The sequence below is a fragment of the Pseudomonas sp. 18173 genome (assembly GCF_050432945.1).
In the GTDB taxonomy this organism is placed as follows: domain Bacteria; phylum Pseudomonadota; class Gammaproteobacteria; order Pseudomonadales; family Pseudomonadaceae; genus Aquipseudomonas.
The window spans coordinates 344,062-387,193 of sequence record NZ_JBKFTN010000002.1 but is presented as its reverse complement, the minus strand read 5'-3'; the positions used below and the strand labels follow the sequence as shown (position 1 = coordinate 387,193).

The window sequence follows — 43,132 nt, the reverse complement described above, 5'->3', positions numbered from 1 at the left end:
GTGAGAGTAGGTCATCGTCAAGATTAAATTCCGAAACCCCTATCTGCGTATGCAGGTAGGGGTTTTGTTTTTGGCGCCCCCCCCTGTAGGAGCGAGCTTGCTCGCGAAAACCCCGAGCGCACCGCGGGGCTTCAGGTTTCCCGCGTCATCGTTAACGCCCATCGTCGGAACGCCGCCCGGAGCCAGCTCGCTCCTACAATGAAGCCAATCCTGACGATGACGCTGGCTGTCTGAAACATTGCGGTCTGCACGCAAGGTTGGAATCCACGAGCAAAGCAGCGCCATCGGCGTCGTGGCCCATCTCCGGAAGTGTTGGCATCCCTACACTCGCTAACTGTTAGCGTCATTCAGATACCCTGACGTCGATATCGTCGGGCAGATTGCATAGAAACCACCTATGAGCTGGATTGTTAAACCGTATTTCCTTAATCTTCGCCCCCTCGATACGCTGCACCCAATCTTTTACAGGACGGTCGGGTTCAAGCCTTCCCCAAGTGCTTTCAACCGTTCTTTTTTATTCCAGCCGGCAATCCGGCGTTCCGCGCCAGGTATTCCGGGCCGGTCAACAGGAGCAGGTCATGTCTGAAGTCCGTCATTCGCGTGTGATTATTCTCGGTTCCGGCCCTGCCGGTTACAGCGCCGCGGTCTATGCCGCCCGTGCCAACCTCAAGCCACTGCTGATCACCGGCATGCAGGCCGGCGGTCAACTGACCACCACCACCGAAGTCGATAACTGGCCGGGCGACGTCCACGGCCTGACCGGTCCGGCGCTGATGGAGCGGATGCGTGAGCACGCCGAGCGCTTTGAAACCGAGATCGTTTTCGATCACATCAATGCCGTGGACTTCGCCGCCAAGCCATACACCCTGACCGGCGACAGCGCGACTTACACCTGCGACGCCCTGATCATCGCCACCGGCGCCAGCGCTCGTTACCTGGGCCTGCCTTCGGAAGAAGCGTTCATGGGCAAAGGCGTTTCCGCCTGCGCAACCTGCGACGGTTTCTTCTATCGCAACAAGCCGGTTGCCGTGGTCGGTGGCGGCAACACCGCTGTCGAAGAAGCCCTGTACCTGGCCAACATCGCCAGCAAGGTCACCCTGATCCACCGTCGCGAAACTTTCCGCGCCGAGAAGATCCTGATCGACAAGCTGAACGCCCGCGTTGCCGAAGGCAAGATCGAGCTCAAGCTCAACGCAACCCTGGATGAAGTGCTGGGCGACAACATGGGCGTGACCGGTGCCCGCCTGAAGAACAACGACGGCAGCTTCGACGAAGTGAAAGTCGACGGTGTGTTCATCGCCATCGGCCACACGCCGAACACTTCGCTGTTCGAAGGCCAGCTGACCCTGAAAGACGGCTACCTGGTCGTGCAGGGCGGCCGTGACGGCAACGCCACTGCCACCAGCCTCGAAGGCATCTTCGCCGCCGGTGACGTGGCTGACCACGTTTACCGTCAGGCCATCACCTCGGCTGGTGCCGGTTGCATGGCGGCACTGGATGCCGAGCGTTATCTGGACAATCTGCAGAACGCTTGATTCTGTAGAAACGAAAAAACCGGCTTCGGCCGGTTTTTTTGTGCCTTCGGAAAATGCATATACCCCTGTAGGAGCGAGCACGCTCGCGATGGTCGTCAACGATAACGCGGGGAGCCTGACACCCCGCGGGGCTCTCAGGTTCTTCTCGAGCGTGCTCGCTCCTACAGTGGGCGCTGTGAATCAGGTCAATTTCTTCAGGCACGCTTCCAGGATATCCAGCCCTTCCTCCAGCACCGCCGCCTCGGTGGTCAGCGGCGCCAGCAGGCGAATGATGTGCCGTGATTTGCCGCTGGGCATCAGCAGCAGCCCGGCGTCCCGCGCCAGGGCCAGCAGTTGGGTCAGTTGTGCCGCTGCTGGCGAGCCGTCGGCGTTGATCAGCTCGATGCCGCGCATGGCGCCGACGCCGGTCAGGCGACCCAAGTACGGCGTCAGCCTGCTTGAGCGCCAGGCTTGGTAGCGGCCGACAATCGCCTCTTCCTGCTGCGTGCCCCAGGCATGCAGGTTGGCATCGGTCATTTCGTCCAGGGTCGCCAATGCCGCCGCACAGGCGATGGGGTTACCGGAATAGGTGCCTCCCAGGCCACCCTTGGGCAGGTTATCCAGTAGCGATTTACGCCCCACCACCGCGCCCAGCGGCACGCCGCCGGCGATGCTTTTTCCGAGCAGGATCAAGTCAGGCTCGATACCCAGTCGCGAGAAGGCAAAGCGCTGGCCGGTACGACCGAAACCGGACTGGATTTCATCGGCGATCAGCACAATGCCCTTGTCGTCGCAGAATTTGCGCAGCATCTGGGCGAACTCGGCCTCCATGGCCAGGAAACCTGCTTCACCCTGCACCGGCTCGACGATAAAGCAGGCAACGTCTTCGACATCGATCTCGACGCTGAACAACCGCTCCATGGCCTTTAGCGCGTCAGCGCAAGTCACGCCGTTGTCCCGACTGGGGAACGGCAGGTGATACACCGGCCCCGGCAGCACGCCGACTTTCTGTTTGTAGGGCGCGACTTTGCCATTGAGGTTGAGCGTGGCCAGCGTGCGGCCGTGAAATGCGCCGTCGAAGGCGATGACCGCGGTACGGCCGGTGGCACCGCGGACGATCTTCAGGGCGTTCTCCGCCGCTTCCGCGCCGCTGTTGGTGAGCATGCCGCTGACCGGGTATTCCACTGGCATGAACGCGCTGAGGCGATCCATCAGTTCGAGGTAAGGCACATGGGGGGCGGCGTTGAACGCATAGTGGGTCAGTCGGGTGGCTTGTTCGCGAATGGCCTCGACGATGCGCGGATGGCAATGACCGAGGTTCAGCACGCCGATGCCGCCGACAAAGTCGATGTAGCGTTTGCCATCGGTGTCCCAGACCTCGGCGTTTTTGCCGTGGCTGAGCGTGACGGGGTGAACGATGTTGATCGACTGGCTGATGGTTTCGCTGCGCATGAATGACCGGCTCGGAAGAAGGAGGACTTCTTTTTATCTAAGCCGCGAGCGGTGGTACGCGGCAAACGAAATAAAGTCGCCGGGTCAATCTTAAAAGTCGGGAACTGCGGTTAAACCTCTGCATCTCTACCCTGTGGGAGCGAGCCTGCTCGCGATGATCGTCAACGATAACGCTGGTTACCTGAAACCCCGCGGTGTTCTTGCGTCCATCGCGAGCAGGCTCGCTCCCACAGGGTTCAGGTTTGGAGTAGAGTTTGGTTCAGCGGCGGGTCAGCGGCTGCCGGGCGAATTTCACCCCCGCCAGACCATGGGCAATCAACGCGCGGATATTGCCGTGATCGCTGCCTTCCGGCGTCGCCAGCACCGAGCGGTAATGCTCACCGAACGCCAGCAGCGCTTCTTCATCGCTCAAGCCCTCAAGCAGCGCCAGACCCAGGGTCTTGCACGAGCCTTCGTTCTGCCCGGCTGCGTTTTCCACGCCGCCATTGTTGAAGGCCTGGGGCTGGTAGTCGTAACCGGCGGCGATGAAGGCCAGGGTGTCGGCAAAAACGTGTTCGCCGCTGTTGAGGCTGGCGCGCAGGGTGTTCAAATCACTCATTGGGTTTTCCTTTGGCGAACGCCGCCTGTTGTTCGGCGCTGGCTTCTTGCTGATATTGGGCTTTCCATTCGGCGTACGGCATGCCGTAAACCACTTCGCGGGCTTCGTCGAGGCTGACCTCGATCTGGCGTTCGTCAGCCGCGGCCTTGTACCACTTGGACAGGCAGTTGCGGCAGAAGCCGGAGAGGTTCATCAGGTCGATGTTCTGCACATCCTTGCGGCTGTCCAGGTGGGCCACCAGCCGGCGAAAGGCGGCGGCTTCGAGTTCCAGGCGTTGTTGGTCGTTCATGGTGGTCTCTGCGAGACAGCTTCAAGCGGCAAGCTTCAAGCTGCAGGTTGGATGGCGGTGGCTGCAAGTTTACAGCTTGGCGCTTGTGGCTTGAAGCTAGCGGCTCGCTGCAAGCGTAATCGACACCGACTCGGCGAATCGCAGCGCGTGGGGCTTGTCGACTTCCACCTCGGCGTAGAGCACCGATGCGTTGGCCATCACCAGGTCGAGAATTTCCTGGGTCAGGCGTTCGAGCAGCGCAAAGCGGTTGCCTTCCACGTGGGCGATGATCGCCTTGGTGATCGTGCGGTAGTTCAACGCGTGATCGATGTCGTTGTCCCGTACCGCTTCCTGGGCTGCGTACAGGATGGTGAGGTTGATCAGCACATCCTGCTTGTTGAGGATTTCATCCTCGTTGATGCCGATGAAGGTACGCAGGCACAGGTCTTTGACCCGAATGCGTGCCATGCCTGGCTGAAGTTGTGGCATTGCTACTTGCTCCGTCCAATCAATTGCAGGAACTCCTGGCGGGTGTTACTCGACTCGCGGAAGGCGCCGAGCATCACCGAGGTGTTCATGGTCGAGTTCTGTTTCTCGACGCCGCGCATCATCATGCACATGTGCTGCGCTTCGATGACCACTGCGACGCCTGCCGCGTCGGTCACCTGTTGCACGGCGTCGGCGATTTGCCGGGTAAGGTTTTCCTGGATTTGCAGGCGCCTGGCGAACATGTCCACCAGCCGTGCAATCTTCGACAGGCCCAGCACCTTGCCGGTCGGAATATAAGCCACATGCGCCTTGCCGATGAAGGGCAGCAGGTGGTGCTCACAAAGCGAGTACAGCTCGATGTTGTCGACGATCACCATTTCATCGTTGTCGGAGGCGAACAGCGCGCCGTTGACGATCTCTTCGACACTTTGCTCGTAACCATGGCAAAGGTACCGCATGGCTTTGGCCGCGCGCATCGGCGTATCGAGCAAGCCTTCGCGGTCGGGGTTTTCGCCGACGCCGATGAGGATCTCGCGATAGCTCTGGGACAGGTCGTTCTGGGGCAGGGATAACGTCATGGAAAATCCTCGCGGGACACTTATTTGATGTGCCTTCCGCCGTTGACGGTCAGGGTGGTGCCGGTGACATAAGGGTTGTCGAGCAGATAGCGCAGGCTCTGGTAGACCACTTCGCTGCCGGGCTCGATACCCAGTGCGGACTTGGCCAGCGCCTTGGCGCGATAGGCCGCGTCGTCCTCGGGGTTGAACAGTAGCAGGGCCGGCGCGATTCCGTTGACCTTGATGGCCGGCGCGTACCTGGCGGCGAAGGACAGGGTCAGGCTGTCGAGCCCGGCTTTGCTGGCGCAATAGCCGATGTGCTTGCTGCTGCCCCGGCGGGTCACGTCATCGCTGATGTGCACGATATCGGCGGGGCTCGAGCGTTGCAGCAGTTCGGCGCAATGCAGGTTGATCAGGTAAGGCGCCAGCATGTGCACGCTGAACATGCGGGTGAATGCCGCGGCGTCAGTGTCCGGTGTTTCAGCCAGCCACTCGGAGGCGTTGTGGACAATTGCCCGCAAGCTGTCGGTGTGGGTTTTCAACTCGCTGATGAAGGCGAGGATCCCGGACTCACTGGCGAAGTCCGCGTAGACCGCGGTGGCCCCCAGGTCGCGCAAGGCTTGTACGCCGGGACGCTCGCTGCGGTAGCTGAAGATCACGCGATGGCCGTCTTCCAGCAGTCGCCGGGCGCAGTGCAGGCCGACACGCTGGCCGGCGCCGGTAATGAGGACAGGGGCTGCGGAAGAAGTCATGAACGGCTCGCGTCGCGGTGAGAGCAAAACTATACCAGCGACACAAGCAGTCTACCTATTTGTGCGGCATCCTCTGTGGGAGCGAGCCTGCTCGCGAATGCGGTGGGTCAGTCAACAATGATGTCAAATGTTCTGGCGTCTTCGCGAGCAGGCTCGCTCCCACAGGGGGATCAGCGATTTTGGACGGTGGCTTCGGCGGGCAATGGCCGTGCTGGCGTGCTGTTCAGCCAATTGGCCAGCAAGCGGGTCGACAGCGGGATGAAGAAATACACCATCAACGGCGTCAGGCACAGGGTGCTGATGAACACGCGGGGCAGCAGCGCCATCTCGCTCAGCAGCGGCCCCAGCGCAAAGTTGAACAGCAGTGAAACCGGAAAGAACGCCAGCCAGATCGCCACGGCCTGTTTCCAGCGCGGCGGGCGTTGCCCGGTGGCACCGAACCAGCCCTCGATGCCGCTGACCCGATGTTCTGTCGGGTGGGCGAACAGGTCGCTGCCGCGTCCGAGCCAGGCGCTGCGCGAGGCGGAATGCTCCCAGACATGCAGGGTCTGCTCGTCGGCAAAGCGGAAGATAATCTGGAACTCGTCATCGCCGGGCGGCGGTGCGAGTACGCCGGAGCCGAGGTAGCCAGGAAAGTCGGTGGCCAGTTGTTCGCCTTCGCGTAACCAGGCGATCAGGTCTTGATAGCGACCGTTGGCAACACGACGCGCGACCATCAGCGTGACGGGAGGGGTAGACATTGTGTATCTCCATAATACATTCGCGTCGCTCCGGATAGGAACTTCGCCAGGCACAGCGCCGGGGTGGTGGGCTGTGACTCGGAACAAGCAAGGATTATTCCTGATTCGCCCAGCCGCGTCTGCGACGTTTTTCGCTGGTTCGCGGCATATGGTTTTTTTACGGAATCTTTACGGGGCAGGCGAGTTAGAATGAGGCTTGGACGATACAGGGATGTTGCAGCAGGATGCCCTTACTTACTGACGTTACTTCAGAAGCCACGCAGATTGCCCCTCTCGAACAGGAAGAGCTCTTTCCCATTCGCGAGGTGGCGCGCCTGACTGGTGTCAACCCGGTCACGCTGCGTGCATGGGAGCGTCGCTACGGGCTGGTCGTGCCAACACGCACTGAAAGTGGGCATCGCCTGTATTCGCTGACCGATATTGAGCGGGTTCGCAGTATCCTCGGCTGGATCGAGCGCGGTGTGGCCGTCAGCAAGATCGGCAGGATACTGGCCAGGACCGAGCCGCTCCGGGCGTTGTCGCACATCATCCCCGATAACCTGGTGCAAGCCGATTACGCGCAGTGGCAGCAGCAGGTTCTGGCTGCGGTCAACGGGTTTGACGACGTTCGACTGGAGCAGGTCTACGGGCAAATTTTTTCCAGCTACACCCTGCCGGTAGTGTTTCAGGACATTCTGATCCCCGTCTGGAAGCAATTGATGCAACGTCAGGACCAGTTCGGAGGAACCAGCGAGTGGCTGTTCCTGGATGGTTTTCTGCGCTCTCGGGTATTACAGCGTCTGTTGTTGCTGCGCGAAAAACAGCCGCGCCGCGTGGTCATCTGTGCTTTGGTTGGCCACTGCCGGGAACTGGAACTGTTGGTCGCCGCCCTGTTCCTGAGTTCCGGGCCAACGGCCGTTCGCGTGCTGAACATGGGCCAGCCGTTCGAGGAGCTGGCGTTGATGTGTGAAAGGATCAAGCCCTTGGCGCTGGTGCTGTTTTCCAATCATGTGCCGGCGCCCGAGTTGCCTCGGCGCTTGAGTCGCCTGGCCATGAGCCTGGATTGTCAGTTGTTGCTGGCCGGCGATGCTTCTGACCTGGCGCAGGAGAGTCTCGCCGGGTCATCGATCGGTTGCCTGGGCAATGAAGGGGAGGTCATGAGCCAGCGTCTGAAACAGTTCCTGGCGGGTAGCCTGGATACTTGAGGTTCAGAGATGCAGCGCTGGGTGAGTCAGGCGATGCTGTTGCAGGATGAACTGGCGCAGACGTTCGGTTTCGTCGGTATCGCTCTGGTTCAACTGATAGGCGTAGAAGCCCTGTTCGTTTTCTTTCTCGAAAGTGCCACGCAAGGCAATCCGCTCATAACCTGACGGGCTGAACCACAAGGCAAAATGCTTGGGCGGCTTGGTCTTGTTGCGAACCTCCAGCAAAACCCCTTTGCACGACACTTCGTGTACCCACAGGGTGCCAGGTTGGCCCTGGGCGTTTTCCAACGCTACCGGTTCGTCCAGCACCAGGCGCCAAGGCCGGACCATCGGCCCGTCCTCATAGATGCTCGGCACGCCGAGACGCAAATGCAGCGCATGGAACTCGTCTTCCACCAGGTGCAGGGGAAAGGTCATTTGCTGGTTTTCGAAGCTGGCCTGAATGGTGACCTGCTCATGGGCCGCGAGGCGGGTGAGCAGGTCACGGATTTGCGATCCACCATTGACGAGCAGGCTCGACGTCGCATCCCGCACATTGAGTTGCGGGTTGTGGTGCATGGTCTGGATGAAATCCAGCTCGTCCTGGGTCAGGAGTGCGTCACGTTGCATGGCCAGCTCGAAAGGTATAGTTACAAAGTCATTGGTGATTGTAGTAACTGACCATTAATTCTGGCTTTTGTTTTTGCCGTTCGTCGCCTTCAATGCAGCAAGCTCGGCCTGGACTTCAGCCAGCTGCGCCTCCAGCTGAATCACGCGCTGCTGCGCCTTGACCTGCAGGGTGACGTCTTTCTGTACACCGATAAAATAAACCTGTCCGTCATTCGAGTTTTTTACCGTCGAAAGGGACAGCTCATTCCAGAACGGTGTGCCGTCCTTGCGGTAATTGCGCAGGATTTCCCGACACGATCCTTCATTGTTCAACGCGTCACGAATCTTTGGCAGCGCATCCTGATCGCGGTCGCCCGACTGCAGGAAGCGGCAATCCTGGTAGAGGATTTCTTCGCTGGTGTAACCGGTCAGGCGCTCGAACGCCGGGTTGACGTAAATCAGGATCTTGTCCTGATCGCCTTCCTTTTCGGCAATCACGATTCCGTCGTTGGAGGCGTTGATGGCCAGTTGCAGCAGTTTTGCGTTGATCATCGGAGTATCCTTTCCTGATTGATTGTCTTTTGCATTCTAAAAGAACAATCACGACCGTGCTGTTAATATCCGGGTCTTTTACTCGAATTCAGGATCAGATTGATGAAAGTCGCCATCATTTCCGGCTCGGTGTACGGCACCGCTGAAGAAGTTGCCCGTCACGCCGCCAGCCTGTTGAAAGCTGCCGGTTTCGAAACCTGGCATAACCCCCGTGCGACCCTCGCCGATGTCCAGGCATTTGGCCCCGAAGCCTTTCTGGCGGTGACGTCGACCACCGGCATGGGCGAGTTGCCGGACAACCTGCAACCGCTGTACTCGACCATTCGTGACCAATTGCCAGCGGCCTGGCGCGGTTTGCCAGGCGCGGTGATCGGATTGGGCGATGCGAGTTATGGCGACACCTTTTGTGGCGGCGGCGAGCAGATGCGCGAATTGTTCGGTGAGCTGGGCATTCGCGAAATACTGCCGATGCTGCGCCTTGACGCCAGCGAAAGCGTGACCCCCGAAACGGACGCCGAGCCTTGGCTGGCGGAGCTGATCAGGGCCCTGCGCGACTGACATTTTCACGGCACCCAATACCGGTCAGGGTTCTGACAGTGCACTGAAAACTGCCTGTCAGACCCTTGCTGGCGCCGGTCATTTGACATGGATCCAAGGCAGCAAGGCGACTGACTCGCTGGGCCATCAAGCTGGCTGCCAATGCAACTACACGAGCCTCAAGGGCTGACTAGACTCGGTAATCATAGGAAACACTCCATAATAAAAACACCGAGGCTTTCTTGCCGTGACAGTCGCTCCCGCCCAATCGCCACACAGTGTCAAAGACCAGGTCAGTGCTGCCGAGTGGCAGACTCGTGTTGACCTGGCAGCCTGTTATCGCCTGGTCGCCCAGCATGGTTGGGATGACCTGATTTTCACCCATATCTCCGCCAAGGTGCCCGGCACCGAAGATTTCCTGATCAACCCGTTCGGGTTGATGTTTCATGAAATTACCGCGTCAAGTCTGGTCAAGGTGGATCAGGCCGGCAACAAGCTGATGGACAGTCCCTACGAGATCAATCCGGCGGGCTACACCATCCACAGCGCCGTGCATGAAGTCCGTCACGATGTCGTCTGTGTGCTCCACACCCACACGGCTTCGGGAGTTGCCGTGTCCGCACAGAAGCAGGGCGTTTTGCCGATCAGCCAACAGTCGCTGTTCGTGCTGTCCAGCCTGGCTTACCACGCCTACGAAGGCGTAGCGCTCAACCATGAAGAGAAAGTGCGACTACAGGCCGACCTCGGTGAAAACAATTTCCTGATGCTGCATAACCACGGTCTGCTGACCTGCGGCAGCACCATCGCCGATACGTTCCTGATGATGTTTACCTTTCAGCGTGCCTGCGACATTCAGGTCATGGCGCAAAACGGTGGTGCTGAACTGATCGCCATCGAACCGCAGATTCTGGCCGGCGCCAAGGCCATGATCGCGGGTGTCACCAGAAGTGCTCAAGGAATGGGCGGAGCGCTGGCCTGGCCGGCGCTGCTGCGCAAACTCGATAAACTGGACCCGGGTTATAAATACTAATGGCACTCGCCGAAATCCCCCTGTGTGTCTGGCGCAAACGCAGCCAGACGTTCGTATTCCGTGGCCAGAGCATCCGTTACTGGACAGCCGGGCAGGGTGAGCCGCTGTTGCTCATCCACGGTTTTCCGTCCGCCAGCTGGGACTGGCATTACCTGTGGCAGCCATTGGCCCAGCGTTTTCGCGTGATCGCTTGTGACATGCTGGGCTTCGGCGATTCGGCCAAACCGGCGAATCACGAATACAGCCTGCTGGAGCAGGCGGATCTGCAGCAGGCATTGCTTGAACACTTGAAGGTCGAACAGCCGGTGCACCTGTTCGCCCACGATTATGGCGACAGCGTGGCCCAGGAACTGCTGGCCCGGCATTATGAATCGCGCGTGGCGCTGGCCAGTTGCGTGTTTCTCAATGGCGGGTTGTTTCCGGAAACCCATCACCCGGTATTGATGCAAAAACTCTTGCTCAGCCCTCTGGGCTGGATGATTGGCCGCGCCTTCAGCCGCGATGGTCTGGTGAGAAGCTTCCGCCAGGTTTTCGGTCCGCAGACCCGGCCCAGTGAAAGCCAGATGGATGATTTCTGGAGCCTGATCGAGAGCCACCGGGGGCCACGGATCATGCACAAATTGATCGCCTACATCCCGGAGCGACGCGTCTGGCGCAACCGCTGGGTGAGCGCGATGCAGCGCGGTGAAGTGCCGCTACGCGTCATCGATGGCGGGGTCGATCCGGTTTCCGGCGAGCACATGGTCGAACGTTATCGGGAACTGATACCGGATGCGGACACGGTGGTGTTGCCCGACATTGGCCACTACCCACAGATCGAGGCGCCCTGCGAGGTGCTCAAGCATTACCTGGCGTTTCGCGATCAACTGCTCTTGCCGCCGCGCAAGGTGGCGTGTTCCTGACCCTTGAATTGAACTGTTGTGGCGAGGGGGGCATGTCTATTTCGACATCAATCATCCCCCAGCCTTATCGCGCACCATTCAGCCTCCCCCGTGTTCATTGTGACCCACTGCGCCGTGCCTGAAACTCGGACTCATTGTCCCTTGGCCTGCTGGAGTCCCCCCATGAATGAATCTGTGCGCTTCGAAGATAAAGTCGTGATCATCACCGGTGCCGGTGGTGGCCTGGGGCGGGCGCATGCACTGCTGTTCGCCAAACAGGGTGCCAGGGTACTGGTCAACGATCTCGGCGGCTCGGCCCAGGGCGAAGGCGCCAACGCTTCGGCCGCCGACCGCGTGGTCGCGCAAATTCGCGAAGCCGGCGGCACCGCCGTGGCCAACCACGACTCGGTCACCGACGGCGACAAACTGGTGCAAAACGCCCTGGATGTCTTCGGTCGCGTCGACGTGGTGGTCAACAACGCCGGGATCCTGCGTGACAAGACCTTCCACAAAATGGACGACGCCGACTGGGACCTGGTTTACCGCGTCCACGTCGAAGGCGCCTACAAAGTTACCCGCGCCGCCTGGCCGCACATGCGTGAACAGAATTACGGCCGGGTGATTTTCACCGCCTCGACTTCGGGCATCTATGGCAACTTCGGCCAGTCCAACTACGGCATGGCCAAGCTCGGCCTTTATGGGCTGACCCGCACCCTGGCCATCGAAGGCCGCAAGAACAACATCCTGGTCAACGCCATCGCCCCCACCGGCGGCACGCGCATGACCGAAGGCCTGATCCCGCCGCAAGTCTTCGAACAGCTCAAGCCGGAACTGGTCAGCCCGCTGGTGGTGTACCTGGCCAGCGAGAACTGCCAGGAAACTTCCGGCCTGTTCGAAGTCGGCGGCGGCTGGATGGGCAAGGTCCGCTGGGAACGCAGCCTCGGCGTCGGGTTCGATCCACGGGCGGGTTTCTCCCCGGAAGACGTGGCGGCGCACTGGCAGCAGATTTGCGATTTCGAAGGCGCGGCACATCCGAAGGACAACATCGAAGCGCTGAAGGAAATGATGGGGAATCTGCAGAAGTATTCGCTCTGAAAGTGCCAGCAAGGTCACATTGACTGACCTTGCCGGTTATTGCATCTATCGGTTGAAAAACCGTTTGCCAACGCTCAGGCGGGAAAGTATTTGAATACCAGGGCCTTCAGATTGGCGGCTGTTTGAGCGTCCATTTTTCCGTCGAAGTTTTCCGCACGAAAATGCATCTGGAATGCCCGCACCAACTGTTGAAAACCGCCTTCCGTTGACGCCTCCGAAATATCGTATCCATAGGTTTTGAACAAACCCAGCAATTCGCTTCGGGCCGGGATGCCCGATGTCCTGTATTGGCACAGATACTCGTCCCGAGTGCATTCATCGAACCAGGCGCCGACGCCTTTCAAGTGCAGCGCATGCCAGGGAAACATCGGCCCCGGATCACTTTTGCGGCCGATCGAAATATCAGAGTGACCCAGAACCTGCGTCGGCGTGATATCCGGGTAGCGCTTGAGGATGTTCAGCGCCAGTTGTTCAATCGCAGCAATCTGCTCGGGGTGATAGGGCGGGAAGGTGAATTCGCCTTTGTTGTCAGTCGCCAGGTTGACGACTTCAATGCCGATCGACGTGTCATTCAGATTGCTGCGGTTACCCCACTGACTGACGCCCGCGTGCCACGCGCGATTGGCTTCATCCACCAGATTGAAAACTTCCTGCCCGGTGTAACCGGCGTTCAGATAGCTGGGGTCGGTAATGTCTGGAACCAGATAGTGCGCGCTGACGTTTGGACCGGTCAGGGCATTGATCGAACTGGTGAAGTTGCCCGCCGTGTAGTGAAGGATCAGAAAGCGTACTCGACTGTTGACGCTTCTGATCGAACGATACTGGTTGTAATTGATGGGTTTCATGATTGCACTCGCAATAAGTAGGTTTGAAGTCGTTCGCCGACTTGCTGTTCAACTTAATGGCGTGAGCGCTTTTGGTGGTTACCTATGCTTGTAGCCGCTTTCTGAAAGAAATGTAGGCGTGCGAAATATGGTCTGGATCGTCAGGGTTACCGACTGGCAACCGTTACTCAGCAAAAACCACCGCCCATAAAAAAGGCCGCTGCAAACGCAGCGGCCAAGGTAAGACGTTGGATCAGGAGCTACAAATCAACGTCAGTGAACATGGGGCGATGAACCGAATCTTCGACTCATCTGAAATCTTTCATCACGGCGCAGACCGGCACATCGTGCCTTGCGGTGGTTTACCGTGGCAGCGAGATAAGAATAAGCCCTTGGTGCTGTAGGAAAAATACCAATTCCGGACATGCACTGTTGCAACCCGGGCAACAGTGAGGAATCGGGCGCTCGTCGTCTGGATGATGCCCCGGTGCCAGTCATCCTTTAGAGGTACACCACGAATACCTCCTTGGTGCGCTTATCGACCCCGGTGCCCGGCAGTAGGGTGAGGCCTTCTGTCACTCACCGGGGAAGACGCATGACAAAAACAACAATGCGCGCCATCTTCACACCGCAGGCGCTGGCGGCCGCGGTTGCATTAGGCTGTTGCGCCCAGGCGCAGGCCCTTTCATTCAACATCGGGGAAATCGAGGGGACGTTCGACTCCTCGTTGTCGGTCGGCGCGAGCTGGGGCATGCGTGATGCGGATAAATCCCTGGTGGGCATCGTCAATGGCGGTTCTGGCCAGTCTTCGACCGGCGACGACGGGCGATTGAACTTCAAGAAGGGCGAAACCTACTCGAAGATCTTCAAGGGTATTCACGACCTCGAATTGAAGTACGGCGACACCGGCGCGTTTGTGCGTGGCAAGTACTGGTACGACTTCGAGCTGAAGGATGAAAGCCGCCCATTCAAGGACATCAGCGATCACAATCGCAAAGAAGGCGCCAAGTCTTCCGGCGGGCAAATCCTCGACGCTTTCGTCTACCACAACTACTCCCTCGCCGATTTGCCGGGCACGGTTCGCGCCGGCAAGCAGGTGGTCAGTTGGGGCGAGAGCACTTTCATCGGCAACTCGATCAACAGCATCAACCCGGTCGACGTGTCTGCGTTCCGTCGTCCAGGAGCCGAGATCAAGGAGGGCCTGATTCCGGTCAACATGCTGTTCGCCTCCCAGGGCCTGACAGAGAAGTTGACCGTCGAAGGTTTCTATCAACTGGAATGGGACCAGACGGTCGTCGATAACTGTGGCACCTTCTTTGGTGTCGATGTGGTGGCGGACGGCTGCAACAAGGGCTACACCGTCGCCAGCCCGGCCATTGCACCGTTGCAGCCGATAGCGGCTGCCTTTGGCCAGGGCTTCGAGGTCAGCAGGGAGGGCGTGATCGTTCCCCGTGGTGGCGACCGCGATGCCCGGGATTCCGGGCAGTGGGGTACGGCGTTGCGCTGGCTTGGGGATGACACCGAGTACGGCCTGTACTTCCTGAACTACCACAGCCGCGGCCCGAGCGTCGGGACCACCACCGCCGGCCTCAGTACACTGGCGAGCATTCCGGGGATCGTCGCTACCGCCAACCGCATCGCCCCTGGCAGCGGTTCAGGCCTGGCGCAAAGCGTGATGCTCGGTCGCGGCCAGTATTACCTCGAATACCCGGAGGACATCCGCCTCTACGGCGCCAGCTTCTCCACCACGTTATCCACCGGCACCGCGTGGAGCGGGGAAATCAGCTACCGCCCCAACGCCCCGGTGCAGGTCAACACCAATGACCTGACCCTGGCATTGCTCAACCCTATCGCGGGCGGCGCAGCATCACCCATTGCCACGTCACCGGGGGCCGACAACAAAGGCTACCGCCGCAAGGAGGTGACGCAGATCCAAAGCACCCTGACGCACTTCATCGATCAGGTCGCGGGTGCAGATCGCCTGACCCTGGTGGGCGAGGCGGCGGTGGTCCGGGTCGGCGGCCTGGAAGCACGCACCAAACTGCGCTATGGCCGCGACTCGGTGTATGGCCAGTATGGGTTCGGCGGCGATACCGACGGCTTCGTGACCTCGACCTCATGGGGTTACCGCGCCCGGGCCATCCTCGACTACAACAACCTCATTGCCGGGATCAACGTCAGACCCAACCTCTCGTGGTCCCACGACGTCTCAGGCTTTGGCCCCAACGGCCTGTTCAACGAAGGCGCCAAGGCCATCAGCCTCGGTGTCGATGCGGACTATCGCAACACCTACACCGCAAGCCTCAGTTACACCGACTTCTTCGGCGGGGACTTCAACACCCTGACCGACCGTGACTTCGTGGCGTTGAGCTTTGGCGTGAACTTCTGATCTGGCTGATAAGGATGATTTCGATGCGCAAGACAATGTTGCAACTGGGCGCGCTGACCCTCGGGTTGCTGGCTGTCAACGTGATGGCCGCGGTATCGCCGGAAGAAGCCAACAAGCTCGGCACCAGCCTGACACCGCTGGGTGCCGAGAAGGCCGGCAATGCCGATGGCTCGATTCCGGCCTGGACCGGCGGCATCCCGAAAAACGCCGGGGCGGTGGACAGCAAGGGTTTCCTGGCTGACCCGTTCGCCAGTGAAAAGCCGTTGTTCGTGATCACCGCGGCGACCGTCGACAAGTACAAGGACAAACTCTCCGACGGCCAGATCGCGATGTTCAAGCGCTACCCCGAGACCTACCGGATTCCGGTCTACCCCAGCCACCGCACCGTGGCATTGCCGACGGAGATTTATGAGTCGGCCAAGCGCAGTGCGCTGAACGTGACACCGATCAACGACGGTAACGGTCTGGCCAACTTCACCGGCAATCGCTACTACGCATTCCCGATTCCGAAGAATGGCGTGGAAGTGATCTGGAACCACGTGACCCGTTACCACGGCGGCAATCTGCGGCGCACCATCACCCAGGCAACACCGCAGTCCAATGGCGATTTCACGGTGATCCGCTTCAAGGACGAGGTCGCCGTGCCGTCGTTGCTCAGCGACCTGAAACCGGGCAGCGACGATAACGTCCTCAATTACTTCAAGCAGGAAGTGACCGCGCCGGCGCGGCTGGCGGGCAACGTATTGCTGGTTCACGAGACCCTCGACCAGGTCAAGGAACCGCGCAAGGCCTGGATCTACAACGCTGGCCAGCGGCGGGTACGGCGTGCGCCGCAGGTGGCCTATGACGGCGTCGGTACCTCATCCGATGGCTTGCGCACCACCGACAACTTCGACATGTTTTCCGGCGCGCCGGATCGCTACGACTGGAAACTGGTCGGCAAGAAGGAGATGTACATTCCCTACAACAGCTACAAGCTCGATTCGCCAGAGCTCAAGTACACCGACGTGATCAAGGCCGGGCACATCAATCAGGACCTGACTCGCTATGAGTTGCACCGGGTCTGGGAAGTCGTCGCCACGGTCAAGCCGAGCGAGCGGCATGTGTACGCCAAGCGCCACATGTACATCGATGAAGACAGCTGGCAGGTGGCCCTGGCCGACCACTACGACGGGCGCGGCCAACTCTGGCGCGTCGCCGAGGGGCATGCGCAGTTCTACTACGATCACCAGGTGCCGGCCTACACCGTCGAAGCGCTGTATGACCTGATTGCCGGTCGCTATATCGCCCTGGGAATGAAGAACGAAGAGAAGCGCAGCTTCGAATTCAACATCGATGCAAAAGCAGGGGACTACACACCAGCGGCCTTGCGTAGCACTGGGGTGAGGTAGGTTTCCTACAGCCTCCTACACAAAAGGGTGACCTTATGGTCACCTTTTTTATAGGGGGCGATCAGTGTGTTGAATACTTCTTCAACAAGCGCTCGGGTGGGGGCTAGGGTGGCGCCAGAATTATAAAAAAGGCGTACCACAATGACTGCAATGACGCACTGTCTGGACCGCCCTGGCTTCTTGCCCCGACTGTCGTCCCATCATCTGTCCCGCGAGCGGCTGATTGAGCCCATGCTGGTCTCGGTTGCGCGGGTGAAGTTGCTTTGTGCACCGGCCGGTAGTGGCAAGAGCGCGTTGCTCACCGAGTGCCTGTTGCGAGCGCCGGAGCACTGTCGGGTCTGTTGGTTGCCGCTGGCGGGGCAGTCGTTGAGTGCGGGCGATTTTCTGTTGCGCCTGACGCAGGCGCTGGATCTGCCCTCGGCGGATGAGCCGGGGCTGCTGGCGCATCTGGCCCGATTACAGACACCGACCTGGCTGTTTCTCGACGATTTCTGCCGTGCACCCAACCCGGAACTCGACCGGGTGCTCGATCGCCTGTTGGCCGTCGCCAGCCCGATGGTCACCTGGTGGCTGAGCTCTCGTCGACGACCCTCCTGCAACTGGCCGCGGCTGCTGCTGGATGATGAGTTGTACGAGTGCGAAGGCCGGGCGCTGGCGTTTACCGAGGCCGAGGTCGAGCAATTGCTCGGTCATGTCGAGCCGATCCTGGCGGCACAAACCGCCAAAAGGGTGGTTGGGCGCAGCGGTGGCTGGTGCGCCGGCGTGCGGATCGCGTTACTCAATGGTTGCCCGTGGGCGGGTGAGCAGGGGCGTTCGGCAACATTGCTCGATTATCTGCAACATGAGTTGTTCAACACCTTGCCATCGGAATTGGTTGAGGTCTGGCTGGTATTGGTTCATCTGCCTCGCTTCAATGCCAGCTTGTGCGAGCATCTTTTCGGTACGGGGGAGGGCGCGCAGTGGCTTCACGCATTGCAGGAAATGGGCTGCTTCATCGAACCCTGGGAAGACTCCGTCGAGTGGTTGCGGATCTTCGAGCCACTGGCCCGGGCGATGCGTGAAGAGCCGACCCCGGCGGGGCGATCCTGGCATCGCCGCGCTTGCCAATGGTTCAGCGCCGAAGAGGACTGGCAAGGCGCCTTCGAACAGGCGCTGCTGGCTCAAGAGTACGAAGTCGCAGTCAGCCTGTTGCAGCACTTCAGTTTCGAGCATTTGTTCCGGCGTGAAAATGTCTGCCTTTTATTGAAACTCCACGAGCGTCAGCACGCTGAGCTGACCCTCGTCACGCCGCAATTGGTGGGACTGGTTACCGCCGCTTTGTTGTTTGCCGGACGCTTCGACCATGCCGCCGAGTGCATCGAGCAACTGGCCCGATTTGCCCCGCAGCCTACGCAGGCGCTGCAGCGGCAACTGCTGGCCCGCTGGCAAGCGCAACAGGGCTGGTTACTGCATTTGCAGGGCCGAATGGAGGCCGCCCGCGGACACTTTCTCGATGCGCTGGGCGAGTTGAGCGCCGATGCCTGGCCGGCGCGGTTGTTGTGCCTGTCGGGCCTGACCCAGCAGGCGTTGCTCAACGGCGAACTCGATGCGGCACTGGCGTTCAATCGTGAGGCGTTGTGTCTGGCGCGCGCCCAGAGTTCGTTATTGTTCGAAGGGCTGCTTGAGCTCGATCACGCGCAGTTGCTGGAGCTGCGCGGGGCGTTCCGGCGCGCCGAGGGCTTGTTGGCAGATGTCTTTTCACTGTTGTCCCGACAGTCTGATCGACCGACGCCGTTATTGGGACGAATCGCTCTGCGGCGAGGGCGGTTGGCGCTCTGTCAGGGACAAGATGAGTTGGCCGCCGGTTTTTTCCAGTCCGGCCTGGAGGACTGCCTGCAAAGCCAGGACAAGCACGCGCTGTATGGCTTTCTTGGGCAAGCGCAGATAGCCGCCAATCAGCGCGATTACGCCCATGCGTTTGATCGTCTGCGCGAAGCCGAGCGCGTGATGCAGCAGCGGCAGATTCCCGACACGGTCTATCGTAGTGTGCTGCTGCAGATCAGCAGCCATTTCTGGCTGCAACAAGGGCGAGCAGAATTGGCCTGCGAGGCGCTGACCCGTGTCTTGCGTCACTATCGCGGGCCTCGTGCGCGCCAGGCGCCACCGGCCACGCTTCAGCTGATTGCCCGTATCGAGTACCAACTGGTGTTGGCGCAGACCCATTTGAACCAGGCGCCAGACCCGCTGGGGCGGCTCAAGGAGTTGCTCGATCACGCACAACAGCACGCCATGCTGGCGTTGGAAACAGAGCTGCAACTGGTGCTCTGCGAAGTGGCGGACCGGATGGGCGACTCTGTGTCGGCCAAGGCTGCGCTGGATGTGGGCCTGGTGCTGGCAAGCCGCTGCAACGGGCAACAGGCATTACGCGAATTGGCGTTGCGCCGGCCCGGTCTGCTCTGTCGTTTACAGGGCGCGGCGCCAGCGGCGGACATGAGCACCGATGCCAGCCTGTTGAGCGGACGAGAGCTTGAAGTGCTTGGCCTGATTGCTCAAGGCAACTCCAATCAGCAAATCGCCGAGCAACTGTTCATTTCACTGCATACGGTCAAGACCCATGCCCGGCGAATTCATAGCAAGCTGGGCGTTGAACGTCGTACTCAAGCCGTGGCCATGGCGAAGAAGATGGGATTGATATTGCACACGTAGCCGGCACAATCGCTGCGTTCAGAGGGGCGACGTGGCGGGGTCGAAGCCCATGCGCCAACTCACCGCCCGGGTGGCCGCCAACAAGCGCTGCGCTGCCGGACCGTTTTCATCGGCGTGAAACAGCGAGGTCGGCCCGACCACTGTCAGCACTGCGGCAATCTTGCCCATCGCGTTGAACACCGGTGCCGACAAGGCATCCACCCCGGGCATCAACAACCCATGCACATGATGCAGGCCCCGTTGGCGGATCTGCTCGCAAATCGTCGCGTACACCTGCGGATCGGCCAGGGCGTGGGCGCTGCTGTTGTGTAATTCCTGAGCGCGCAAGTCCATGGTTTCCAGTGCAGGCAGGTAAGCACCGAAGACCAACCCGGTCGAGGAGCTCAGCAATGGCAATACCGAACCCAATTGCGTCACCACCGTCACCGCGCGCACCGCCGGTTCGATATGCACCACGGTAGCGCCCTGATTGCCCCACACCGCCAGAAAACAGGTTTCGTTCAAGTCATCGCGCAATTCGGCGAGCGGCAGGGCGGCGACTTTCAGCACGTCCATACTGTTGAGTGCCGCCAGCCCAACGCGCAAGGCTTCACGGCCCAGCCCGTAATGGTTGGTGGCAGCGTTCTGTTCGGCAAAGCCGCTGGCGATCAAGGCCTGCAAATAGCGGTGGACCTTGCTCGCCGGCATCTGCACGTGTTCGGCCAGACGCGACAGCGAAGTCGAAGGCGACAACTCGGCCAGTGCCTTGAGGATGTCGGTGCCAACCTCGGCCGAGCGGACTTTCTGTTTACCGTTGTTGTCGCTGGTTTTTTCCATGGTGGCACTGTGATCCGGAAACAAATTGCCGTCTTTATAGCTTGACGGTGGATGTCGATCAAATTACGTTATGCGTAATCAAATTACGATAAAAATAACTCGGGCGTGCCTCGAGCTCTGCATCAGAGCGAGCGGCCACGGCCGACTCCCTGTTCAGGAGGCTCCATGAACCCCGATTCAACGACGCCAGCGTTGGCCTACCTGTCAGGCTTTGGCAACGAATTCAGCAGCGAAGCGTTGCCCGGCGCACTGCCTGTCGGCCAGAATTCCCCGCAAAAAGCCCCGTACGGCCTCTACACCGAACTGTTCTCCGGCACGGCATTCACCATGCCGCGCAGCGAGGCGCGTCGTACCTGGATGTACCGCATTCAGCCGTCGGCCAACCATCCGGCGTTCGTCAAGCTTGATCGGCAACTGGCCGGGGGGGCGCTGGGTGACGTGACTCCCAATCGCCTGCGCTGGAACCCGCTGGACATTCCCGCCGAGCCGACCGATTTCATCGACGGCCTGGTGAGCATGGCCGCCAACTCGGGCGCAGAAAAACCGGCCGGGATCAGCATCTACAACTATCGCGCCAACCGTTCCATGGAGCGTGTGTTCTTCAATGCCGACGGCGAGATGTTGCTGGTGCCTGAACTGGGGCGCCTGCGCATTGCCACCGAACTCGGCGTGCTTGAACTGGAGCCGCTGGAAATTGCCGTACTGCCGCGCGGCCTGAAATTCCGCATCGAACTGCTCGACCCGCAAGCCCGCGGTTACGTTGCCGAAAACCATGGTGCGCCGCTGCGTCTGCCGGACCTGGGGCCGATCGGCAGCAATGGCCTGGCCAATCCACGGGACTTCCTGACCCCGGTGGCGGCCTATGAAAACCTGCAACAACCCACCACGCTGGTGCAGAAGTTCCTCGGCCAGTTGTGGGCATGCGAGCTCAATCATTCGCCGCTCAACGTGGTTGCCTGGCACGGTAATAACGTGCCGTACAAATATGACCTGCGCCGTTTCAACACCATCGGCACCGTCAGTTTCGATCACCCTGATCCGTCGATCTTCACCGTGTTGACCTCGCCAACCAGCGTCCACGGCCTGGCCAACCTCGACTTCGTGATCTTCCCGCCACGCTGGATGGTGGCCGAGAAAACCTTCCGTCCGCCGTGGTTCCACCGCAACCTGATGAACGAATACATGGGCTTGATCCAGGGCGAATACGACGCCAAGGCTGAAGGTTTCGTGCCTGGCGGCGCATCTTTGCATAGCTGCATGAGCGCCCACGGTCCGGACGGGGAGACTTGCACCAAAGCGATCAACGCTGACCTCAAGCCGGCGAAAATCGACAACACCATGGCGTTCATGTTCGAGACCAGCCAGGTGTTGCGCCCAAGCCGTTTCGCCCTCGATTGCCCGCAACTGCAAAACACTTACGATGCCTGCTGGGCTACGCTGCCCGCCACTTTCGACCCGACCCGGAGATAACCCATGACGCAGACTTCCATCACTCGCAGCTGGGTTGCATCCGCCAATGGCCATGCTGATTTCCCGTTGCAAAACCTGCCGCTGGGCGTGTTCAGCCTCAACGGTTCGGCACCGCGCAGTGGCGTGGCCATCGGCGAGCACATCTTTGATCTGCAAGCGGCCCTTGAGGCCGGATTGTTCGATGGCGCCGCGAAAACGGCGGTCGAAGCGACCCGTGGCGGGCAGTTGAATGCCTTCTTCGAACTGGGTCGCGAGGCTCGCGTCGCGTTGCGCGAGCGTTTGCTGGAACTGTTCGCCGAGGGCAGCACCCTGCACGGCAAGATCGAAGCCCAGGGCGCAAAACTGCTGCCGCTGGCGGCGGATTGCCAGATGCACCTGCCGGCGAAAATCAACGATTACACCGACTTCTATGTCGGTATCGAGCACGCACAGAACGTCGGCAAGCTGTTCCGTCCCGACAACCCGTTGCTGCCGAACTACAAGTACGTGCCAATCGGCTACCACGGTCGTGCGTCGACCATTCGCCCGTCCGGTACCGACGTGCGCCGTCCGAAAGGCCAGACCTTGCCGGCCGGTCAGAGCGAACCGACCTTTGGCCCTTGCGCGCGCCTGGACTATGAACTGGAACTGGGCATCTGGATTGGCCAGGGCAACGACATGGGCGACTCGATTGCCATTGGCGACGCTACCGATCACATCGCCGGTTTCTGCCTGCTCAACGACTGGTCGGCACGGGACATCCAGGCCTGGGAATACCAGCCGTTGGGGCCGTTCCTGTCGAAAAGCTTCATCACCAGCATCTCGCCGTGGGTGGTCACCGCCGAAGCGCTGGAGCCGTTCCGTCGTGCCCAGCCTGCACGTCCGCAGGGCGATCCGCAGCCGCTGCCATACCTGCTCGACAAGCGCGATCAGGCCGCTGGCGCGTTCGACATCGAACTGGAAGTCCTGCTGCTCACCGAGGCCATGCGCGAGCAAAACCTGCCGGCCCATCGCCTGACCCTGAGCAACACCCGGCACATGTACTGGACCGTGGCGCAAATGGTCGCGCACCACAGCGTCAATGGTTGCCAGTTGCAGGCCGGTGATCTGTTCGGCTCGGGCACGTTGTCGGGGCCTGAGAGCGGTCAGTTCGGCAGCCTGCTGGAAATTACCGAGGGCGGTAAAAAACCGATCGAGCTGGCATCGGGCGAAGTGCGCGTCTTCCTTGAAGACGGTGACGAAATCATCCTGCGCGGCCGTTGCAGCCGTGACGGTTTCGCCTCCATCGGCTTCGGCGAATGCCGTGGCAAAGTGCTGCCGGCACGCTGAGAGGAGCGAGGCATGGAACTCTATACCTACTACCGTTCGACGTCTTCGTACCGGGTGCGTATCGCGTTGGCGCTCAAGGGCCTGGATTATCAATCCTTGCCAGTCAACCTGATCGCACCGCCGGGCGGCGAGCATCGGCAGCCGCCTTATCTGGGCATCAACCCGCAAGGCCGTGTGCCGGCCTTGCGCACCGATGAAGGCGAATTGCTGATCCAGTCTCCTGCGATCATCGAATACCTGGAGGAACGTTATCCACAGGTACCACTGCTGTCCCGGGACCTGGCCGTCCGCGCTCATGAGCGCGGTGTGGCGGCAGTGATCGGCTGTGATGTGCACCCGCTGCACAACGTCAGCGTGCTCAACCGGTTGCGCCAGTCGGGCTACGACGAACCGCAGGTGGTGGAGTGGATCGGCCACTGGATCGGCCAGGGGTTGGCCACGGTAGAGCAATTGATTGGCGATGACGGTTACTGCTTCGGCGCCGAGCCCGGGGTGGCGGACGTCTACCTGATCCCGCAGCTGTATGCGGCCGAGCGTTTCAATGTTTCTCTTGAGGCTTATCCGCGCATCCGGCGAGTGGCGGCATTGGCCGCGACGCACCCGGCGTTCATCAAGGCGCATCCGGCGAATCAGCCGGATACCCCTTAAAGCCCCTGCACCAGCCCCATGTGGGAGCGGGCTTGCTCGCGAAAGCGGCGGCACATCCGATAAAAATGTGACTGACAGACCGTCTTCGCGAGCAAGCCCGCTCCCACAAGGTTTTTGTGATCAGTGAACAATGGCGTTCGGCGGCAAATGCCCCAGTCGGTCCGTGAGGCGAATTCGCTGGATCGGATCGTCGCTGAGCAACAGTGCGTGCTCCAGGTCAAAGCGCTCGGCATTCGGGCAATCCAGCCGCTGGTACAGGCTGGCCCGGGCCAGGTAGTCGGCGGCACTGGCGTTGCCCAGTTCCAGGACGCGATCGGCGTCGATCAAGGCATTGATGAAGTCGTCGTGGGACAGGTACAACTGGCGCAGGTTGCGCGACAGTCGTTGCAGCATCTGCCCCGGCTCGGCGGTTGCCAGGTGCTCGGCGCTGAGCTTTATGTTCGGGCCGTACTGGCGCAGCAGTAACTCCCGACAATCATTCGGGTAAAGTCGACGGCCGCCACAGGGATCGAGCAAATGATCGGCGCCCGGCACCCGCAGCAGGAAGTGCCCGGGGAAGTTGACCCCGACCATGGGAATTTCCAGGCCCCTGGCCAACTCCAGCGCAATCAGCCCCAGCGTCAGGGGTTGCCCTCGTCGGCGTTCCAGTACTTTGTCCAGCAGTGCCACTTGCGGGCGCAAGGGGGTGAAGTCGTCCTGGGCGAAGCCAAGTTCGTTCATGCGCCGCAACAGCGGCTGGGCCAGTTCGCTGACCGGCAGCATCGGCAAACCGCCGCTGACCCGTTGTTGCAGCGCCTGGAAGTCGGCCAGCAGTGCTTGCGGCTCGACTTCACTGTCGTGCTCGGCCGCAATCCACAGCGCCGCCTCGAACAGCGCGGGCGGTGAACGTTGCAGGCAGGCGAAGAAGGATTGGCGCGGGGTCATCAAAATCTCCGGGCAATGCCTCGTTTTAGCCCCCTCTCCGGCATTCGTCCAGTGCCGTAAAAAGGTGATCAAGGGTTATTTCCGATAGTTTGCATAGTTGCCGTGCTTATTCCTGTGCGCTTCTGCAATTTTTGGGCGCAAGCCTATACTGGCGACTACAAGAAGTGATTCGGGAGCCTTACGATGTTCGCTCTCATGCAAAGCACTCGCCTTGAATCGCTGCATCTGAGCGTCGACCCGGCCACCGGGTTGAAGGCGGTCATTGCCATTCATAACAGCCGTTTGGGGCCTGCCCTGGGTGGTTGTCGTTACCTTGCCTATCCCAGCGACGAATCTGCGGTCGAGGATGCGGTGCGCCTTGCCCAAGGCATGAGTTACAAGGCGGCACTGGCCGGCCTGGCCCAGGGCGGCGGCGTGGCGGTAATCATTCGCCCCGTTCACGTGGCCAACCGCGCCGCGCTGTTCGAAGCCTTCGGGCGCTGTATCAACCAGCTTGACGGGCGCTACATCACGGCCATCGACAGTGGCACCTCAGTGGCGGACATGGATTGCATCGCCCAGCAAACCCAACACGTCACCAGCACCACTTCAGCGGGCGACCCGGCGCCACATGCGGCGATGGGCGTATTCACCGGCATTCGCGCCACGGCGATGGCCCGACTGGGCAGCGATAACCTAGAAGGCCTGCGCGTCGCCATTCAAGGCCTGGGCAACGTTGGTTATTCCCTGGCAGAGCAACTGCACGCCGCCGGGGCCGAGCTGCTGGTCAGCGATATCGATCACGGCAAGGTGCAGCTGGCGATGGAACTACTCGGGGCTCACCCCATCGCCAACGATGCACTGCTCAGTACACCTTGCGACATCCTTGCGCCGTGCGGTTTGGGCGGGGTGCTGAACAGCCATAGCGTGACGCAACTGCGCTGCTCGGCAGTGGCCGGGTCGGCGAACAACCAGCTGACCCATCTGGACGTCGCCGATCAGTTGGAACGGCGGGGCATCCTGTATGCGCCGGACTACGTGATCAATGCCGGCGGTTTGATCTATGTTTCGCTCAAGCATCGGGGCGAAGAGCTGGGAACCATCACCGCGCACCTGTCGAAAATCAGCTCGCGCCTGACCGAAGTGTTCGCCCACGCGCAGGCGGAAAAACGCTCCCCCGCCCGGGTAGCGGATGAGTTGGCGGAGAAAGTGTTGTACCGCTGAGTTGGAGATGAGTTTTCCACAGGCATGAAAAAGGCCCTGAGCCATTCGACTCAGGGCCTGTTCAATTCGGGCTTTGCTTACTTGGCGGCTTTTGGGGCCTTGGCAGGCTTGACCGGGGTAACCGGCTCAGCGGCTTCAACGACCTCGGCTGCTGCAACAGGTTCTGCAACTTCTACTTCTACCGGTGCGCTGAGCAGTTCGGACAGGGCGTCCGGCTGGCTCTTGAACGCCTTGGCGAACACATCGCGATTCTTCGCCATGTAGATCCCGGCTTCTTCCACTTGCTGCTCGGTCAGGGACGGAACGGCTTTGTGCAACACTTCAGCCAGCAATTCGGCCAGCTCGAGCATTTTGTCATGACGGTCAGCTTCGGCTTTATCCATGAACAAGCGCTCCAGATCTCGGCTGCTGCGGTATACCACTTCGACGGCCATTCACCACCTCACATGCCTTCACATTGGTTGTCGGTTTCGACTACTGTATCTATATACAGCGAAAAGGATAAGCGAATCCCGGTCTTTTGGGTAGTGGCTTTTTAATGTAGACCGGATTCGACATTTGTCAGGTGCGGCGCTGCACCGGTGCGACCAAACGCCACGGCGCGCAATCCAGAGCGGCTCGCCATCATGGGCTGGCCTTTTTTCTGCATGCAGAAAACCGTCACGTCCAACCCGCATCATCCGGTCGAACCGACCTAAGGAAGCATCATCGTGAAAATCAACTGGGCCGAAAAACTGCGGCAGAACGTGCATGGACTGGCCGAGTCCCTGGGCAACCTGTTCGTCGAAACCTTCCACTACCTGGCGCTGTTCGCCATTGGTGCGGTGACCGCGTGGGCGGCGGTGATGGAATTTCTCGGGATGATCGAAGAGGGTCACATCAAGATCGATGACATCCTGCTGCTGTTCATCTACCTGGAACTGGGGGCGATGGTCGGGATTTACTTCAAGACCAATCACATGCCCGTGCGCTTCCTGATCTACGTGGCGATCACGGCATTGACGCGGCTGCTGATTTCCAACGTTTCGCACCACAACCCGCCGGATCTGGGGATCATCTACCTGTGCGGCGGGATTCTGCTGCTGGCGTTTGCGATTCTGGTGGTGCGCTACGCTTCGTCGCAATTTCCTTCGGTAAAAATCGAGAACCCGCAACGCAAGACCGGTGCGGGTTCCAGTGAACATCCAGAGGTCGAGAAGGGCGAAATCTAGAGCCCGAGCCCAGGACGCAGCCGCCCTTTGGCGGGTGGGGGCGGCAAGGTCCTTGCGCTGTCGGTGGTCATGGTTTCAAGGATCGCCACGGCGCTGTGGCCTTGTTCGATGGCAATGCCGAATTGAATGCTTTGAACCAGTCGCTTGAGCCGTTGGGGATCATTGCGTTGTTCGGCGCTGATCATGCGTTTGGCCACCACGCGGCCACTGTTGGAAAGGGTCAGCATGATGCTGCCGTCCAGGCCCTGAATGCTCAGGTTGATCTGGTAATCCGCTGCAAAGGCATCGGTAATGAGTTGGAAAGGGTTGTCCATGATGCGTCACCGCCTGATTGAACGTGCAGTTGTTGACCGGTCGATATCGGGATTAGTTCGCAACACCGGACCATCGGCCATTCCTTGGCCACATCGCCATCAATGCTTGCATCAGGGATATAGCAAGGGGTATGCCGACAGAATTGTTGGGCAGAAAACACCTTCTGTAGGAGCGAGCCTGCTCGCGATGGTCGTGAACGATAACGCGTCAAACCAGATGGTTCGCGGCGCCTGAGTTTTTTTCGCGAGCAAGCTCGCTCCTACAGGTCCGCCATATTTTTTGCCCGTTTCAGGGCAATAACGGCTGGCGTGCCTCCAAAGCGATCAACATTCCACCCAGTTCACCGCCAGTCCGCCCCGTGACGTTTCTTTGTACTTGTCGTGCATGTCGGCCCCGGTGTCGCGCATGGTGCGGATCACCCTGTCCAGGGAAATGAAGTGCTGGCCGTCACCGCGCAGGGCCATTTGCGTAGCGTTGATTGCCTTCACGGCGGCGATCGCGTTGCGCTCGATACACGGCACCTGCACCAGCCCGCCAACCGGGTCACAGGTAAGGCCGAGGTTGTGTTCCAGGCCGATTTCGGCAGCGTTTTCCAGTTGCTCCGGTGTGGCGCCAAGTACCTCTGCCAGGCCTGCGGCGGCCATGGCGCAGGCGGAGCCGACTTCACCCTGGCAACCGACTTCGGCCCCGGAGATCGAAGCGTTTTTCTTGCACAGGATGCCGACGGCCGCTGCGCCGAGGAAGAACGCGATCACGTCGTCGTCAGACGCATCGGCATTGAATTTCATGTAGTAGTGCAACACCGCTGGAATGATCCCCGCCGCGCCGTTGGTCGGCGCCGTGACCATGCGTCCGCCGGCCGCGTTTTCTTCGTTCACGGCCAAAGCGTACAGGTTGACCCATTCCATCGCCGACAAGGTGGACGTAATGACATTCGGCTTGCCGATTTCCTGCAGGCTGCGATGCAGTTTCGCCGCTCGACGTGGAACATTCAGGCCACCAGGCAGGATGCCTTCATGGCGCAAGCCTTGCTCGACGCATTCGCGCATCACAGACCAGATATGCAACAGGCCCTGGCGGATCTCGTCATCACCGCGCCATGCCCGTTCGTTGGCCATCATCAGCTCACTCACCCGCAGCCCGTGCTCGTTGCACAGTTTGAGCAATTCGGCGGCACTGGAAAAGTCGTAAGGCAGCAGCACATCGCTGGCTGGTGCGATCCCGGATTCGGCTTCGGCCGCCTCGATGATGAAGCCGCCACCCACCGAGTAGTAGGTTTGCTCGAACAGTTCACCGGTTTCGCCGAAAGCTGTCAGGGACATGGCATTGGGGTGATAGGGCAGGCTCTCGTTGAGCAGCACAAGATCGCGTTGCCAGTCGAAGGCAATCTCTGCCACGCCTGCCAGACACAGCTTGCCGGTCTCACGCAGGTCGTGAATGCGACTTTCGATAGTGGTGGGGTCAATGCGGTCAGGCCATTCGCCCATCAGGCCCATGACGCAAGCGCGGTCCGTTGCGTGGCCGACGCCGGTCGCCGACAGGGAACCGTAAAGGCGAATCTCCACGCGTCGCACGTCGGCCACAAAACCCTGTTCGAGCAGTTGTTGAGCAAAGGTCGCGGCGGCACGCATCGGGCCGACGGTATGGGAGCTGGACGGGCCGATGCCGACTTTGAAGAGATCGAAAACACTGATAGCCATGCTAAAGCCTGCAAAAGTAATGGAAGAGGAATTGCCGCCATTTTTGTAGGACAAGCGCAATTGCGGCGATACTGCCCGTCGAGGTCCTACGTGACCAACGAAACTTCCTAAGACATCCTTTAGCAGGACTAAACGATGAGCCGTCAATTACACGCCCAGACGTATGTCTGGCTGAACGTGTTCGCCTGTGCCGCTCGGCACCTGTCGTTCACCCGCTGCGCCGAGGAACTGCACATCACCCCGGGAGCAGTCAGCCAGCAGATCCGCCAGCTGGAAGAACGCCTGGGCTTTCGCCTGTTTCACCGCCGCGCCCGTGGCGTGGAGCTGAGTGCTGAGGGCCAGCGCCTGGCCATTACCGTCAACGAGGCCTTTGGCAGCATCGACGCGGAATTGCGGCGACTGGATGCGGGCATGATCAGCGGGATTCTGCGGGTGCGTTCGATTCCGTCGTTCCTGAGCAAATGGCTGACGCCGCGCCTGCCGCGTTTGCAGCAGCGTTTTCCGGACATTCAGTTGCGCCTGGTGGCCGAGGACAGCAGCGTGCCGCTGCATGAAGGCGACTTCGATCTGGCGATCGACCTGAACGACGGCAGCTACCCGGGCCTGTTATCCACAGCCTTGCTCGATGAACAGATTTTTCCGGTATGCGCGCCGGGCCTTTTGCGTGGTCGCCCGCCGCTGCACGGTCCGGCTGACCTGATGCACTTTCCCTTGCTGCACGACATCACCGCCTGGCGCGGCAGTTACGAGTACGCAGAATGGGAGTTTTACCTCAACGCCATCGGCTTCGAGGGCGCGGATGTGCGACGCGGGCATACCTTCAATCGTAATCACCTGACAATCGAGGCGGCCATCGCCGGGATGGGGGTGGCGATTGCCCGACGAACGCTGCTCAACGATGAGCTGGAGCGCGGGGCATTGATCGTGCCTTTCGGCCTGGCGGTGCCTAACCACAAGCGCTACATGTTGCTTTATGCACCGGGTGCGCTGAGCCATCCAGGCGTGCGTGCGGTGCATGACTGGCTGGTGGAAGAAGCGGGAATTTTTCGCAGCCTGCACCCGCTGGGCGAGCGGCAGATGTAAGAAATTCGGGGCGTTAAGCAGGGCGACCCAACTCCCGACCTTAACAGCGCTTTTGCCCGTTGTCCGGCTTTTTTTGCGTATGAATATTTATCTTTTTTCAGGGGTTGAATTGTTCAGCGTACAGACCGATTGTGTAAGCAAGAGGTCACGGTGACGATGCCCAAGGGCTCACTGACCGGCCTCTCGCGAGCTAGCTGAAATAAGGGATGAACTATGCAAATCCAAGTCAATAGCGATAACCATATTCAAGGCAGTAAACGACTGGAGGAGTGGGTACGTACAACCATTGAGAGCACGCTCGAACGCTACGAAGAGGACCTGACACGGGTCGAGGTTCACCTGCGGGACGAGAACGGCGACAAGCCGGGTCCCCACGACATGCGCTGCCAGCTGGAGGCGCGGCCAAAAGGCCATCAACCGGTTTCCGTCACCCATAAAGCCTCCACCATGGAGCAGGCGATCGACGGTGCCGCAGCCAAACTTGAACATGCGCTGGAGCATATGTTCGGCAAATTGCGCGGCAAACGCGCCAACGTGGTACCCATCGAAAGTGGCGCCCATGCCGACCGGCTGCTGGAAGAAGAGTTTCTGGAAAACGAACAGGCGGCGCTTAACGGCTGACACCTGATTCACTTTTTACTTCCCATGAGAACGGGCCTGCATTGCAGGCCCGTTTTGGTTTCAGGTGCTCCAACAGGCGTAATGGAGGGGTTAACCGATCATTTTGCGTATGAGAATATTTATCATTAGTATTGTGGCCTTGCCGGCCCCGTGACGCTGTCGTGGCCTTCTCCGGTTTCCAGGTCGAACCATGAACGCCAAACCCCACACGCTTCCCGTTTCCTGTCGATGATCACTCTCCCTCCCGACCCCTGCGATATCGAGCGTGACCACCAACGCGGCGACCGCGCGCATTTTCTCCAGGTGTTTCTCTCCCAGCGCTCGCAAATGGAAGCGCTGGTGAATCGGCGTGTCGGTTGCCGGGCGACGGCAGCTGACCTGGTACAGGACTTGTTCCTGCGTTTCTGGCGGCGGCCGCTGGTGCAAGTCGAGGAACTCAGCACCTATCTGTTGCGCTGCGCCGGCAACATCGCCATCGACCATTTGCGCAGTGAAGGCACGCGGGTCCGGGCGAGCGAAGGCTTGATGGTCGAGCCCCCGGACAGTCATGGCAGCGGACCGCAAGCGGCGCTGGAGGCGGGCAACGATTTGCGCCACGTCGAAGCTGCGTTGCGTGCTTTACCGGAGCGCACACGGCAGATCTTTTTGCTCAATCGCATTCACGGCCGCAAATACGCCGAGATCGCCAAGGCCATGGGCTTGTCCCAAAGTGCCGTGGAAAAACATATGATGCGCGCCCTCGAAGCCTGCAAGGCCAGCCTTCGGGAACCCGAAACGCGTACGCCAGGGAAAGCACCGTGAACAACTTCGAACGCGTCACTCCGACGCCCGCTCAGGAGCAGCAAGCGCTGGCCTGGCTGAGTCTGTTGCATGACCAGCCCGGTAGCGGTGACCAGGCCAGGTTCAGTCACTGGCTGCAGGCCGACCCTGCCCATGCCGAGGCGTATGCCCAGGCGCAGGTCTTGTGGGAGTTGAGCGAAGGACCGGCGCGCACACTCGCCGATGAAGACGCCTTGGCCTTGCGGGGGTATCTGAACGTCATGGACAAATCGCGGCGCAGCACGGTCGTTCGCTGGTCCGGTGCGCTGGCGATGGCTGCGTGCCTGCTGTTGATGATCAGTCTCGGCGCAGGCTGGCAGCCAGCGCGCTGGATCGACGACCTGGGCGCGGATTTCGTCTCGGCACCGGGGGAAATTCGCACCGTCACCCTGGCCGATCAGTCACAGGTGACACTGGATGCCGACAGTGCCATCGCCGTGGATTTCAGTCACGGCGAGCGGCATGTGCAATTGCGGCGCGGTGCCGGTTTTTTCAGTGTGACGCATACCGGGCAGCCGTTTGTGGTCGATGCGGAAAAAGGCCAGGTGCGGGTCCTGGGTACGCAATTCGAAGTCCGTTTGCAGCCCCGCGGAGCACAGGTCACGGTGTTGTCCGGGCGAGTCGGCGTGACGGCGGACAAAAACGCCGGACAGCAAATCCTCAGCGCCGGCCAGCAAGTTGCCTACGGCGACGGCGCGGCGGAAAAACTCCACGCGGTGGACAGCGAAGCGCAGTTGGCATGGCGCCAGGGCTGGCTCAATTACTACAAGGCGACGTTGGCCGATGTGGTGCAGGATTTGCGGCGCTATTACCCGGGACGGATCGTGATGCTCAACGATGAACTGGCAGCGCGCCGGGTCAGTGGCAGCTTCCCGAGCAGGAATCCGCAGGCCGTGTTGAGTTCGTTGCAGGGCGTGTTGGGGTTTGAGCAGCATCAGGTGTTGGGGCATCTGATTGTTTTGCGTTGAAGCTGCCGGCCCCTTCGTCGGATCGCCGCCCGGAGCAAGCCCGCTCCCACAGGGAAATGCATTGCAAATGTGGGAGCGGGCTTGCCCGCGAAGGGGCCGATCCGGTCTCCCCATCACTCGCGAAAAAATATTTTCAAATTTTTGCTGAGGTAAACCCGATTGCTATCCGTGTAGTGACTGAAACTGCGAGTCATTCGCATCCGTTGCGGTTCTACACAGGTCATGAGTCATGAAGTCCAGGGCAAAATCGGGTTCGGTCAAACAATGGTTAGGTGTGTCTGCGTTGAGCTTTTCGGCATTGGCGTTGTTGCCGCTGAGCGTGGCGTTGGCCACAGAGGCAGGCAGTAGCCAGCCGCGTGCGCAGTTCAGTTTTTCCCTGGCCGCCAAACCGCTGCCCCAGGCCCTGAGTGATTTCAGCCGGGTGACCGGCATCAGCGTCGTCTACACCGATGAAGCGCCGTACGGCCTCGATGCGCCGGCAATCAATGGCCAGATGAGCGCCGAACAGGCCCTGCAACGTCTGCTCACCGGCTCGGGCCTGACGTTCCGTCGCACCGACGGCCACACCATTGCACTGGAACCACGGCCGACTGAAGGGGCATTGAACCTGGGGGCGACCACCATCACCTCGGTGATGGATGAGTCCATGAGTTACCAGCCGCCTCCCACCACTTCAGTGATGCGTTCCTCGGCTCCCGTCCAGGAGATCCCGCAGACCATCAATGTCGTCCCGGCCCAGGTCATTCGCGACCAGACTCCACGCAATCTCGATGACGCCCTGGCCAACGTCAGCGGCATCACCCAGGCCAATACCCTGGGCAGCACTCAGGACTCGGTGATGGTTCGCGGCTTTGGCGACAACCGTAATGGCTCGATCATGCGTGACGGGATGCCGATCGTGCAGGGGCGTGGCCTCAACGCCAGCGTCGACCGGGTCGAAGTGCTAAAGGGGCCGGCCTCGTTGCTCTATGGCATCCAGGATCCGGGCGGCGTGGTCAATATGGTCAGCAAGAAGCCCGAGCTTGAGCAGTACAACGCCTTGACCTTGCGCGGTTCGAGTTATGGCGACGGCAAGAACGGCAGCGGCGGTGGTCTGGACAGCACCGGTGCCCTCGGCGATTCCGGACTGGCCTACCGCATGGTGCTGGATCACGAAGACGAAGATTACTGGCGTAACTTCGGTGTGCATCGCGAGAGCCTGATCGCGCCATCACTGGCCTGGTTCGGCGAAAGCACCAGGCTGTTGTTCGCCTATGAGCACCGCGAATTTCTCACCCCTTTCGACCGTGGCACGCTGATCGACCCACGGACCAACCATCCACTGGACATCTCGCGCAACGAGCGTCTCGACGAGCCGTTCAACAACATGGAAGGGCGTTCGGACCTCTATCACTTCGAGGCCGACCACGACCTCAACGACAACTGGAAGGCCCATTTCGGCTACAGCTGGAACCGCGAAACCTACGATGCCAGCCAGGTGCGCGTGACCGCCATCGACACCAAAAAGGGCACCCTGACCCGCAGCATGGACGGTACGCAAAACGCGATCAGCACTGATCGTTTCACCACCGCGAGCCTGGAAGGCAACGTGAATGTGCTCGGCATGCAGCACGACCTGCTGTTCGGTGTCGATGACGAGTACCGCAAGATCTTTCGCGAGGACCTGATCCGCCAGAAAAGCCGCACCACGTTCAGCTACGTGAACCCGGTGTATGGTCAGGAAGTGCCGGGCACCACCGTCAGCGCGGCCGATAGCGCGCAGACCGATGAGCTGCGCAGCGATTCGGTGTTCCTGCAGGATTCCATCCACCTCAACGAGCAATGGATTCTGGTGGCCGGCGCGCGCTTCCAGGCGTACGACCAATATGCCGGCAAAGGTGTGCCGTTCCACGCCAATACCGACAGTAACGGGCAGAAATGGGTGCCGCGCGCAGGCCTGGTGTACAAGTACACCGATGCCTTGTCGTTCTATGGCAGCTACACGGAGTCGTTCAAGCCCAACTCGACCATCGCGCCATTGAGCGGTAGCAGTACCGTGCTGGACGGCAGCATCGCGCCGGAAGAGGCCAAGTCCTGGGAGTTGGGTGCCAAGCTTGACCTGCCGGGCCGCGTCACCGGCAACATTGCGCTGTTCGACATCAAGAAACGCAACGTGCTGGTGGCCAACGCCGAAGGCCCGACCACGATTTACAGTGCCGCCGGTGAAGTGCGCTCCCGTGGCCTGGAAGTGGACCTGAGCGGTCAGCTCAGCGACCGCTGGAGCATGATCGGCAGCTACGCCTACACCGATGCCGAAGTTACCGAAGACCCGGATTACAAAGGCAATCAACTGCAAAACGTGGCGAAGAACAGCGGCTCGCTGTCGGCGGTCTACGACTTCGGCACCCTTGTTGGCGGCGATCAGTTGCGGGTCGGTGCCGGGGCGCGCTACGTAGGTGAAAGGCAAGGTAACGCCGTGAATGATTTCGAGTTGCCGAGCTACACCGTGGCCGATGCGTTCGCCACCTACGACACCAGGGTCGAAGGGCAGAAGGTCAAGTTCCAGCTCAACGTGAAGAACCTGTTCGACCGCACCTACTACACCTCGGCGGCGAGCCGGTTCTTTGTGTCGATGGGCGATTCGCGGCAGATTTCGCTATCCAGTACGCTGGAGTTCTGAGGAAGGGCCGCGTCATCGTTCTTCGCGAGCAGGCTCGCTCCCACAAAGGACTTCACTGAACCTGTAGGAGCGAGCCTGCTCGCGAAGGCGGCAGTACAGGCGATAAAAAATCGGGACTAACGCAAAAATGCCTGTCGATACTCGCCAGGCGTTCCGCCCAGGGCCTGGCGAAAGCGGTTGGTGAAGTGGCTGGCGCTGGAAAAGCCGCAAGCCAGGGCAATCTCCCCCAGTGGCTGCGAGGTCGTGCGCAGCAGGGTTCGCGCCCGGTCAAGGCGCCGTGCCAGCACGTACTGGTGGGGCGGCAAGCCGAAGCTCTCGCGAAACATCCGTGCGAAGTGGTATTCCGACAAGGCACACAACGCCGCCAACTGACCGAGGCTGATGGCCTCGTCCAGATGACAGTTGATGAACTCCACCAGATGTCGACGCTGATGCGCGGCCAACCCGCCTTTGAGGCGCAGGCCCTGACGCACATTCACCTGGCTGAACAGGGCATGGCTTATCAGTTCGTGAGCCAGGCTGCTGGTGAGCAGACGCTCGCCCGGCTCGTCCCAGTTCAAGGCGACCAACTGCCGAAAGCGCAGCGCCTGCTGCGGATCATCGAGAAAGGTCTGCTCGCGCAACTGCATTTCCCGTGGTTCGCGATCAAGCAGGGTGACGCAGCCGAGGGCAAATTGTTCGGGGCTGAAATACAGGTGGGCCAGGCGAATGTCGCCATTGATTACCCAGCCTGACTGGTGATCGGCCGGCAGGATGCAGAGTTTGTCCGGCCCCCCCTTGTTGCCGGGCTGATCGCGGCGAAAGGTGCCGGTGCCGCCGGCAAGATAACAGGACAAGGTGTGGTGGCTGGGCGCCTCGTATTCCTGGGCGTCGTGGTGATTGCTCCACAGGGCTGCAGACAAGCCGTCACCGAGCTCGGCGCTGTGCTCGAGGCGAGCATTGGGCGAGCGGTTGAGGGCTTGAAAGACTTGTAGGGTATCCAGTGCAGCCATGATCGTTGTTCTCTGACACCTGCATCCAACGCCTTGCATCCTACTCCGTAGAGGTGCGCCTGCCAGCCAGTGGCCAGACAAAAGCGCAAGTTTATGCAAGTGCGCCCAGGCCTGACGCCGGACACTGGACTCCTATCGAGGAGCCTCTGTCATGAACCTGTCTTTGTACCTGCTGACCGTGCTGATCTGGGGCACCACCTGGATTGCCTTGAAATGGCAACTGGGCGTGGTGGCCATTCCCGTGTCGATCGTCTATCGCTTCGGCCTCGCTGCACTGGTGCTGTTCGTGATCTTGCTGCTCAGCCGGCGCCTGCAAGTGATGAACCGTCGCGGGCACCTGATCTGCCTGGCTCAGGGCCTGTGCCTGTTCTGCGTCAATTTCATGTGTTTTCTTACCGCGAGCCAGTGGATCCCCAGTGGCCTGGTGGCGGTGGTGTTTTCCACCGCCACCCTGTGGAATGCCCTCAATGCGCGGGTGTTCTTTGGTCAGAAAATCGCCCGCAATGTGCTGATGGGCGGCGCGCTGGGACTGCTTGGGCTGGGGCTGCTGTTCTGGCCGGAACTGGCCGGGCATACCGCCAGCCCGGAAACCTTGCTCGGTCTCGGTCTGGCGCTGTGCGGTACCTTGTGTTTCTCGGCGGGCAACATGCTCTCGAGCCTGCAACAGAAGGCCGGTCTCAAGCCGCTGACCACCAATGCCTGGGGCATGGCCTACGGGGCGGCCATGTTGTCGGTGTGGTGCCTGGTCAAAGGGATTCCCTTCGACATGGAAATGAGCGCGCGTTACATCGGGTCACTGTTGTACCTGGTGATTCCAGGGTCGGTGATCGGTTTCACGGCCTACCTGACGCTGGTCGGCCGCATGGGGCCTGAGCGGGCTGCGTATTGCACGGTGCTGTTTCCGGTGGTGGCGCTAAATGTCTCGGCATTCGCCGAGGGTTACCAGTGGACCGCTCCGGCACTGGCGGGGCTGGTGATGGTCATGCTGGGTAATGTGCTGGTGTTTCGCAAGCCCAAGGCAAGTGTCAGTCCGTTGGCGGGCAAGTTGGCCTGAAACTATTCGGTATCCTTTACCGCCAACAGATAAATAATACCGAAGAACATGTATTCAATGTGGGTTTGCGCCCATTCAAAGGCGTTGGCTTGTTTGGAATACTCTAAGTCAAACCATTCGTTTAGTATTATGATGTAAAATGTCTGATAGGCAAAAATGGCTGTAATAAAGCCGCTTATGGCAAATTTTTTGGCTTCGTGGAACTCGCTGCGTGGTGCGCCGAGTTTGCGGAATAGTTGATAAGTTCCAACGATGCAGCAGCATGTGAATATGGTCTCGAGGGTGATCAGTGCCCAGTAAAAGCGGTGGTGAAACAGGGTTGAACTGATGGCGCGGTAACGGCGGGAATCATTGCCGACAGTATCGCTCATGCTGATGATTCGCCCGATATACTCGGCGTATGCAGTGTAGTCGGTAATGTTGTTGATAAGGGTTGTTGTACCGAATAATGCCGCCATGAAGACAACTAATAATTTGCTCCGCCTTACCAGGCGTGCAGTAGTGAAATAACTCATGCAGGATGATCTCCGAATGTACGGTTTATGCGTTATTGTCTTTCGGAGTCTATAGGGGTTTAGAAGATGTGAGGGTAAGTAGTGCTTTGCGAGTTATGTCGCTTGTTATGTTGGTTGGTTGACAAGTTGTTTGAGTGAAGTGTTTTCCAGGTTTTATATAAAGTGGCACGCCGATTATGACGTGCCATTGTTTCATCAGGCTTTCCACACCTGCGGATTGACCAGGTCCTGTGGCCGTTCGCCCAGCAATGCACTGCGTAAGTTAGCCAGGGCACGATTGGCCATTGCATCGCGGGTCTCGTGAGTGGCCGAGCCGATGTGCGGCAAGGTTACGGCGTTTTTCAGCTGGAACAGTGGCGACTCGGCCAGCGGTTCTTTTTCGTACACGTCCAGCCCGGCACCACGAATGCGGTTGTTTTGCAGGGCTTCGATCAGCGCCGGTTCATCCACCACCGGGCCACGGGCAATGTTCACCAGGATTGCGCTCGGCTTCATCAGCGCCAGTTCGCGATGGCTGATCAAGTGCCTGGTTTTCTCGCTGAGCGGCACCACCAGGCAGACGAAGTCAGCTTCGGCCAGCAGTTGGTCCAGGCTGCGAAACTGTGCGCCGAGTTCCTGTTCCAGTTCGGTCTTGCGGCTGTTGCCGCTGTAGATGACCGGCATGTTGAACCCCAGTCGGCCGCGCCTGGCGATGGCGGCACCGATATTGCCCATGCCGACGATGCCCAGGGTCTTGCCATGCACATCGCAACCGAACAGCTGCGCACCGACAGTGGCCTGCCATTGCCCGGCCTTGGTCCAGGCATCCAGTTCGGCGACGCGGCGGGCGCTGCTCATCAACAGCGCAAACGCCAGGTCGGCGGTGCTTTCGGTCAGCACATCCGGCGTGTTGGTCAGCATGATCCCGCGTTCGTTGAAATACGCCACGTCATAGTTGTCGTAGCCCACCGAGACGCTGGACACCACCTCCAGCCGGGCGGCGTTTTCCAGCTGGGCGCGGCCGAGTTTGCGACCGACGCCGATCAGACCGTGGGCGTGGGGCAGGGCTTCATTGAATTGGGCGTTGATATCGCCGTTTTTCGGATTCGGCACGATGACGTCGAAATCCTGTTGCAGGCTTTCGACCATTTGCGGGGTGACGCGGCTGAAGGCCAGGACAGTCTTTTTCATGAGAGGCGGGCTCGTCGGGCGGTGAAGAATGCTTAGCAAGCTACAAGTTTCAAGCAGCTAGCTGCAAGTTTAAACGTCGGCCCTATGGTTTTTAACTTGAAGCTTGCCGCTTGAAGCTTGTTGCTGCCGTTCCGTTATACTGCTGCCTTTCGTGGCTCGTTCACCGGGCCCGACACTTCATGCACCACCCGGAGCTTTCATGACATCCCCGAAACAACCGCCGGTCGCCGACGCCCTGAGCGACGTGCAGGCAGAGCTGCCAGACAGCGTCGACTCCAGCGCCGACAGCGAAACCAAGGCCGATATCCCGGCATTCAAATTCCCGTTCAAACCGGGTGAGCTGGCCGCCGCCAAGGGCTCGAACCAGCCGTGGTACAAGAACGGCGCCAAGAACGGCCATACCAAGACGCCGGGCATGGCACCGCCGGGGACTCGTCGGTCGATGGGCAAGCGCTGAAGTTTCTGGTGCCTGGCCTGGCGTCTTCGCGAGCAGGCTCGCTCCCACAGTTGATCGATACCGTGCACACAATCCATGTTCACTGAAGATCCCTTGTGGGAGCGAGCCTGCTCGCGATGAGGCCGCTACAGGCAATACAACTGTTGAATCAAGCCGCCCGCAACGAAATAAACGCATAGTTCGCCGGCCCATCCGTCGCTACCTGTGCGCCAGCCGCCAGTAGTTGCCCGGCGATATCCTCGCCCGACACATGAAACTGCCATTCGCTGTTCCATTCAGGCAGCGTTTGCCCGGTCAGTTCATCGATGATCCTGGCGAACTCCGCCATATCCGGAAGATAAGCGGTAAACCCGTCGCCCTTCAGGGCGGTCGTGCGAATACCCAGCAAGGCGCAAATCGCATCCTTGGTCTGAATATCATCGCGATCCGCCTGGCGCGAGCGCTGGATCAATTGCACCAGTTCCTGATCGACCAGGTTGTTGCCGACGATCAGCTCCGGCCCTGTTTCCCATGACTCTGGCGGGCACTCCTTGACGGCGGTGTTCAGGGGAATGTGCGGATTGATTTCCATCGGATAGATGCGACATACCAATGGCCGGCGTTCGTAGATGCGGCAGAGGTTGTCATCGTCAAGATTTCGGCAGGGGCCGACATTGTAGGCGGCAAAGGTGATGGCCACGAACGCCTTGGATACGCCGCTGCGCACGGGTGCCGAGCGGCGTTCGGCATGTTCGCGTTGCTGCACCGGCAGGCCCAGGCCATTGTCCAGAAACGCCTCCACCAGCACGATCACTTGACCACCGTCGGCTGCCCACATCCGGGCTTCGCTCAAGGTCAGGGGCACATAGTGGTCTTTGCAGCATTTGCCGCAGCCTACACAGGAAAACGTCGTATTCATTGAGCGTTGATTCGTATTACAGGGCAAGTGACGGCGACAGAATGCCGCCGCAGAGGCCGTTATCGAAGCAAATTATGCGCCACTCAGTTGGCCTTGCCGGCCGGGCGGATGGAGTCCCATTCGGTGACGTACGCAGTCTTGCCCTTTTTGTCGTAGAGGCACAGCTCGGTGCCTTGTGCACCTTTCATGTGCTTTTGCGGGTACCGGCCCTGGAGCAGGAGGGCGGTGTAGCCGACCCGGTCATCGAACTGCGCGGCGTTGCCCACGGGTTTGGCGTCCTTCAGACCGCTGGCCTTGGTGCAGCTGGCGAGTACGGCTTTATCGTAAGTGGCCCAGGCATCGGGGCTTGAGGCGTGGGCCTGGGTGGCGATGGCGGTGAGGCAGAGAAAAGTCAGGGTTGCTGCTTTCATGGTTCAGGCGTCCTTGGGGCTGTGACCGAAAGGTGAGTATGCCTGAAGGCTGGACGCAGACTATGCGGGCTTCATCGCGAGCAGGTTCGCTCCCACATCGGATCTTCATGAGACAAAACATTGGAGGCTGCGAGGATCCACTGTGGGAGCGAGCCTGCTCGCGAAGGCGACGTGTCAGAGCGGAACCGGCTCCCGGCGAACGGCACGCATCCCGACGCTTTCATACAGGCGCCGCGCCCGATGGTTGTCTTCGCGCACCTTCAAATCCACAAATCCTTCGCGCCGCTGCTGGAACACCCTGAACGCCTGCAACAACAGTGCGCGCCCCAACCCCCGGCCCTGAAACCGCGGGTGCACCACCAGGTTCTTGATAAAGGCACTGGTCCAGCACTGGCACACCCCCACCACGCCTTCGGCATCCCAGGCAATGAAGCACAGGGTCGGGTCATATTCCGGATCGGTTTCGAACTGTCGTTGCCACATGTCCAGCGCGGCTACGCGCCCGCCGCCGTCGAGATAACCGAACTCCATCAACCGGTGCACGGCGGTGCCCAGTTCGGGGCGGTATTCGCTCAGTTGCAGGCCGGCTGGCCAATCGGGGGGCGGCACGACGACCGAGAGGTCGCGCCGCATCAGCCAGCAGAAATCTTCACTCAACACTCAATAACCCTGTTCGGCAACCGCCTTGGCCGCAGTGATCAGGCACTGGGTCAATTCCGGCGAAGAGAATTTGGTCAGCACCGCGTTCGCCCCGGCCAGTCGTGCTTTCTCCGCATTCATCGCGCTGTCCAGCGAGGTGTGCAGCAGGACATACAGATGCGCGAAATCCGGGGTTTCGCGCAGCGTGCGGGTGAAGGCGTAGCCGTCCATCTCGGACATTTCGATGTCCGAGACAATCAGGTTGATCTGCTGCGCGGTGCCTTGCAGGTCCAGCAGGCAGTCAATGGCTTCCTTGGCGCTGCGGGCCGTATGGCATTGCAGGCCGAGGTTACGCAGGGTGTGTACCGATTGCTGCAAGGCGACCTGGCTGTCGTCGACCACCAGGATGCGCGCGTTGCCGAGCAATTCGGCGTCTTCCATGCTCAGTTCGGTCGGCGCCATTTCGATTTGTGCCGGGGCGATGCCGTGGATGACTTTCTCGATGTCCAGCACTTGTACCAGGGTGCCATCGACCGACGTCACACCGGTGATGTAGGCACGCAAACCACCGGAACCGAAGGGCGGCGGGCGAATGTCGGTGGTCAGGCAATGGACGATCTTGCTCACCGCCTGCACGTGCAGGCCCTGCTTGGAGCGGCTGACGTCGGTGACGATCAGGCAACCACCGTTCGGGTCTTCCAGTGGCCGTTCGCCAATGGCACGGCTGAGGTCGATCACCGACAGCGATGCACCGCGCAGGGTGGCGATACCTTTGACGTGGGGGTGCGACTCCGGCAGCCGGGTCAGCGGCGGGCAGGGAATGATTTCACTGACCTTGAGCAGGTTGATCGCCATCAGCTTGCCGCTGCGCAAGGTAAACAGCAGAAGCGAAAGTGAGTCTGCGCGGGCTTTGGTGGAGGACATATGAACCTTCTCTGGAAAAAGGTGGTGGGCAATCCCGGGATCGCCAATAACTTCGATGCCAGGTTATCGACTTGATAGGGGCAGGCTTTAGGGTGAATGCCTCTCATGGGTCAAACACAGGGTCATTGTGGCGAGGGGGCTTGCCCCCGTTGGGTCGCGAAGCGGCCCCAGCTTTCCACCAATCAAACCGAGTCGTTGGATTTACGACCGCTGCGCGGCCGAACGGGGGCAAGCCCCCTCGCCACTGAAAAACGCTATTTCATCCCCAGCCTCTTGGCCATCCGCCCAAGATTCGCCCGATCCAGGCCTAGCTCACGGGCCGCACTTGCCCAGTTGTTGTTGTGCCGTTCCAGGCAGGCACCGATCAATTGGCGCTGATAGTTTTCGGTCGCCTCGCGCAAATCACCGGTCACCACCTGAGTGACGGTGGCAGCGGGCTGCCCGGTAGCGGCTTCAACGCTGGCATTGGGCAAGTCCAGGTCGGCGGCGCTCAAACTGAGAATCTTCGGCCTTTCCTTGCAATTGCCCAGGGCTTTCAAGGCGCTGCGGCCAATCAAATGTTCAAGCTCGCGCACGTTGCCCGGCCAGTCGTAGGCCAGCAAGGCGGCCTGGGCGTCACTGTTCAGGCGCAGGCTGTTGAGGCCCATGCGCGAGCGGTTCTGCTCCAGGAAGTAACCGCTGAGCAGCAGCACATCGCGCCCGCGATCGCGCAGGGCCGGCACCTGTAGCGGGTAAACGCTGAGGCGATGGTAGAAGTCGGCGCGGTAACGGCCGCTGCGCACTTCTTCGGCCAGGTCGCGGT

The 43,132-nt window shown here is 60.2% G+C and carries 43 protein-coding genes and 1 pseudogene (1 of these 44 cut by a window edge); 21 read left to right on the top strand and 23 right to left on the bottom strand.

Annotated features, from left to right (window positions below; genetic code table 11):
* Nucleotides 1-578: 578 nt before the first annotated feature.
* Complete coding sequence (gene trxB, locus ACLD1X_RS03910; RefSeq protein WP_095965873.1) at nt 579-1,535, top strand: thioredoxin-disulfide reductase; 957 nt, start codon at nt 579-581, stop codon at nt 1,533-1,535.
* Nucleotides 1,536-1,715: 180 nt separating this feature from the next.
* On the opposite strand, the gene ACLD1X_RS03905 is transcribed toward trxB, so the two are convergent.
* From ACLD1X_RS03905 to ACLD1X_RS03875, 7 genes are all read right to left on the bottom strand, one after another.
* Complete coding sequence (locus tag ACLD1X_RS03905) at nt 1,716-2,966, bottom strand: 2-aminoadipate transaminase (protein ID WP_429366204.1); 1,251 nt, start codon at nt 2,964-2,966, stop codon at nt 1,716-1,718.
* 259 nt (nt 2,967-3,225) lie between these two features.
* A complete protein-coding gene (locus ACLD1X_RS03900; RefSeq protein ID WP_429366203.1) occupies nt 3,226-3,564 on the bottom strand; it encodes a HopJ type III effector protein in 339 nt (112 codons plus the stop codon).
* On the bottom strand, nt 3,557-3,853 hold the full coding sequence (locus tag ACLD1X_RS03895) for a DUF1244 domain-containing protein (RefSeq protein ID WP_015093518.1): 297 nt from the start codon (nt 3,851-3,853) through the stop codon (nt 3,557-3,559). The genes ACLD1X_RS03900 and ACLD1X_RS03895 overlap by 8 nt, the downstream gene beginning before the upstream one ends.
* A 96-nt stretch (nt 3,854-3,949) precedes the next feature.
* Nucleotides 3,950-4,321, bottom strand: a complete 372-nt coding sequence (gene folX / locus ACLD1X_RS03890; RefSeq protein WP_007970304.1) for a dihydroneopterin triphosphate 2'-epimerase — start codon at nt 4,319-4,321, stop codon at nt 3,950-3,952.
* Between the two features lie 2 nt (nt 4,322-4,323).
* Nucleotides 4,324-4,899: a GTP cyclohydrolase I FolE gene (gene folE / locus ACLD1X_RS03885; RefSeq protein ID WP_429366202.1), complete on the bottom strand. Its 576-nt coding sequence runs from the start codon at nt 4,897-4,899 to the stop codon at nt 4,324-4,326.
* A 20-nt stretch (nt 4,900-4,919) separates the two neighbouring features.
* The gene (folM, locus tag ACLD1X_RS03880) at nt 4,920-5,630 is read right to left on the bottom strand and encodes a dihydromonapterin reductase (protein ID WP_429366201.1); all 711 of its coding nucleotides are present in this window, start codon (nt 5,628-5,630) and stop codon (nt 4,920-4,922) included.
* Between the two features lie 170 nt (nt 5,631-5,800).
* Nucleotides 5,801-6,370 (bottom strand): antibiotic biosynthesis monooxygenase, encoded by a 570-nt coding sequence (locus ACLD1X_RS03875; RefSeq protein ID WP_429366200.1) that lies wholly within the window; start codon nt 6,368-6,370, stop codon nt 5,801-5,803.
* Between the two features lie 224 nt (nt 6,371-6,594).
* Here ACLD1X_RS03875 and ACLD1X_RS03870 point away from each other — a divergent pair, with 224 nt between their 5' ends.
* A complete protein-coding gene (locus ACLD1X_RS03870; protein WP_429366199.1) occupies nt 6,595-7,554 on the top strand; it encodes a MerR family transcriptional regulator in 960 nt (319 codons plus the stop codon).
* A gap of 3 nt (nt 7,555-7,557) precedes the next feature.
* Here the strand turns inward: ACLD1X_RS03870 and ACLD1X_RS03865 are convergent, their stop codons facing one another.
* Together ACLD1X_RS03865 and ACLD1X_RS03860 are read right to left on the bottom strand one after the other, a co-directional pair.
* A complete protein-coding gene (locus ACLD1X_RS03865) occupies nt 7,558-8,163 on the bottom strand; it encodes a hypothetical protein (RefSeq protein ID WP_429366198.1) in 606 nt (201 codons plus the stop codon).
* Nucleotides 8,164-8,217: 54 nt separating this feature from the next.
* Nucleotides 8,218-8,694, bottom strand: a complete 477-nt coding sequence (locus ACLD1X_RS03860; protein ID WP_429366197.1) for a PAS domain-containing protein — start codon at nt 8,692-8,694, stop codon at nt 8,218-8,220.
* A gap of 102 nt (nt 8,695-8,796) precedes the next feature.
* Here ACLD1X_RS03860 and ACLD1X_RS03855 point away from each other — a divergent pair, with 102 nt between their 5' ends.
* From ACLD1X_RS03855 to ACLD1X_RS03840, 4 genes are all read left to right on the top strand, one after another.
* Nucleotides 8,797-9,252, top strand: a complete 456-nt coding sequence (locus tag ACLD1X_RS03855; protein WP_429366196.1) for a flavodoxin — start codon at nt 8,797-8,799, stop codon at nt 9,250-9,252.
* 226 nt (nt 9,253-9,478) lie between these two features.
* Nucleotides 9,479-10,261, top strand: coding sequence for a class II aldolase/adducin family protein (locus ACLD1X_RS03850; protein WP_429366195.1), 783 nt, complete (start codon nt 9,479-9,481; stop codon nt 10,259-10,261).
* The gene (locus ACLD1X_RS03845; RefSeq protein WP_429366194.1) at nt 10,261-11,163 is read left to right on the top strand and encodes an alpha/beta fold hydrolase; all 903 of its coding nucleotides are present in this window, start codon (nt 10,261-10,263) and stop codon (nt 11,161-11,163) included. Before ACLD1X_RS03850 ends, ACLD1X_RS03845 begins: the two co-directional genes overlap by 1 nt.
* Nucleotides 11,164-11,325: 162 nt before the next feature.
* On the top strand, nt 11,326-12,237 hold the full coding sequence (locus tag ACLD1X_RS03840; protein ID WP_429366193.1) for an SDR family oxidoreductase: 912 nt from the start codon (nt 11,326-11,328) through the stop codon (nt 12,235-12,237).
* 74 nt (nt 12,238-12,311) lie between these two features.
* Here the strand turns inward: ACLD1X_RS03840 and ACLD1X_RS03835 are convergent, their stop codons facing one another.
* Nucleotides 12,312-13,082, bottom strand: coding sequence for an N-acetylmuramoyl-L-alanine amidase (locus ACLD1X_RS03835; RefSeq protein WP_429366192.1), 771 nt, complete (start codon nt 13,080-13,082; stop codon nt 12,312-12,314).
* A gap of 574 nt (nt 13,083-13,656) precedes the next feature.
* Between ACLD1X_RS03835 and ACLD1X_RS03830 the strand changes: the two genes are divergently transcribed.
* From ACLD1X_RS03830 to ACLD1X_RS03820, 3 genes are all read left to right on the top strand, one after another.
* A complete protein-coding gene (locus tag ACLD1X_RS03830; RefSeq protein WP_429366191.1) occupies nt 13,657-15,450 on the top strand; it encodes a DUF1302 domain-containing protein in 1,794 nt (597 codons plus the stop codon).
* A 23-nt stretch (nt 15,451-15,473) separates the two neighbouring features.
* Nucleotides 15,474-16,841 carry a DUF1329 domain-containing protein gene (locus ACLD1X_RS03825; RefSeq protein WP_429366190.1) on the top strand — a complete coding sequence of 456 codons (1,368 nt, stop codon included), beginning with the start codon at nt 15,474-15,476 and terminating at the stop codon, nt 16,839-16,841.
* Nucleotides 16,842-16,982: 141 nt separating this feature from the next.
* Complete coding sequence (locus ACLD1X_RS03820; RefSeq protein ID WP_429366189.1) at nt 16,983-19,526, top strand: LuxR C-terminal-related transcriptional regulator; 2,544 nt, start codon at nt 16,983-16,985, stop codon at nt 19,524-19,526.
* Between the two features lie 18 nt (nt 19,527-19,544).
* Here the strand turns inward: ACLD1X_RS03820 and ACLD1X_RS03815 are convergent, their stop codons facing one another.
* Nucleotides 19,545-20,342, bottom strand: a complete 798-nt coding sequence (locus ACLD1X_RS03815; protein ID WP_429366188.1) for an IclR family transcriptional regulator — start codon at nt 20,340-20,342, stop codon at nt 19,545-19,547.
* A gap of 165 nt (nt 20,343-20,507) precedes the next feature.
* Here ACLD1X_RS03815 and hmgA point away from each other — a divergent pair, with 165 nt between their 5' ends.
* From hmgA to maiA, 3 genes are read left to right on the top strand one after another with little or no spacing between them, the layout of a single operon-like run.
* On the top strand, nt 20,508-21,812 hold the full coding sequence (gene hmgA / locus ACLD1X_RS03810; protein ID WP_429366187.1) for a homogentisate 1,2-dioxygenase: 1,305 nt from the start codon (nt 20,508-20,510) through the stop codon (nt 21,810-21,812).
* 3 nt (nt 21,813-21,815) lie between these two features.
* Complete coding sequence (gene fahA / locus ACLD1X_RS03805) at nt 21,816-23,120, top strand: fumarylacetoacetase (RefSeq protein ID WP_429366186.1); 1,305 nt, start codon at nt 21,816-21,818, stop codon at nt 23,118-23,120.
* Between the two features lie 12 nt (nt 23,121-23,132).
* Nucleotides 23,133-23,768 carry a maleylacetoacetate isomerase gene (maiA, locus tag ACLD1X_RS03800; protein ID WP_429366185.1) on the top strand — a complete coding sequence of 212 codons (636 nt, stop codon included), beginning with the start codon at nt 23,133-23,135 and terminating at the stop codon, nt 23,766-23,768.
* 120 nt (nt 23,769-23,888) lie between these two features.
* Here the strand turns inward: maiA and ACLD1X_RS03795 are convergent, their stop codons facing one another.
* Nucleotides 23,889-24,692 (bottom strand): SirB1 family protein, encoded by an 804-nt coding sequence (locus tag ACLD1X_RS03795; RefSeq protein ID WP_429366184.1) that lies wholly within the window; start codon nt 24,690-24,692, stop codon nt 23,889-23,891.
* A 183-nt stretch (nt 24,693-24,875) separates the two neighbouring features.
* Here ACLD1X_RS03795 and ACLD1X_RS03790 point away from each other — a divergent pair, with 183 nt between their 5' ends.
* Nucleotides 24,876-25,895: a Glu/Leu/Phe/Val dehydrogenase dimerization domain-containing protein gene (locus tag ACLD1X_RS03790; protein WP_429366183.1), complete on the top strand. Its 1,020-nt coding sequence runs from the start codon at nt 24,876-24,878 to the stop codon at nt 25,893-25,895.
* Between the two features lie 194 nt (nt 25,896-26,089).
* On the opposite strand, the pseudogene ACLD1X_RS03785 reads toward ACLD1X_RS03790, so the two are convergent.
* Nucleotides 26,090-26,329: pseudogene (locus ACLD1X_RS03785) on the bottom strand (YebG family protein); the annotation flags it as partial.
* A gap of 276 nt (nt 26,330-26,605) precedes the next feature.
* Between ACLD1X_RS03785 and ACLD1X_RS03780 the strand changes: the two are divergent.
* Nucleotides 26,606-27,106: a phosphate-starvation-inducible protein PsiE gene (locus tag ACLD1X_RS03780; RefSeq protein WP_429366182.1), complete on the top strand. Its 501-nt coding sequence runs from the start codon at nt 26,606-26,608 to the stop codon at nt 27,104-27,106.
* Here the strand turns inward: ACLD1X_RS03780 and ACLD1X_RS03775 are convergent.
* On the bottom strand, nt 27,103-27,420 hold the full coding sequence (locus tag ACLD1X_RS03775; RefSeq protein ID WP_429366181.1) for a DUF3509 domain-containing protein: 318 nt from the start codon (nt 27,418-27,420) through the stop codon (nt 27,103-27,105). The two genes, ACLD1X_RS03780 and ACLD1X_RS03775, sit on opposite strands and share 4 nt — an antisense overlap.
* Nucleotides 27,421-27,744: 324 nt before the next feature.
* Nucleotides 27,745-29,121: an L-serine ammonia-lyase gene (locus ACLD1X_RS03770; RefSeq protein WP_429366180.1), complete on the bottom strand. Its 1,377-nt coding sequence runs from the start codon at nt 29,119-29,121 to the stop codon at nt 27,745-27,747.
* Between the two features lie 135 nt (nt 29,122-29,256).
* Here ACLD1X_RS03770 and ACLD1X_RS03765 point away from each other — a divergent pair, with 135 nt between their 5' ends.
* The 5 genes from ACLD1X_RS03765 (at nt 29,257) to ACLD1X_RS03745 (ending at nt 35,271) form a co-directional block, all read left to right on the top strand.
* Complete coding sequence (locus ACLD1X_RS03765) at nt 29,257-30,204, top strand: LysR substrate-binding domain-containing protein (protein ID WP_007986794.1); 948 nt, start codon at nt 29,257-29,259, stop codon at nt 30,202-30,204.
* Between the two features lie 213 nt (nt 30,205-30,417).
* Entirely contained in the window at nt 30,418-30,825 is a 408-nt protein-coding gene (locus ACLD1X_RS03760) for an HPF/RaiA family ribosome-associated protein (protein ID WP_429366179.1), read from the top strand.
* Nucleotides 30,826-31,053: 228 nt separating this feature from the next.
* On the top strand, nt 31,054-31,626 hold the full coding sequence (locus ACLD1X_RS03755) for an RNA polymerase sigma factor (RefSeq protein WP_429366178.1): 573 nt from the start codon (nt 31,054-31,056) through the stop codon (nt 31,624-31,626).
* Nucleotides 31,623-32,612, top strand: coding sequence for a FecR family protein (locus ACLD1X_RS03750; RefSeq protein WP_429366177.1), 990 nt, complete (start codon nt 31,623-31,625; stop codon nt 32,610-32,612). Before ACLD1X_RS03755 ends, ACLD1X_RS03750 begins: the two co-directional genes overlap by 4 nt.
* A gap of 229 nt (nt 32,613-32,841) precedes the next feature.
* Nucleotides 32,842-35,271, top strand: a complete 2,430-nt coding sequence (locus ACLD1X_RS03745; RefSeq protein ID WP_429366175.1) for a TonB-dependent siderophore receptor — start codon at nt 32,842-32,844, stop codon at nt 35,269-35,271.
* A gap of 116 nt (nt 35,272-35,387) precedes the next feature.
* On the opposite strand, the gene ACLD1X_RS03740 is transcribed toward ACLD1X_RS03745, so the two are convergent.
* Entirely contained in the window at nt 35,388-36,263 is an 876-nt protein-coding gene (locus tag ACLD1X_RS03740; RefSeq protein WP_429366174.1) for a helix-turn-helix domain-containing protein, read from the bottom strand.
* 151 nt (nt 36,264-36,414) lie between these two features.
* On the opposite strand from ACLD1X_RS03740, the gene ACLD1X_RS03735 reads away from it, so the two are divergent.
* Nucleotides 36,415-37,317, top strand: a complete 903-nt coding sequence (locus ACLD1X_RS03735) for a DMT family transporter (protein WP_429366173.1) — start codon at nt 36,415-36,417, stop codon at nt 37,315-37,317.
* Nucleotides 37,318-37,319: 2 nt separating this feature from the next.
* Here the strand turns inward: ACLD1X_RS03735 and ACLD1X_RS03730 are convergent, their stop codons facing one another.
* Nucleotides 37,320-37,832: a DUF2165 family protein gene (locus ACLD1X_RS03730; RefSeq protein ID WP_429366171.1), complete on the bottom strand. Its 513-nt coding sequence runs from the start codon at nt 37,830-37,832 to the stop codon at nt 37,320-37,322.
* 195 nt (nt 37,833-38,027) lie between these two features.
* Complete coding sequence (locus ACLD1X_RS03725) at nt 38,028-39,002, bottom strand: 2-hydroxyacid dehydrogenase (RefSeq protein WP_429366170.1); 975 nt, start codon at nt 39,000-39,002, stop codon at nt 38,028-38,030.
* A 199-nt stretch (nt 39,003-39,201) separates the two neighbouring features.
* Here ACLD1X_RS03725 and ACLD1X_RS03720 point away from each other — a divergent pair, with 199 nt between their 5' ends.
* Complete coding sequence (locus tag ACLD1X_RS03720; protein ID WP_429366168.1) at nt 39,202-39,459, top strand: hypothetical protein; 258 nt, start codon at nt 39,202-39,204, stop codon at nt 39,457-39,459.
* 148 nt (nt 39,460-39,607) lie between these two features.
* On the opposite strand, the gene ACLD1X_RS03715 is transcribed toward ACLD1X_RS03720, so the two are convergent.
* The 5 genes from ACLD1X_RS03715 to norR form a co-directional block, all read right to left on the bottom strand.
* Entirely contained in the window at nt 39,608-40,357 is a 750-nt protein-coding gene (locus ACLD1X_RS03715) for a YkgJ family cysteine cluster protein (RefSeq protein WP_429366167.1), read from the bottom strand.
* An 83-nt stretch (nt 40,358-40,440) separates the two neighbouring features.
* Nucleotides 40,441-40,767 carry a hypothetical protein gene (locus ACLD1X_RS03710; RefSeq protein WP_429366166.1) on the bottom strand — a complete coding sequence of 109 codons (327 nt, stop codon included), beginning with the start codon at nt 40,765-40,767 and terminating at the stop codon, nt 40,441-40,443.
* A 174-nt stretch (nt 40,768-40,941) separates the two neighbouring features.
* Nucleotides 40,942-41,400, bottom strand: a complete 459-nt coding sequence (locus tag ACLD1X_RS03705; RefSeq protein ID WP_429366210.1) for a GNAT family N-acetyltransferase — start codon at nt 41,398-41,400, stop codon at nt 40,942-40,944.
* 27 nt (nt 41,401-41,427) lie between these two features.
* The gene (locus ACLD1X_RS03700; protein ID WP_007970363.1) at nt 41,428-42,330 is read right to left on the bottom strand and encodes a chemotaxis protein CheV; all 903 of its coding nucleotides are present in this window, start codon (nt 42,328-42,330) and stop codon (nt 41,428-41,430) included.
* Between the two features lie 254 nt (nt 42,331-42,584).
* Nucleotides 42,585-43,132, bottom strand: the end of a protein-coding gene (norR, locus tag ACLD1X_RS03695; protein WP_429366165.1) for a nitric oxide reductase transcriptional regulator NorR. The gene runs 1,003 nt beyond the window's last position; 548 of the gene's 1,551 nt are visible here — the last part of the coding sequence; the start codon falls outside the window, past its right edge; it ends in the stop codon at nt 42,585-42,587.

What these genes read in the sequence shown, in the direction of transcription:
- ACLD1X_RS03865 (WP_429366198.1), bottom strand. Translation starts at nt 8,163, where the DNA reads ATGCAACGTGACGCACTCCTGACCCAGGACGAGCTGGATTTCATCCAG.
- ACLD1X_RS03795 (WP_429366184.1), bottom strand. Translation starts at nt 24,692, where the DNA reads ATGACCCCGCGCCAATCCTTCTTCGCCTGCCTGCAACGTTCACCGCCC.
- fahA (WP_429366186.1), top strand. Translation starts at nt 21,816, where the DNA reads ATGACGCAGACTTCCATCACTCGCAGCTGGGTTGCATCCGCCAATGGC.
- folM (WP_429366201.1), bottom strand. Translation starts at nt 5,630, where the DNA reads ATGACTTCTTCCGCAGCCCCTGTCCTCATTACCGGCGCCGGCCAGCGT.
- hmgA (WP_429366187.1), top strand. Translation starts at nt 20,508, where the DNA reads ATGAACCCCGATTCAACGACGCCAGCGTTGGCCTACCTGTCAGGCTTT.
- ACLD1X_RS03840 (WP_429366193.1), top strand. Translation starts at nt 11,326, where the DNA reads ATGAATGAATCTGTGCGCTTCGAAGATAAAGTCGTGATCATCACCGGT.
- ACLD1X_RS03905 (WP_429366204.1), bottom strand. Translation starts at nt 2,966, where the DNA reads ATGCGCAGCGAAACCATCAGCCAGTCGATCAACATCGTTCACCCCGTC.
- ACLD1X_RS03825 (WP_429366190.1), top strand. Translation starts at nt 15,474, where the DNA reads ATGCGCAAGACAATGTTGCAACTGGGCGCGCTGACCCTCGGGTTGCTG.
- ACLD1X_RS03715 (WP_429366167.1), bottom strand. Translation starts at nt 40,357, where the DNA reads ATGAATACGACGTTTTCCTGTGTAGGCTGCGGCAAATGCTGCAAAGAC.
- ACLD1X_RS03820 (WP_429366189.1), top strand. Translation starts at nt 16,983, where the DNA reads ATGACTGCAATGACGCACTGTCTGGACCGCCCTGGCTTCTTGCCCCGA.
- maiA (WP_429366185.1), top strand. Translation starts at nt 23,133, where the DNA reads ATGGAACTCTATACCTACTACCGTTCGACGTCTTCGTACCGGGTGCGT.
- ACLD1X_RS03735 (WP_429366173.1), top strand. Translation starts at nt 36,415, where the DNA reads ATGAACCTGTCTTTGTACCTGCTGACCGTGCTGATCTGGGGCACCACC.
- ACLD1X_RS03845 (WP_429366194.1), top strand. Translation starts at nt 10,261, where the DNA reads ATGGCACTCGCCGAAATCCCCCTGTGTGTCTGGCGCAAACGCAGCCAG.
- trxB (WP_095965873.1), top strand. Translation starts at nt 579, where the DNA reads ATGTCTGAAGTCCGTCATTCGCGTGTGATTATTCTCGGTTCCGGCCCT.
- ACLD1X_RS03835 (WP_429366192.1), bottom strand. Translation starts at nt 13,082, where the DNA reads ATGAAACCCATCAATTACAACCAGTATCGTTCGATCAGAAGCGTCAAC.
- ACLD1X_RS03815 (WP_429366188.1), bottom strand. Translation starts at nt 20,342, where the DNA reads ATGGAAAAAACCAGCGACAACAACGGTAAACAGAAAGTCCGCTCGGCC.
- ACLD1X_RS03775 (WP_429366181.1), bottom strand. Translation starts at nt 27,420, where the DNA reads ATGGACAACCCTTTCCAACTCATTACCGATGCCTTTGCAGCGGATTAC.
- ACLD1X_RS03900 (WP_429366203.1), bottom strand. Translation starts at nt 3,564, where the DNA reads ATGAGTGATTTGAACACCCTGCGCGCCAGCCTCAACAGCGGCGAACAC.
- ACLD1X_RS03700 (WP_007970363.1), bottom strand. Translation starts at nt 42,330, where the DNA reads ATGTCCTCCACCAAAGCCCGCGCAGACTCACTTTCGCTTCTGCTGTTT.
- ACLD1X_RS03720 (WP_429366168.1), top strand. Translation starts at nt 39,202, where the DNA reads ATGACATCCCCGAAACAACCGCCGGTCGCCGACGCCCTGAGCGACGTG.
- ACLD1X_RS03895 (WP_015093518.1), bottom strand. Translation starts at nt 3,853, where the DNA reads ATGAACGACCAACAACGCCTGGAACTCGAAGCCGCCGCCTTTCGCCGG.
- folX (WP_007970304.1), bottom strand. Translation starts at nt 4,321, where the DNA reads ATGCCACAACTTCAGCCAGGCATGGCACGCATTCGGGTCAAAGACCTG.
- ACLD1X_RS03730 (WP_429366171.1), bottom strand. Translation starts at nt 37,832, where the DNA reads ATGAGTTATTTCACTACTGCACGCCTGGTAAGGCGGAGCAAATTATTA.
- ACLD1X_RS03755 (WP_429366178.1), top strand. Translation starts at nt 31,054, where the DNA reads ATGATCACTCTCCCTCCCGACCCCTGCGATATCGAGCGTGACCACCAA.
- ACLD1X_RS03725 (WP_429366170.1), bottom strand. Translation starts at nt 39,002, where the DNA reads ATGAAAAAGACTGTCCTGGCCTTCAGCCGCGTCACCCCGCAAATGGTC.
- ACLD1X_RS03765 (WP_007986794.1), top strand. Translation starts at nt 29,257, where the DNA reads ATGAGCCGTCAATTACACGCCCAGACGTATGTCTGGCTGAACGTGTTC.
- ACLD1X_RS03745 (WP_429366175.1), top strand. Translation starts at nt 32,842, where the DNA reads ATGAAGTCCAGGGCAAAATCGGGTTCGGTCAAACAATGGTTAGGTGTG.
- ACLD1X_RS03870 (WP_429366199.1), top strand. Translation starts at nt 6,595, where the DNA reads ATGCCCTTACTTACTGACGTTACTTCAGAAGCCACGCAGATTGCCCCT.
- folE (WP_429366202.1), bottom strand. Translation starts at nt 4,899, where the DNA reads ATGACGTTATCCCTGCCCCAGAACGACCTGTCCCAGAGCTATCGCGAG.
- ACLD1X_RS03790 (WP_429366183.1), top strand. Translation starts at nt 24,876, where the DNA reads ATGTTCGCTCTCATGCAAAGCACTCGCCTTGAATCGCTGCATCTGAGC.
- ACLD1X_RS03860 (WP_429366197.1), bottom strand. Translation starts at nt 8,694, where the DNA reads ATGATCAACGCAAAACTGCTGCAACTGGCCATCAACGCCTCCAACGAC.
- ACLD1X_RS03855 (WP_429366196.1), top strand. Translation starts at nt 8,797, where the DNA reads ATGAAAGTCGCCATCATTTCCGGCTCGGTGTACGGCACCGCTGAAGAA.
- ACLD1X_RS03705 (WP_429366210.1), bottom strand. Translation starts at nt 41,400, where the DNA reads ATGCGGCGCGACCTCTCGGTCGTCGTGCCGCCCCCCGATTGGCCAGCC.
- ACLD1X_RS03830 (WP_429366191.1), top strand. Translation starts at nt 13,657, where the DNA reads ATGACAAAAACAACAATGCGCGCCATCTTCACACCGCAGGCGCTGGCG.
- ACLD1X_RS03710 (WP_429366166.1), bottom strand. Translation starts at nt 40,767, where the DNA reads ATGAAAGCAGCAACCCTGACTTTTCTCTGCCTCACCGCCATCGCCACC.
- ACLD1X_RS03740 (WP_429366174.1), bottom strand. Translation starts at nt 36,263, where the DNA reads ATGGCTGCACTGGATACCCTACAAGTCTTTCAAGCCCTCAACCGCTCG.
- ACLD1X_RS03760 (WP_429366179.1), top strand. Translation starts at nt 30,418, where the DNA reads ATGCAAATCCAAGTCAATAGCGATAACCATATTCAAGGCAGTAAACGA.
- ACLD1X_RS03875 (WP_429366200.1), bottom strand. Translation starts at nt 6,370, where the DNA reads ATGTCTACCCCTCCCGTCACGCTGATGGTCGCGCGTCGTGTTGCCAAC.
- ACLD1X_RS03770 (WP_429366180.1), bottom strand. Translation starts at nt 29,121, where the DNA reads ATGGCTATCAGTGTTTTCGATCTCTTCAAAGTCGGCATCGGCCCGTCC.